A 57,671-nucleotide genomic window follows, 5' to 3' on the forward strand; every position below is an offset into this window, starting at 1 on the left:
TGATGCCTAATCAAGAGTTATTACAGCAAGCCTCTGAGGTTTATCGGCATCGATTTAATGATTTGCTTGAGCAATATTGCCATTGGAATCAAAGTACGATTTTGGCTGTTGGTGAGCGGCCGGGGTTCGATCGTTATGAATTGGTTAAGAACTATATTCGTGGCACCATGATCAACAGCGATGATGGCACCAAGGCATGTGACGATGTACAGACCTATTATCAGTTTAGCTACGCATTGAGCCAACTAATGGGGCACTCGAACAAGCGGATCCCCACTAAACAACAATTTACCGACTGGCTTGCGCAGCTACATGAGCAAGCGACTAGGTCGGCAGCTTGATGGTGACTTTTAAGCCGTGAGGCGCAACATTGCTCGCGCTGATCTCTCCTTTATGGGCATCAATGGCTGCCTTAGCGATTGCCATGCCTAACCCCCAGCCCCCCGATTCGCGCTCTCTGGCCGATTGTGGTCGATAGAAGGGATCGAACACTGTCTGTAAATCGCTTTCTAACTCAATCCCTGGGCCATCATCAATAATCTCAATGCATACATGGTCCCAGTGTAAACTCGCGCAGATACTCACCTGTTTTTCAGCGTAACGTATGGCATTTCGCAGCAGGTTTTCAATTGCGCGCGCTAATGGCCTTGGGGTAATAGGTAGGCAGAGCTGTTCATCGATATCGATCAATAGACGTTTATTTTGTTGCTCGGCTTCAAATTCGGCATCATCTAATACCTGGCCTAAGGTTTCATTGAGCGATAGTAGGTGCCGATTCTCCGCTAGGTTGAGCTTAACCCGCGACAGCTCCAGCAGTTCGGCAATCATGGCCTCGAGTTGCTGTGCTTCATAGCCAATGCGCTCCAGTTCTGTCGAATCTTGACCACGCTTGCGGGCTAAGGCTAAGGCAAGTTGTAAGCGCGTTAGCGGTGTGCGTAGCTCATGCGACATGTCGCTAATGAGTCGTTGTTGGCAGTTGACCATAGACTCGATTGAACCTGCCATGGCATTAAATGCCACGGCGAGCTGGCCTATTTCATCTTTGCGTGCGGTGGTGCTGTTATCGGCGCGATGGCTTAACTCGCCTTTGGCTACGGCTTCGGCACTCTCTTTTAAGGCCCGAAGCGGTTTGCCTAGGTGCCACGCTAATAGGCCACATAATAGGCCCGATAACACAATGGCAAGCACTAGGGTGAAGATGATGTTATCGGCGAAGAAAATAAACCAAGGCCGGGGGCGCACCTCAGCCATTCGGCCATAGAGGCTAAATTTACTGCCATTGACACTAAACTCATGGGGGCCAAAAAAAATCTCACTCTTAAATTGATGGCTTATGGGGCGTGCGGCCTCTTCTGCCAATAACATAAAGCGCCGCATGCCGCGAGAGACTCGCTCGGTATTGACCACTAGGCCTTGCTCATTCACCAGATAGAAACGCACCGGTTTATGTCCCATCTCTTTTATGCGATGCCAACGTTGGTCACGCTCGGAGGTGATGACCTCTGGGTGAGTTTGAATATGATTGGCCACGCGTTCAAGTAGCTCTTGTAGGCGAGGGGTCATGCGAGTTTCATCGTGATTTTGCTGCAGTAATGGCAGCAGGCCAACAATGGCAATGATCAAACTGCTACACAGCCAAAAGCTGAGTAACAGTTTGATAAAAATACGGTTGGGGAGACTACTGAGCTTCATTTAAGTTAACCAGATATACCCTTTGCCACGCAGGGTTTTGATCCTTGGGCGGCCGTCGGCACGCTCGGGGATTTTTTTGCGTAAGTTAGATAAGTGCATATCTAGGCTGCGATCGAAGGGCATCAGTTTTTTGCCGAGCACCTGTTCGCTCAGTGTTTCTTTAGTTATCACCTCGCCATTATGTTGGATCATGTAATACAGCAGGCTGAACTCGGTGCCCGTGAGGATTAACAGCTGGTCTTGGCATGTCACTTCTTGGCGGCTGGGGTCGAGTTTAATGTCGGCAAATTCAATGATGCCGGGCAGCTGTTCATCTGCTTGATGGTTGGTGCGGCGAATAATCGCCTTGATGCGTGCGACGAGTTCGCGGTCATTAAAAGGCTTTGGCAAATAGTCGTCAGCGCCAATTTCGAGCCCGACCACTCGGTCTATTTCATCACCGCGGGCGGTGAGCATTAACACGGGAGTTTGTTTCTTGGCCCGTAGCGCCTTAAGCACTTCAAAGCCGTTGAGTTTAGGCAACATGACATCTAATAGGATTAAGTCAAACTCTTGCTCCAGCGCGAGGTTAAGACCCGACTGACCATCGTTTGCCACGGTTAAGCTGAATCCTTCTAGCTCTAAAAACTGCACTAGCAGTTCGGCTAGACCTAAATCATCGTCAACTAACAATATGTGATTCATATGCGCCTTAATCTCTGTTGAATATTGATACACAGCTAACCGCCTGAGTATACCCGTTTGGGTGTCAATTGCAGTCTACCAATGTAAGTCTACGTAAAGGGGCTGATGCAGGCTATTTTAGCGTAACAGCGCAATAACTTTACAGAGGTTTACCTTGCTGTCGAGCAGCATTACATTGCAGGGCGTACACTATTGATGTTGGAACTCTGTTTGAGTTTAATTGATCATTCACTCGCAATAGCGTGTAAGAGGCAGACTATGAATAAGTTAACCCTAAAATCTGGATTATTGGCACTAATGACCACGGCCACTTTATTGTCATCAGCGGCGTTTGCCGAACCTCCAGCTAGTGATGCAGCGCCGTATCATCACAAGATGCACGGCGAATATCGAGCGCATCATGGTGGTATGCATAAACTCTTTCGTGGTTTGGATTTAACTGAAGAGCAGCGTGGCCAAGTTAAACAGATAATGCAGCAACATAGAGATACCATGAAGCAAAATCGTCCTTCAATCGAAGAGCGTCAGGTTCGTCAGGCGAAAATGTTAGATCTGCTGAGTGCAGATAGCTTTAACGAGAGCGAGGCGGTCGCGTTAGTACAAGCGAAACAGCAACAACGTCAAAATGCGGCCATCGCTAAGTTAAAAGTACAGCATGATATCTATCAGATGCTTACGCCAGAACAGCAGGCGACATTTAAAGCTAACCTAGCTAAAGGGATGGGACGTAAAGGAGATCGCCGCTAAGCATTAACTAAGTTACAATGGGTCATGTTTCTTCCCCTACTTTACTCAGTAGTAATGTGACCCTATGAAAGACACTTCTCAATACGATTTTTGGGTGAAGCTGGCGAGCCGCGCCGCTGTGGCAACAGCTTTCACCCTTATTATTATCAAGCTTACAGCCTGGATGTACTCAGGTTCTGCCAGTATGCTGGCCTCGCTCACCGACTCATTTGCTGATGCGTTAGCTTCAATCGTTAACTTTATCGCGATACGTTATGCCATTGTGCCTGCCGATAAAGATCATCGCTATGGTCATGGTAAGGCAGAGCCTTTGGCGGCATTAGCACAGTCGGCATTTATTATGGGATCGGCTTTTTTACTCCTGTTTCATGGTGGCGATCGCCTCATCAACCCCACGCCAGTCAATCATGCCACTATGGGGATCATTGTCTCGGTTATCGCTATAGTGCTAACTTTTGCCTTGGTGATGTTGCAAAAACGTGCGGTAGCGGCAACCTCTAGTACCGTTGTAGAGGCCGACGCACTGCATTATAAGTCGGATTTACTCCTCAACTCGGCGGTATTGCTTGCCTTGGTATTATCACAATTTGGCTGGTGGTGGGCCGATGGCTTATTTGCCATACTGATCGCGCTATTTATTGGTCGCCAAGCGTTAGACCTAGGTTATCGCTCGGCGCAGTCACTGCTCGATAGAGAACTTGATGCCGATAAGAAGCTCCTTATCGTACAAGCCCTAGAGCAAGATCCACGTATTAATGGTTTCCATGACTTACGTACGCGCGAGTCGGGCAAGACCACCTTCGTGCAGTGTCATTTAGAGCTCGATGGTCAACTGAGTCTGCATGAGGCCCATGCTATTGCCGATGCGGCTGAGGCTAGGGTGCGTAAGCTGTTTGAAGATGTGGAAGTACTGATCCACCAAGACCCCATTTAAGGTCAGTGTCTTGCCTTTACATAAGCCGCCCATTGGGCGGTTTATTATTAACCGGTATCGTTTAACGGTCGATATTGCTTGGTTGAGAGGGTGACGGTGCTGCTTGTTGCGCTTGCTGGCTCAAGTGTAACAATGCCGCAGCAGCAGGCGTAAGAGGCAGATCTTTACGCCAAATTAAGGCTAAATCCCAAGTCAAATTAGGTATTATGGGTTTAAACACTAAGCGGCTATTGCTGAGGCGAGCGCAGATAGGCTCGGGAAGAATGGCCACTCCCATATCGGCTTCAACCATAGTGGCTAAAAAATCCCATTGGCCGCTGCGAAAAGCGATATTCAACTGCACCCCTGCCTTGGTACTAAGCCGCCTGATCAGTTTTGCCAGCGAGAAATCTTCGTTATACAAGATAAAGGGAAAGGCTTCAAAGTCTTGCCAAGTGATCGCGGCTTTATCTGCCAGCACATGGCCTTCGGGGAGGCAGGCGAGCAGAGGGTAACGTGTCAAGGGGTGATGAGCGAGCTCGGTCTCATGTGTCGTGGGCAGCGCGGTAAAAGTAATATCTAAGCTGTTGTTAAGCAGAGCTTGTTCGCAACCAAAACCGCCGTACTCATACATTTGTAACTCGATTCCCGGGTAACGCTGTCGAAAGTCGGTCAGTAAGCCGATCAGCAGGCTACTCATCATGGGGCATACCCCTAAGCGTAAATGTCCCGATTTTAGCCCACTTAAATTGGTTAAATCTTCCTGTAATCTGTGCCACTGACCGAGGATTTCTCGGGCGCTACGCTCCAGTAGTATACCAGCCTGAGTGAGTTCAACTTTTTGATTATTACGATGCAGTAACTGTTGGCCTAGGTTGTCTTCGAGGCGCTGGATGATTTTACTGAGCGTCGGTTGGGTGATAAAGCACTTTTCGGCGGCGCGGGTAAAATTCGCGCTTTCAACTAAGGTTAAATAACACTGTAACGTCTTGATTGGTATATTCATTCTTTTTTGGCATTCATGGCATGGTATATATTCATTTTACTAATAGATGCCAGCATATTACTTTGAACTGGTCAGCAAAAATGGAGCAAGATAATGAAATTTAGTAAAAATTTATGGGTAGGCGCCTTATGGCAAGCGGCAATGCCTGTCGAGGCCTGTGAGTGTGATAAGACACCTGAGTCATCGGCATCTGTGGTAAGCAATGCGCCTACCGAAGAGCTACAACATAGCCCAGCCTAAGCTGGGCTTTTTATTATTTGGCGGTAGCTAATATGGGGCTAGTCCATCTCTAAGTCTTTTAGTTTACGGGTTAATGTATTCCTCCCCCAGCCTAAACGCTTAGCCGCTTCCTGTTTGTGTCCGTTGGTATGTTTGAGTGCCGTTTCGAGTAAGATGCGCTCAAAAGCTGGTTGGATCTCGGTGAGTAAGTCGCTATCCCCTGCGCTTAACCGTTTATCTATCCACTGGGTTAAGGCTTGCTGCCATGAGCCCCCAGATCCTGCCGCGCTATGGTGACTGATTACGGGGGTTAATAATTCCGGTGGTAAGTCTTGGGGTAAAATCTCTTGTCCCGATGCCATCACCATTAGCCAGCGACAGGTGTTTTCTAATTGGCGTACATTACCTGGCCAAGGTAGGCTAGCTAATAGCTCTGCGGTCGCTTGGGTGAGTACCTTGGGTTCTACACTGATCTCTTTGGCCGCAGTGGCTAAAAAGTGGCGTGCTAACTGGGGAATATCTTGTCGGCGTTGTGATAGCGGCGGCAGATGCACGCGGATCACGTTTAAGCGATGAAATAGATCCTCGCGAAACTCCCCCTTACTCACTTGTTCCTCCAAGTTTTGGTGAGTCGCGGCGATGATCCGCACATCAACCTGCACGGGCGAGTGGCCACCAATACGGTAAAATTGACCATCGGCCAACACCCTGAGCAACCGCGTCTGGACATCCAGTGGCATGTCGCCAATCTCATCGAGAAATAAGGTGCCACCGTCGGCTTGCTCGAAGCGGCCTTGGCGAACGCTTGCCGCACCAGTAAAGGCTCCCTTTTCATGACCAAATAGCTCAGATTCAATCAACTCTTTAGGAATGGCGGCCATATTGAGCGCAATAAAGGGTTTGTCTTTACGTGGGCTATGTTTATGCAACGCACCAGCGACCAGCTCTTTACCTGTGCCCGACTGACCATTGATTAAGACACTGATCGAGGAGCGCGATAGTCGACCGATGGCGCGAAACACCTCCTGCATGGCAGGGGCTTCACCGATAATTTCTGGCGCCTTTACTTCTGGCTCTGGTTTAGCTTTAGGCGACTGCTCCTTGGCATGATTGAGCGCGCGTTCGACTAAACCAATCACCTCATCGATATCGAAAGGTTTGGGCAGGTATTCGAATGCGCCAGCCTGGTAGGCGCTAACAGCGCTGTCGAGATCGGAGTGCGCTGTCATGATCAACACCGGAATATGCGGGTAATGCAGCTGTAAACGCTCCAGCAACGTCAAGCCGTCGGTGCCCGGCATTCTAATGTCTGAAATGATCACTTGAGGCTGTGCCTGCTCTAGTGCTTGCCAGAGTGATTCGGCCGCAGCAAAGCTCGCACAGCTAATTTTGGCCCCTTTTAAGGCACGCTCTACGACCCAGCGTATGGAGCTGTCATCATCGAGAACCCACACTTTTTCTGTCATACGCTTACTCTCTTAAGTTGAATACTCATTATGTGGCGTCACGCGCGTGTCTCTAACTGATTGGGCACAGTTTAGCCTTTGACCGGCAGTAAAATGGTGAACTCGGTTTGCCCTGGAACCGATGCACAATCAATGCGCCCGCCGTGTAATCTGGCAAAGTTATGGGCTATGGAGAGCCCTAGCCCCGAGCCATGTTCGCGGCCCGTGACCATAGGATAAAACAGGGTGTCCATTAGCTCAGGCTTGATGCCGGGGCCGTTGTCTATGATAGATAAAGCCAGCACCAGTTTGTGTCTGAGAGTTCCTATGGTGACCTGGTGCTGAGTGCGCGTTTTAATGCGGATCTCGCCGCCAGTTTCTAATGCTTGTATCGCATTTTGCACAATATTGAGCACCGCCTGTTGTAGTTGCTCTTGATCCATTTCGATATCGGGAATAGATGGATCATAATCTTGGATCAAATGGATAGTGCTGGGTAAGGTGACCTGCACCAGTTTCAGCACTTTTTGGATCACTTCATGGATATTATGTAGGCTGTGCTGTGTCGGTTTTTGTGGCCCTAACAGTCGGTCGACCAAGTTACGCAACCTATCGGCTTGCTCAATAATCAGATCGGTAAATTCGCGCTGCTCATCATCTTTTAACTCGCGAGCGAGTAATTGCGCTGCGCCGCGTAGACCACCGAGTGGATTTTTAATCTCATGGGCTAAATTACGCACCAGATACTGCGCGGCTTGTTGCTGGGCATCTAAGGTTAACTGCTGGTGGATGCGTCGTTGTTGATCCACCTGACGCAACTCTAACAAGCCTTGAGGGGTGCCATTGTCAGCTTCGATGGGAGTTAGGGTGAGGTCGAGGATATGCGCGTGACCATCTAAGGTGGTGATATTAGCACTATTGACCGTGAGCCCTTGGTGCTGTTCTATGGCGCTCATCAGCAGTTGAGTGTCGACACTCAGCTCCTGATAGCAATCGCCTAGGCTATGTTCTGTGAGTCGGTGACAACCTAAGCCTAATAGTTGCTCCGCTGCACTGTTGGCATAGCAGAGTGTTAGGTCGTGATTTATCACTATGACCGCAGTCACTAGGTTGTTGAGCAAAGGGTCTGTGTGCATTTACGACTCCCTGAAATAGATCTCACCAACATGGTGCACCAATTTGGTGCATGGTGCAAGCTAGCTTCATCGAGACGAATAATGTTGAAATATGCGCTAAGCCAATAAAAAATAATTAATTAATATTTATTGGCCGCCAGCGGGTTTAGGCTTTGGTATCGCGTTGACCCTAGCTCGATGAAGAAATACGGTTCTTGGAGGAGTAGATGCAAGTTGTTTGCCGTTTTGTGCTAACGCCTTAATTTCAAAAATATGTTCACCGCGATCGACGTTCTCTAGGTTAAATACAGCTGTAGTTTGCGCTGGGCCTATTACTTTGCCATCCATTAGCAGCACTAACACATGGTTGCTGGCAAGATCGGGGCTTATCGAGCCAATAATGGTGATGTTACCGTTATTATCGCGAATGGTTTCCTCTTCCGATGGACTACTGATCCGCATCTGATAGCTTGGCATATCGACTGGATCAGGTTGCTTGCTTCCTGACTCTCGTACCACCACTGGCGGCAACTTAATTTGATTTTGGGTGTTTTCTTTAAGTTCGACCGCTTGGGCATTTTCCATCGGACTGTCGGAGTAGTGAACCTTGCCGTCTTTATCGACCCACTTATAAATGGTCGCCTGGGCGAACGCTGTTAGAAGTAGTAAGGTCAAAAGTAGTAGCGTGCGCATAAGCGATCCTTTGTTATACGATGGTATCTTGCTTAGATTAGTCTGTTTTTGCATAAAAATCATCGCGTAAATTGCCCGCATGGCACTGTCGAGATGTGTGGTGAGCAAGAGTTGTGATTAAGGTCAGCCGCCATTCACGGCCGACCTCAACAGGTGGTATGGCGCTAATAGGCCTAGCGGGAGAGGGTGTTGGCTGTCCACTCGGCGCGACTACGTAATTAGCGGCTTAATCTAGGTATTGGCAACAATATTGAGCAATATCATGGGCGCGCATGGTAAAACTCACCTCGGCTGCCAGCTGAAATTGGCTGCCCGCAGCAAAGCTTTGCCATGTGTCGCTGCCGGGAAGTAATACTGACAGGGTGCCATCGAGTACGTGCATGATCTCACCTACAGCGGTACTGAATTCATATTCGCCGGGTAACACCACGCCTAATGTTTGTTTACTGCCATCACTGAAGGTGACGGTGCGGCTCATCACTTTGCCATCGAAGTAAACATTAGCCAGTTTATCGACTGAAACCTGTTGAAATTGACTCATATATTTATCCTTAAAAAATACCGATAGATGAATATATAATTAATAAATGGAAATATCTATTCTTTACTGGCGCCATCATAGTATCGATTTAGATTGAGCTGATGCTAGACTATTGTCTCGCAATGACCTGCTCGATAAAGGCTTGCATCATGGCGCTATTGGCCAAAACGCGTTGATCGAAATTCTGCTTACCTGGTGTTTCACTGCACACGCCTACATTGGCGCCTAAACGAACCAAAAAAGCTTCAAAGGAGAGGTCAAAATGGTTAAAGATAATGCCATCTTTTACCGGGCAATCATCGATAAGGCTATCAGGTGCGATGGGAAAAAATTCACCTAAGGTATCACGCAGTGTGCGGCTGAAATGCCCTGGTGTTTGGTTAGCTTCAAACGAATAGATATAAGTATCGTTTTGCAACACATCTTCGTGGCAAGTTAAAATACCTTCTTTACTGGCCGCCAGTAATAATTGTGAGTGCTCAAGCAGTATTTGACCTTCGATAGAGGTGTCATCATTACTTTTGCCACGACCATTGTCGACCAAAAAACCTCGATTAGGATTTTGACCTAACTTATTGAATCTATGGCCGCGCTTGAATCCTGTCGGATTGACAAGCGGCAGTAGACTAAGATTGATGCGTTGAAATAGTTCGGGTTCTAGTTCATTGAGGAAATGTAACATTCCCCATGGGCCTGCGGCTTCTTCACCGTGAAATCCTGCGCTAATTAACAGTGAGGGTTGCCCCGATTTTTGTGCCGGAGATTGGTACAGATTCAGTGGGTAGCGTCCCGCGTCGCCAAGCTTGCGCTCCAGTAAACCTAATCGAGTGACTTGCTCTTTTAAGCTCGTATAAAAGGTGCTGATATCGTTACTTTCGCAACTAAAAATATCGCTCTTCCAAGTGTAACTGGCAAACGGATCTCGGCTAGACATAATTGATTCTACTGTAAATTAACGGCCTGCTCATCATAGCAGTTTACCCATAAAGATAAATCATTTTAAAGCAGATTAAAGTCTAATGACTGATAGTCTAATTAGGCTGGGATGTGGCCTGCAAAGATGGATAAGAATTAAGGCATTAAAGTCTACTGCCTATGTTGTCTGGCGACTAATTCAGTGTATTGCGAAGAATGCATTTTTAAGCATTAATTGTGTTGGTGGCTGTGTGAATGCGCCATAGCAATATAAATAAAAAAACCGCCTATGTAAGGCGGTTTTATTATCTGCAGCGCAGATTACAAGCTGTAGTAAAGCTCGAATTCAACAGGGTGAGTCGTGCGCGCTACCCGCTCTGCTTCACCTTTCTTCAATGCGATATATGAATCGATGAAGTCATTACTAAATACGCCACCTTTAGTAAGGAACTCACGGTCAGCATCGAGGTTTTCGAGTGCATTTTCCAGTGAGGTTGCCACTTGTGGGATCTCAGCGGCTTCTTCTGCAGGTAGATCGTACAGATCTTTATCCATCGCTTCGCCTGGGTGGATCTTGTTTTGAATACCGTCAAGACCGGCCATTAGAAGCGCAGCAAAACCTAAGTATGGGTTTGCATGTGGATCGGGGAAGCGTGCTTCGATACGGCGCGCTTTCGGGCTTGGTACCACAGGGATACGGATAGAAGCAGAGCGGTTACGTGCAGAGTATGCAAGCATAACTGGTGCTTCAAAATGTGGCACCAAACGCTTGTAAGAGTTAGTGCTTGGGTTGGTGAAAGCATTCAGTGCGCGAGCGTGCTTGATGATACCACCAATATAATACAAAGCGGTTTCACTCAATCCGCCATACTTGTCACCAGCAAATAGGTTAACACCGTCTTTAGCTAGTGATTGATGTACATGCATACCGCTACCGTTGTCGCCAACAATTGGCTTAGGCATAAAGGTGGCTGTTTTGCCATAAGCATGCGCCATGTTGTGCACAACATACTTAAGGATCTGAATTTCATCGGCCTTTTTTGTTAGCGTGTTGAAACGTGTGGCAATTTCGTTTTGACCCGCAGTCGCCACTTCGTGGTGATGTGCTTCAACGACTTGGCCCATCTCTTCAAGCACTAGACACATAGCGCTACGCAGGTCTTGTGAAGAGTCAACTGGTGCTACTGGGAAATAACCGCCTTTTACAAATGGACGGTGACCTGTGTTGCCATCTTCATAATGGGTACCAGAGTTCCAAGCCGCTTCTTTGGCATCAAGCTTGACGAAACAACCTGACATGTCGGTGCCAAATTTTACATCATCAAATAGGAAGAATTCTGGTTCTGGGCCAATCAATACGGTATCGGCGATTCCCGTAGAGACGAGATACTCTTCTGCTTTCTTGGCAATAGAGCGTGGGTCGCGGTCATAACCTGTCATGGTGCCAGGCTCAAGAATGTCACAGCGGATAAGTGCAGTGGTTTCTTCTGTAAAAGGATCTAATACAAAAGTGGTTGGATCTGGCATCAATACCATGTCTGATTCGTTAATGCCTTTCCAACCTGCGATTGAAGAGCCATCAAACATCTTGCCGTCTTCGAAGAAATCGGCATCAACTTGGTGATGCGGAATAGAAACGTGCTGCTCTTTACCTTTGGTATCGGTAAAACGCAAATCAACAAATTTGACTTCAAGTTCTGCTATTTGTTGTAAAACTGATTCTGCTGACATTCTTAAATCTCCGTGTAGGGTAGAGGGGATGCCCTTCTTATAACATTCAACTTACGCTTAACGCGGTACTGACCAAGATAAAGCGAGACTCGTGCCAATATTTTAAGCTGTTGAATAATAAAGGGATGAAAATAAGTGGAAGGAGTGGTGTAATCTGGCCTGCACCATATTGGTGCGTCCCTTGCCTTTTTATGGTGCATTCACCATCTTGGTGCGCACTGTGATGATCATGATTATTCATAGCTGACTAAAAAATAATCCTGTGCGAGAGTCCTCGTCTAGAGTAGAATGGCACGTTTTTTATTGCAATAGCTATTATTGAAGCTGTTAGTAATACCCTATTTTTTTGATGGTAAGAGGTTTATTTGTGTTAGAGAATTTACGTAACATCGCCATTATTGCACACGTTGACCATGGTAAAACTACCCTTGTTGATAAGTTGCTGGCACAGTCTGGAACCCTGGAGTCTCGGGGAGAAGCCGCTGAGCGGGTGATGGATTCGAACGACATCGAAAAGGAACGTGGCATCACGATCCTTGCAAAGAATACTGCCATCAAGTGGAACGATTACCGTATCAACATCGTTGACACCCCTGGCCACGCCGACTTCGGTGGTGAAGTTGAGCGTGTTCTTTCGATGGTTGACTGTGTATTGCTACTGGTTGATGCGGTTGATGGCCCAATGCCACAGACGCGTTTCGTCACCAAAAAAGCATTCGCACAAGGCTTAAAGCCAATCGTTGTTATCAACAAAATTGACCGTCCAGGTGCTCGCCCTGATTGGGTTATCGACCAAGTATTCGATCTATTCGACAACTTAGGTGCGACTGATGAGCAACTAGACTTCCCAATCGTTTACGCATCTGCGTTAAACGGTTACGCAACTTTAGATCCAGACGAAGAGGGTGTCGACATGACGCCACTGTTTGAAACTATCGTTGAAAAAGTATCATTCCCAGATGCTGACTCGGAAGGTGACTTCCAGATGCAGATCTCGCAACTTGATTACAACTCATATGTAGGTGTTATCGGTGTAGGTCGTATCAAGCGTGGTAGCGTTAAGACTAACCAACAAGTCACTGTCGTTGGTGCTGATGGTAAGACACGCAATGGTAAAGTCGGCCAAGTATTAGGTTACATGGGTCTAGACCGTACCGAAGTTGAAATTGCTAACGCTGGTGACATCGTAGCAATCACTGGTCTTGGTGAGCTTAAGATCTCTGACACTATCTGTGCAGTAGGCGCTGTAGAAGCACTACCACCACTGTCAGTTGATGAGCCAACATTGACCATGACTTTCCAAGTCAACACCTCTCCATTTGCTGGTAAAGAAGGTAAGTACGTGACTTCACGTAACATCCTTGAGCGTCTACAGCAGGAATTAGTGCATAACGTTGCACTGCGTGTTGAAGAAACTGAAAGCCCAGATCGTTTCCGCGTATCGGGCCGTGGTGAGCTTCACCTGTCAATCTTGATTGAAAACATGCGTCGTGAAGGTTACGAGTTAGCCGTTTCGCGTCCAGAAGTGATCATGAAAGAGATCGATGGCGTGATGTGTGAACCGTTCGAAACCGTAACCGTTGACGTTGAAGAAGAACATCAAGGCGGCGTTATCGAGAAGCTAGGTACCCGTAAAGCTGAAATGAAAGATATGCAGCTTGACGGTAAAGGCCGTGTGCGTATCGATTTCGTGATTCCAAGCCGTGGTCTAATCGGTTTCCAAACTGAGTTCTTAACAGCCACTTCTGGTACCGGTCTGATTTACCACACTTTTGATCACTATGGTCCATTTAAAGGTGGCGATATTGGTCAACGCGCTAACGGCGTATTGATCTCTAACGCAACAGGTAAGGCGTTAACCTTCGCACTATTTGGTTTACAAGATCGTGGTCGCCTGTTTATTGGCCACGCGGCCGAAGTATATGAAGGCCAAGTCGTTGGTATTCATGCGCGTGCTAACGACCTTACAGTGAACTGTTTGAAAGGTAAGCAGCTAACCAACATGCGTGCATCGGGTACCGATGAAGCACAAGTACTGACTCCACCGATCAACTTAAGCCTTGAGCAGGCGCTTGAATTTATCGATGATGATGAATTAGTTGAAGTAACGCCGCAGAGCATCCGTGTTCGTAAGCGTTTCTTGACAGAAAACGAGCGTAAGCGCCACAACCGTGGTTCAAAAGACGCTTCTTAAGCCTGTGCTAGCACTTACGAGTCGCTAGCCCTTAAGCTTTAAGTATTAAAAGCCCTGAACATGCAAATGTTGAGGGCTTTTTTGTCTTGGTATTGAGGCACGATATACCAACGAGGCGGTCAGGGATTAATGACCAATGGCGTTAAGATGTTGAATCAGGTACATCCGCATTTCAGTTGGGGTCTGACTGACCCAAAAACCGCTCACATAGGCGATCAGTGGCAGCATAAATAGCAGCACGAATAACATGATGGTCAAGCCACGGGCAGATAGTGTGATGCCATTACGAGTACTTAAGTGCAGTGCCTCTTTCTTAGGGCAAGCGGATACACAACGCATACAGGCTTGGCATTCGTCTGATCTAATATGCTTTTGGGTGTGCACGCTGATGGCCGCTGGGCAGACGCGGGTGCATTTGTCACAGTTCATCCCTTTAGATTCGATAAGGCAGTGTTGGGTATTACGGCGTATTTTAAATGGGCTTAAAAAACTCAGTAGCCCAAGTAGTGCACCATAGGGACAGATGTAGCGACAGAAGCCTTGGCGTCGCCAAGCGACTATTGCCAAAATAACCCCGAAGCAAATTAAGGTGACCAGTCCTGGGGTGATAAAAAATAGCGCCATTTTTAGGTCGGCAACTTTATGGTAGTTACCGTTGAGGTAATGGGGGATCGATGCACTAGGCATACCGATCACAATGTAGAGTAAGGCGGCCAATAGTAGGTATTTGAGCATACGAAGTGGCCAGTCTAGCCATGCTGGTGGCAGAAATTCACGTTTAATGACGCGTTTTCTGAGTTTGTACAGGTATTCACCCGCCAAGCCCAGTGGGCAAGCCCAGCCGCAAAACGCTCGCTTACACAATAGCCCTGTCAGTAGTACCACGGTGAGCATCACAGCTGCAGCAGGGTGGTTTTGATCCCAAATGCCTAAACTTAAAATGGCCTTTAGCTCGATCCCCCCCGCGATAGGTAAAAATCCATCACCTACATCGGGGCGCATTAACCAAGGCGTTATGCCCATTTTTAGTAGGGCGGCATTAGCGGCAAACTGTAAACCCACCAGCAACATGGACAGTGCCAGCAGGTGTTGGCATACCTCCCTTAGGGTGTTGGCTCTCACAGTGCCTTTAATCAGCTCAGGGTGATAGCGGTTGGCGATAGCCAGTCCAGTGACGGCGATAAATAGCGCTAATAATAACGGCCAGTAAAGGGTGATTGCCAAGGCGCCAATGAGTAGGCCTCCCGCCAGCAGTGCCCCCCATTTTTTGCCGCTCCAATAGAGCAAACTGATGCTATACACCAAGGCTAACATTAAGGTTACAGATTCGATTATTGTCATTGTGGAAATACCAACTAATAGCTTGTATCTATAAGAGGAGATGGGATGATCTTAGTTCTTCTATGCTATCGATAGTGTGGTGTGAATCGCGAAATTAAGCCCTTATATGCCCGGTTTGATGATCTGTATCGCCTTGTTAGTAAAGTGTAATACGGCCAAAGCAGCATTGATGTTCGCTTAAATTAGTTCACTGTATTTGAGTTGGTGTGCTGAAAACAGAAGACACAAAAAAGCCCTCAGACGTGAGGGCTTTTATGAATAGGCAGTTAATTTGCCCCTTCGAGGGATTCGATAAACTGGGTCGACTCGGCTATCGATTTATTCATTTCGTTAATTAGGCTAGAAATATCGGTTTGCAGGCTGGCAAACTCGCCCTTAATGGCGCCTATGGCTTGGGCATTAAGGTTATGCTTGAGATAAAGCATGTTGTCTTTCATCGCCGTTAAAATGGGCGCCATTTTGCCCTCGGCGCGGCGCATGGTGCGCATCAGTTGGGTGTATGAGCGCTGGGTATCGCGCAGTTTAGCCTCGCTATTGCGTCGTAGGCTGGCTTTACTTATCTCACCAATCTCTGTTTGCCACTCATCAAAGAGTGCTTCGGCGACATCTTCTACTTTATTGATACGACTGCTGACCTCGTCGGCGGCCTCTTGTGAGGCTTCGTACTCATCTTTGGCCTTGTTGTAAGCGCTTTGCAGATCGCCGCCATCATGATTGAGCAGTGCCTGCATCTCCTCTAATGCCGAGCTAAATTGTTCTTGCGCCTCTTGCTGCGACTCTTTGGCATCGCTTACTCTGTCAACCATGATGTCGCGTTTATGGTAACCCACTTTTTCCATCGCACCGTAATAGGCACTTTGGCAGCCGCTGAGTAGCATCACCGAGGTGATGATGGCTGCAGATAGTCTGTTTTTCATCCTAGAAGTATCCTTGTGTGAGTTTAGTCAGCTCTAAATTTGGCCGCGTCGATAATGCTCCATAGATGGGCGATACCGCCTATAATTGCCGGAACAATCAGCCACCATAAAGCGTAACCAACGATGGTGATGATGCAAAAGAGTAAGGCTGCCAAGATGCGTCCTTGCACTAATTGCCCCAACCCCGGGAAAAAGAAACTTGCGATAGCGGCAATCACATTGCCTGCAGAACCTTGTTGAGACATGAATTTATTCCTTACACTTGTATCTAGTGTCTTTAAACTTGTAATCTAGCTTACGCAGTTAACACTACTTGAATCAAGAGAATACCGTGATAAATAGAATCGACATAAGCCTGTTTCGTTCCATTATGCTAGGTATCTGGGCATTTATGATACATCTAAAGCAGCGTGTGGCGGAAGATCAGATCAACATGCGCGCCGGTCATTTGGCTTACGTGACCCTATTATCTTTGGTGCCTATGGTGGCGGTAACCATGTCGATGCTGTCGGCTTTCCCTGTGTTTAAAGGCATTAGAGTGCATATCGAGGCCTTTATTTACAATAATTTCATCCCCTCGGCAGGCGATAGCGTACAAACCTATATTAATGAATTTGTGGCTAATGCATCCAAAGGCACTGTGGTGGGGATTGGCGCCTTGGTGGTGGTCGCGATTTTACTGATATCTAATATCGATAAATCGCTTAATGGTATTTGGCGCACCACACAGCAGCGCCCATTTGCGGTCTCCTTGTCTATGTATTGGATGGTGCTGACCTTAGGCCCTGTACTGATGGGCGCGAGTTTAGTGGCGACCTCTTATGTGGTATCGCTGCAACTGTTTAATGATACCGAGTTTGGCGACGTGGTACCTTGGTTAGTCGAGCGCTTACCCATGCTGTTTTCTGTGGCGACCTTTTTACTCATCTATATGGTAGTACCCAACACTAAGGTGAAGTTTTTCCATGCCTTATTAGGCGCAATTGCTGCCGCGTTGCTGTTTGAACTGGGCAAAAAAGGCTTTGCATTATACCTCACCGAATTTCCGGCCTATGAAGCTATTTATGGTGCATTAGCCACTATCCCTATTCTGTTTGTGTGGGTCTATCTGTCGTGGATCATTGTGCTGATTGGCGCCGAGATCACCGCCGCCATGCCTGAATATTTAGATAAACGCTTTTTATCACTCGATGATAGCGATGAGGTGGTTGCCGATGCAGGCAACCATGATGATAATCGTCCCCAAAAAGATAATGCCACAAGACCATGAGCGGGTTTGATGCCTTTGCGCTGATCCGCCAAGATTGGTTAGATGTCGGCGATGGTCATCGATTATTCTTAGCCCAATATGGCGATGCCGACGGCATTCCTGTGCTTTATCTGCATGGTGGCCCTGGGGCGGGGTGTTGCATTGATGAGCTTGCTCTGTTTGGCGTCGAGGGCTTACGTATTTATATGTTAGATCAACGCGCCGCAGGGCGCTCTAAACCCTATGGCCGCTTAGATAATAATGATCTCCACAGTTTATTAACCGACATTGAGAAGGCCAGACAATGGGCTGGAGTGGCGCGTTGGTGTCTGCTGGGGGGCTCATTTGGGGCAACGCTAGGGTATCTATACAGTTGCATCTATCCGCAGCGGGTGCAGGCTCAGGTGTTGTGGGGCCTGTTTATTCCATCGGCGGCTGGTGTCGACTGGCTTTATGGCCGCCGCGGCGTCGCGCAAATTTTTTCCTGCCAATATCGCCAGTTTGTTCGTCGGATCAATGATGATATTGGGCAACTCTTACAGCAATTTGAGCAGGACTTTAATAGTCAAGATAGTGATATTCGGGATGAGGCGATACAACGTTGGCTAGCTTGGGAACTGTCGCTCGCCGCCCCAGGTATGAGTGTCGATAATCTTGAGCAAGGCAGGGTGTTGGCCCGCATCGAGTTGCACTATGCTCGCCACGACTATTTTGGGGCTTATCCATTGATGCAACAGGTTGGGGCCCGATTACAATGCCCCACCGTTATCTTGCAAGGTGAGCTGGATTGGGTGTGTCCGCAGCGGTTAGTGGATGACTTTTTAAACCAATTTGGCCCGCCATTATTACGCTCTCGCCTAGTAAAAAGCGGCCATCATACTCTTATCGATACCAAGATGCGTCAGGCGGTCAGCGATGCGGTTGCGCAAATGACCCGTTACATTAAACATCAATAAAACAGATCGACAACTCGTGCTGCTTAGCTGAGCTAAGCCATAGACAAGTGGTTTTCGCCGACAGGGCGGTAATACAGACGTAGATAAGGAGAACAAGGGTTGTGATAGCCTTAATTCAGCGGGTAAAACAGGCGAAGGTCGAGGTGGCAGAAGAGACCATTGGCGCCATTAATCAAGGCTTATTAATTTTGCTTGGTGTAGAGCATGAAGATGATATCGCTAAGATGGAAAAGTTGGCCTCTAAGGTGATGAACTACCGCGTTTTTGCCGATGATAATGGCAAGATGAACCTCAATGTGCAGCAAGTGGGCGGAAGCCTGCTGGTAGTGTCGCAGTTTACTTTGGCTGCCGATACTGGCCGTGGTTTGCGTCCCAGTTTTTCAGGGGCAGGCACCCCGCAGCAAGCCAAGGAGTTGTATCACGCCTTTGTGGATTATTGTCGAGCGCAAGGTATGGCGGTCGAAACGGGTGAATTTGCTGCCGATATGCAGGTCAGCTTAATTAATGACGGCCCTGTGACCTTTAATCTGCAGGTGTAGCCTATGCCCCTTAAGATCGCTGAACGATTAACGCAATTGGCTGAGATCTGGCATAACACCATTCCGGTGAGTGAGTTTATGCTGATAACGCCATTGTCATATCATGACGACCTCTTTAGCGTATCGGCACCCTTAGCTCCCAACATTAACCTGCATAACACTATGTTTGCCGGCAGCATCTATACCTTGATGACATTAACGGGTTGGGGAGTGGTTTGGCTTAATCAAAGTCTGTGTCAGGTTGCAGGGGATATAGTGCTGGCTAAGGCGGATATTCGTTATCTGGCCCCTGTTGATGCGACGCCTGTCGCCAAGGTGCGCTGGCCAGATGCTGATTTAAGTGATTTAGCTAAGGGACGTAAGGTGAAGGTGACCTTACAGGTCGCGCTTTATTGTGGTGACAAGTGTTGCGCCGAGTTTGAGGGGATATATGTGAGTTTGCCGCATTTATCCTTGGCATAACTATCGATCCATAGAGAGGGGTTGGCATCAAATAACAAAAAAGCCTCATTATTGAGGCTTTTTTTGGTTTTCATCGTCCGGCTGGTGCTGAAAATCTATGATTATCCTTTTGGATAAACGTGAGCAACGCCTTTGTGACAGTCAACACAAGTCTTACGCTTGTCAGCGTCTTTCTTGAAGTTGTTTTCGTGCATTCTCTTGGCCATCTTCTTCATGGTTTCTGGCTGGTTCTCGTAAATACGAGTGTGACAATGCTGACAGTTAGCGCTGTCGTTAGCGCGGAAATATTTAAGTGCAAGGTCTGCTTGCTCTTTACGGTTTTCGTCTAACCATTCTTGCGTGTTAAAGCCATCGATAGTCAAGAAACCATAAAGGTCTTTAGACACGATGATCTTTTTAATCAGGTAATCAACTGGACCGTGAGGTAAGTGACAGTCTTGACACTGTACTGTGATCCCTGCGCTACCACCACCATGGGCAGAGGCTAACACTTCATCCTTAAGTGAATGATTGCTATGGCAAGACATACAGAATTCATCTGTACTGGTTGCATGTAATGTTTGCTGTGTCGCGAAATAACCCACAACACCGATGACAACACCGACCACAATGAGGGCTAGTATTGAGTATTTCGCGCTTGGTTTGAATAGTGCACGCCAGTTCATCGCTGTATCTCCAAAATATAGTTGTTTTATCTAATATTTACTTCATCTCTGACACTGAGTATAACCAGAAGCAGACGGTGGATCTGGGTTTATAACTGTAAAATGAGAGCTAGCTCTAACTCTAATTTACATTAATGAGAATATCGTAATTTGATTAATATATATGCGTATTAACTAAAGTTACTGCAAACTGAAGGATGTAGCAAGGTTGATCACGTCTTTGCGTTAACGTTGTTCTTGTTGTGAATAGTTTGCTAGGTGTTCATCTGTGACGGTGGCTAAATATTTCTGGAGCAGGGATGGAACCTATTGGTGGTTATGCCGGTCTATTGCAACAGGTGGGCATTGATAAGCATAATTTAGTGCCGGCCTCGATAAACTTATCTTGCTGAAAGGCATATTGAAATAGGCAGGTTATTACCTTTAGATATCACTGATGTTTGTCAGGAAATTGTGAATTCAATCAAGGTTGTTTAAAAATTTCGTGATAGACTGACGCTATCTCATTGTTAGGAAAGTTCATGCGCAACGTATTTCGCCACCATACATTAGTTATCTTTACTCTGTTCGCCATGTTGGGACAGGTAATGCTATCTAATGGTTTTTCTATGGTGCCCAATGCCCAAGCCCATGATTTATCCATGATGATGCAGATGAGCAATAGTGAAGTGTGTCATCCATCCGAAATAGTGCGTCAAGCTCACTGCTGCGATGCCGAGCAAAATATGCTTCCCGCGGCTCAGCATTGCTGTGAAGGCAATGGATATTGCGAGGGAGATTGTACCCACTGCTTAGTGATTTCGATGACAGGCACTCTATTTAGCGTCACGTCTTGGCCAGACTTTCGCGGCTCAGAATCTATCTTGGCTACTCAAATGCCTCATTTCCACTCCATCTCGTTAGGGTCAGAACTTAAACCTCCGATTGCGTAACATTGTCGGCTATTGCCGACGCTAGATGTTACCTGCAATGTCAGGTCTGATTTTTAGCTTTAATCTTTTATATATTTTTAGTCGTTAACCCCTGCTATGTGCATGGCGATAGATTGTGCGATGTCACCATAAGCTGACTTGTCAGTGTGATGCGCCTTCTCTACCGTCGTTTTATGCAGTAACGGGATGTTAACGGTGATTATTTTATATTTAGCCGTCAATTACTTAAGCCATATTTGGCTATAACAAGGCTCAACGCCTAGTAATACGGCCACCATTACGATGGAGTCAATCAATGAAAACCCTTATCAGTTTAGTGCTCACTGCTTTTCTTTTTGTTATCTCGGCGCCGATGGCATCTGCCCATCAGCACGCTCATGGTGAGCAAGCCGGGCAACATTACGACTGCCCTATGCATCCTGAAGTTGTTGGTGAGAAAGGTGATACTTGCCCAAAATGCGGTATGAACCTCACACCAGTTAAAGGTGCTGCTGAACATAAGAAATGCCCACACGGCGAACATCAGGCAAGTGCGTCAGCACACCATGGTCAGCATGATGCCAGCAAGTGTGATAACTGTCCGAAACATAAAAATGATGCTAAAGCGACTGTAAAATACGACTGTCCAATGCACCCAGAGGTCATTGGTGAAAAGGGTGATACCTGCCCCAAGTGTGGAATGAACCTCACGCCAGTTAAAGATGCTGCTTTGAGTGCAAAATACGACTGTCCAATGCATCCTGAAGTGGTTGGTGAAAAAGGGGATACCTGCCCTAAATGTGGAATGAACCTCACGCCAGTTAACGCGGCTCATGGCGCAGCAACGCATAAACATCACTAATTACTGAGTGGGACTGAGGCATTATGAGTTATTTCAATATGAGTGATAAGCGTAAACCATTGACGTATTTCGTCAGTGTATTACTGATAGCAACGCCGCAATTGAGTGCGGCCCAAGTGGAGTTAAGCGGCAGCGATAGTGCGGCGCAAATCCAACATCAACATCTTGGCGAGCAAAAAACCTATGTGTGCCCCATGCATCCAGAGGAAACCAGCCATGAGGCCGGCAGTCGCTGCCCACAGTGCAATATGTTTCTGGTTGAGCAACAACATGAGTCGGCATTAAAAGATAAGGCCGCTAGCGCCGAGCAAAAAACCTATGTGTGCCCCATGCATCCAGAAGAAACCAGCCATGAGGCCGGCAGCCGCTGTCCGCAGTGCAATATGTTTCTGGTTGAAGAGGAGGAGGAAGAGGCCGTCGATACCGCCCATGCCGCGCATCAAGCTGCCAGTGCTGAGGCGTTTGATCCCTTAGCCCAAGCCAAACCCGCTCCTTTAACCGGTGAGCCTTCGATCAAATATGTCTGCCCAATGCATGCGCATATCATCAGCGATGTGCCGGGTACGTGTCCTATCTGCGGCATGAACCTTGAAAAAGTTGAAGTGGGCGGTGGCCAGTCAGAAATCGAGATCCAAGTCTCCGGTGGCATGCAGCAAGCCTTAGCGTTAAAAGTAGCGTCAGCGACACGGGGCACTATGTGGAAGTTTGTCAGAACCGTTGGTCAGATAGGCTATGACGAGAGTGAAATTAGCCACATTCACGCTAGGGTCAACGGCTGGATAGAAAAGCTCGCCATTAAGTCTGTCGGCGATAAGGTGACTAAAGGCCAGTTGCTGTATGAGATCTACTCGCCAGACTTGATCAACGCGCAAGATGATTATCTGTTGGCGCTGGGCAGTTTACGCAGCTCGGGCAACAGTAAAAACTATCAAGATTTAGTGCGCCGTGCCGGATTGAGGCTTGAGCTGTTAGGCATGACTCGCGGCCAAATTGAGCGCCTAGCCAAGACGGAGCAGACCCAATATCGGGTGCCCTTTTATGCACAAACCGATGGCATAGTGAAACAGCTGTCGGTTAGAGACGGTATGTATATTCAGCCTGCCACCGAGGTGATGTCATTAGCGAACTTGTCTAAGGTGTGGGTGATTGCCGATGTGTTTGAGAATGAGCAGAGTTGGATTGCTTTAGGGCAACATACCGAAGTGTCAGTGCCTGCGATGGGACTACAAGATATCGAGGGCGTAGTCGATTATATCTACCCCGAACTTGATCCTGTGACCCGCAGTTTACGGGTCAGAATCGTGCTCAATAGCAGCGACGTGGCACTGCGCCCCAATACGCTGGCCAATATTGCCATTTTTGGCGGTCCTAATCGTAATGCCTTAGTGATCCCGCAAGAGGCTTTAATCCAAACTGGGCATGAAAACCGGGTGATTGTTAAGCAGAGCGACAACAGTTTTGTGGCACGCCAAGTCACTGTGGGCATGATGTCTCAAGGTAAAGCGGAGATCCTCAGCGGCTTAAGCGAAGGGGAAAACGTGGTGATCTCGGGGCAGTTCTTGCTGGATTCAGAAGCCAGCCTAAAAGGCAGCTTAATGCGCCTTAGCAGCGGCCATCAGCACTAGGGGACATTATGTTAAGCAAAATTATTCAACTGGCCATTCAGCAAAGGCTGATGGTGCTGATCATCACCATCATGATTGGCGTGTGGGGCGTACAAGAGCTCAGAAATACCCCGTTAGATGCCTTACCGGATCTGTCGGATGTACAGGTGATCATCAAGACCCCTTTTGCGGGGCAGGCCCCTCAACTGGTCGAGGAGCAGGTCACTTACCCTTTATCGACCGCGATGCTCGCGGTACCGGGTGCGAAAACCGTGCGTGGTTATTCGTTTTTTGGTGACTCTTATGTGTATGTCATCTTCGAAGATGGCACCGACATCTACTGGGCCCGTTCACGGGTATTGGAATATTTAAGCCAAGTAAGTAGTCGCTTACCGCCTGGCGTTCAGCCGTCATTGGGGCCTGACGCCTCGGGGGTGGGCTGGATTTTTGAATACGCCTTAGTGGATCGCTCTGGCAGTTTAGACCTGTCGCAATTAAAAAGTCTGCAAGACTGGTACTTAAAATTAGAGCTGCAAAGTGTGGCGGGAGTGTCAGAAGTCGCCACCGTTGGCGGTATGGAGCAAACCTATCAAATCGTCGTAGAGCCAGACAAGCTGGCCATCTATCGTTTAGATATCGCCACCATTAAAAATGCCATCGCGAAATCGAACACCGAAGCTGGCGGCTCGGTGATTGAGATGGCCGAAGCAGAATATATGGTGCGGGCTAAAGGTTACCGACAAACCTTAGATGATTTTCGTGAAATCCCACTGGGGATCACCAGCCCGTCGGGAACGCCTCTGTTACTTAAGGATGTGGCGACGGTGCGTAAAGGCCCAGCGTCGCGCCGTGGCATCGCCGAGCTCGACGGTGAAGGCGAAGTGGTGGGCGGCATTATCGTGATGCGCTACGGTGAAAACGCCTTAGCCACCATTGAAGCGGTTAAAGTCAAGTTAGAGCAGCTTAAGGCCGGTTTGCCCCAAGGCGTCGAAATTGTGCCCACTTACGACAGATCGCATTTGATTGAAAGCTCGGTTGACAACTTGTTCAACAAGGTGATTGAGGAGATGGTAGTTGTCGGCGTGGTCTGTTTGCTGTTTTTGCTGCATGCGCGCTCGACATTGGTGGCGGTGATCACTCTACCGCTGTCTATTCTCATCGCCTTTATCGTGATGAATAAGATGGGAGTGAACGCTAACATCATGAGTCTAGGTGGCATCGCCATCGCCATTGGTGCCGTGGTCGATGGGGCCATTGTGATGATAGAGAACATGCACAAACATCTGGAGCACTTTAGGCAGGAGCATCAGCGTGGCCCAGATAATAAAGAGCATTGGCACATCGTGGCTCAAGCCTCGGTCGAGGTGGGGCCGGCGCTATTTTTCTCACTGCTTATCATTACCTTAAGCTTTGTGCCGGTATTTGCTTTAGAGGCGCAAGAGGGACGGTTGTTTAGCCCGCTGGCTTACACTAAAACCTTTGCGATGGCGGCTGCGGCCGTGCTGTCGATAACTTTAGTCCCCGTACTCATGGGCTTCTTTATTCGCGGCAATATTCCTAAAGAGAGCAGTAACCCCATTAGCCGGGTATTAATTGCCCTGTATAAGCCGTCGCTGACGCTGGTACTGCGCTTTCCTAAAATCACCTTGTTAGTGGCATTAGTGGCGCTGGGCAGCGCTTGGTATCCGGTGACGCAAATGGGCAGCGAGTTTATGCCTGAACTGGAAGAGGGCGATCTGCTGTATATGCCCACCGCCTTACCGGGGATCAGTGCCAGTAAAGCGGCCGAAGTTCTGCAACAGACCGACAGATTAATTAAAACCGTGCCTGAGGTTAAGCGGGTGTTTGGTAAGGTGGGGCGCGCCGAAACCGCGACCGATCCGGCGCCGCTCACCATGTTAGAGACCACCATTATGCTTAAACCCAGAGCCGAGTGGCGCGAGGGTATTGAGTTAAGCGACATCATAGATCAGCTGCAAAAAACCGTTAAAGTGCCCGGTTTAACCAACGCCTGGGTGCAGCCGATTAAGACCCGTATCGATATGTTATCGACGGGGATAAAAACCCCGGTAGGGATTAAGATCACTGGCGCCGATGTCAATGAGTTGCAGCAAGTGGGCGCCGATATCGAGGCGATACTCAGTCAGTTGCCACATACCAAATCGGCTTATGCCGAGCGGGTTGGCGGCGGACGTTATATCGATATCACCCCTAAGTTAGATGTGGCTTCCCGTTACGGCATGTCGCTGAGTGATATTCAAGATGTGGTGCGTTATGCCATCGGAGGGATGAAGATAGGTGAGTCGGTGCAGGGCGCCGAGCGTTACCCTATCAACCTGCGCTATCCTCGCGCGCTACGTGACAATATCGACAAGCTTAGAGAGCTTCCGGTGATCACTAAGTCAGGGCATTACCTGCCGCTACGCAACTTGGCCGACATCAGCATTAGCGATGGCGCGCCTATGTTAAAGAGTGAAAATGGTCGCCTGATCTCGTGGGTATTTGTCGATATTGCGGGCACCTCAATTGGTGAGTACATCACCCAAGCGCAAGCCGCGCTCGATGAACAGTTGGTGGTGCCGCCGCGTTACAGTTACAGCTTTGCCGGGCAGTATGAATATATGCAGCGGGTGGACGCTAAATTGAAAAAGGTGATCCCCATGGCGCTGGCAGTGATCTTTATTCTGCTGATGATGACTTTTGGCTCAACCATGCAGGCTTCTATCATCATGCTCAGCTTGCCCTTCGCCTTGGTGGGCAGCACTTGGTTGCTCTACCTGCTCGACTTTAATATGTCGGTAGCGGTGGCCGTTGGGATGATCGCGTTAGCGGGTGTGGCCGCCGAGTTTGGGGTGGTGATGTTGGTCTACCTTAATAATGCCATTAAGCATCGTAAAGAGACCGGCAGCTATGTGGTCATTGACGATCTTAAAGCGGCGCTTATCGAGGGGGCAGTGATGCGTATTCGACCTAAGGCGATGACGGTCGCGACTATCTTCTTTGGCCTGTTGCCTATCATGTGGGGCTCAGGAGCGGGTAATGATGTGATGCAAAAGATTGCTGCGCCTATGGTGGGCGGCATGATCACCGCACCGTTGCTGTCGCTGTTTGTGTTACCCGCGCTGTATTTACTGATTTACGGCCGCACGCTGAGCAAGGATGAGGCTAATACCTAGTTGCTTATCTTGTAAATGACAACAGTAAACAAAAAAGGCGCTCTATAGAGCGCCTTTTTTTATTGGGTAACAGTGAGGTGAATTACGAGCCGTATACGGGCAGTAAATCAGCCATGGCAAGCAGATGACAGGCCGCCGTCAGGACGCCATAACCAATGACGATAGCGATCACTGCAGTGCCGCCCGGCACTTTAAAGCTCTGACTATCAGGAAACATCTGCCGTGCACGATACGCCATTAAGGCTGGTACAATCGCCGCCCAAACGGTGGCGGCGATGGCCGCAAAGCCAATGGCAATTAAAAAGCCATTGGGAAACAGCAGTCCAAGTAGGGTTGGCGGTACAAAGGTGACGGTAGCGGTTTTTAAACGGCCAGTGCGAGTTTCTTCAAAGCCGAATAGATCCGCAAGGTAGTCAAACAGCCCTAAAGTCACCCCTAAAAACGACGAGGCTACCGCCAAGTTAGCAAACAGGGTTAGCATGGTATTAAGCCAACTGCTGGCCATCACATCCGATAGCGCCGCCACTAACACGCCCATATTGCCGCCTTGGGCGATAATATCGATAAACTCGATACGCGAGATATTGCCCATGGTGGCCATGAGCCAGCAAACATAGATGATAAACGCGATTAAGGTGCCCAAGGTGATGGCTTTCACTATGGTATTGGCATCTTTACCATAATACTTCACTAAGCTTGGCACATTGCCGTGGTAACCAAAGCTGACTAAACCAAACGGGATCGCCGCCAACATATAGGGTAAATAGCGGGTCTCACCATTGGGATGGAATAACTTAGTGGGTTCAATTTCGATCAGCAAGTTACCTATGGCCAAAAAGAAGGTGATTATCATCCCGCCCAGCATGATGGTGGTGATGCGATCGACCGCCTTAGTGCTGATAAACACCACGATGGCTAAGCCAACGGCGAAGATGAGTCCGGCTAAGCCTTGGGGTAATTCAATTCCTAATCCCGCTAGGCTATGGTTGACGATGGAGCCGCCGCCACTGATGTAAGCATAGGCCAGAATATACAACACAAAGGCGATGGACAGACCGTTTACGATACGCCAAAAGTTACCTAAGGTGTCGCGGGTCAAGGTGTCAAAACTGGCGCCGGGTTCAAAGTGTAAATTGGTTTCGAGCAGCAATAGCCCTGATACCAACATGCAAAACCACACGCCTAACATCATCAATAGCGAGTAACTAAACCACATACCCGCACCGACGACAGGCAGAGAGAACATTCCGGCACCGACGGCGGTACCTGCGATAATCATTGCGCCACCCAATAATGATTTGCCAGAGGCTTTATGCTTGGCGGCATTCATATGGTTGGCCATTACGCGTGGTGCTCCGCAGCGACACTGTCGACAATGGTTTGTTTCACTGAGGCACGCAGCAGATGGTTCGCCCGTGAGCGAATACGCTGCACATCGGCTTGCTTAGCATCACCGGCCAGATAACCTAACTCTTTTAGCTTAACGCTTAGGGTGCCGTAGAGTTTCTTATCATAAAACTCAGGTGCAGTAATGCCATGCAATGCGCCAAGGCGCTGAGCTAACTGATGGCTATCGCTCTCAAGTTCCGAGCGTTCAATGTTAGGTGCTGCGGCCAAGATATTGAAGATAATGGCGTAGCGCTGCATAGTTTCACTGATGGTGCCTGCCAAATGCAGTAGCTGATTAAGGTGCTCTGGATTGACGCTAAAGCTAGCGGCTTCAATGATAAGCCCTTGTTCAAGTAGCAGATCTAATAACTGAGACACATACTCAGGTATATCGTCTATCCCCATAAACAGTTCGGCTTGTAGCAGAGGATAAAAGTCTTCGACAGTATCGATAATCGTTTGACGAGTGCAGTTATCGTGCTGGGTTAGGCAACTGGCGATTAACGACGGAATAACCATTAAATGAATAATATTATTTCGATAATAGGTCATGGAGACCGCTTGGCTCTCATCGATAGAGATGATGTCACCCAGTGGGTCGCTGTCGAGCTTGAACTTTTTCAGCTCAAGACCCTGTTCTATCAATTTGGCGCCGTCGCCTTCAACGACCGAGGCAAACTCGGTGTAAGGCAGCTTTTTGAGCAACGTTAGATACAGATCTAGCTGTTTTTCCAGCTGTGAGCGTTCCAGTGCATGTTGCTCTGAGGCCAGTAACACTAAACTGGTTAAGGTCACTGAGCTGACAGCGGCGGCATCATTAATGCGTGTCATCACCCGATTAGCCAAAGTGTTGACCACAGGGGTGAGCCAAGTGGGTTTTTGCTCTCGGTCTTGGGCCAGCTCTTCACGCCAGTTTGGCACTTGCTCGTTGAGGAAGTTGTGTAGCGTGATTGGCTGACCAAAGTTAACGTAACCTTGACCGAAATTGCCTAATTTACGGATGGCACCAAACACCTGCCATAGTGACTCTTTTTTCTTTTTCTTGCCGCTGAGCTCTTTATGGTAAGTGGCCACTTCCATCACATGATCATAACCCAAATACACAGGCACTAAGGTCACCGGGCGCTCGACTCCGCGCAGCACACTGTTAAGTGTCATGGCGATCATGCCAGTTTTGGGCGCCAGCAAGCGGCCTGTGCGTGAACGTCCACCTTCGGTGAAATACTCAACCGAATAGCCTTTGGCAAACAGCTGGTCTAAGTATTCACGAAATACTGCGGTGTATAACTTATTGCCGCGGAAGCTGCGGCGAATAAAGAAGGCGCCGCCACGGCGGAACATGGGGCCTGCTGGCCAGAAGTTAAGGTTAATCCCGGCGGCAATATGCGGTGGCACCATGCCTTGGTAATAGAGGATATAAGAGAGCAGCAGGTAGTCCATATGGCTACGGTGACAAGGGACATAGACAATTTCATGGCCATCATGGTGTAGCTGACGAACTTGCTCGGCGCCTTTGATATTGATGCCTTTATACAGTTTATTCCATAGCCAAGTGAGGAAGCGCTCGGCAATACGCACTAGACTGTCGGAGTAATCCGCCGCGATCTCATCTAGGTATTCGAGTGCGGTTTCACGGGCTTTGGCTTCGGAGATTTTTTTGCTATGAGCTTCTTCTTGAATCGCTTTTTTCATCGACTCAGATTTGAGCAGCGAGTGGAATAAATTTTGGCGATTAGGCAAGACAGGCCCAGTCATGACCTTGCGTTGACGACGAAAATGCACCCGTGCCACTCGCGCCAGTTTTTGCGCTATACGTTTATCTGTACCGTGTTCATCGGCCATATATCGTAGCGACATCGCATTAGAAAACTGCACAAAGTTGTGTCTGCCTAAGAATAAAATCATCAGGCATTTACGCAGCCAAGTCGGGTTCTCCCGCTCTAAAACCGCCGCCTTCATGGTGTCATCTTCTTTGCCTGGAGTACGCCCCCAGTACAGGCTGACTGGCACAAGTTGAATGTCGAGCTCAGGATGTTGTTTGTGCGCACTTAACAGGCGAGTGAAGCTGTCGAGGTAATACTCGTTGCTCTCGCGCTCACCAAACAAGGGTTTGGCCCCTTCGAGGCAAACCACGCGCGACACTTTTTCGCCGCACACATCGAGTGCTTCATAGGGACTCGGTAAGCCGAGTTTAGCGGTTATCTCGCTCAATGCGGCGATATCGCTGATGGATTTCGTCTTCATTACGTAGACTAGAGGTCTATCTGAATCTAGATTAAGGTCATCAAAAGGATGCTGGGGGACCACTATGGTATGAACCAGCTTCTTTTGTATCCAACGTAATGATTTAAACCAGAAAGAGTCTTGTTTGGACATGATTATGTATGCATTCAGGTCATTTTTAATAATGCAGAGAATACCAGAAAATGGCAGTGACACCCTAATTTGTCTCATCTAGTCAGGCAAAAAGGGGTTGAGATAGAGACACTTTGATATTGATAAAAAACAGCGCCTATATTAGGCGCTGTGGTGATTAACCTCATCAATCATGATTGCGGCGGTGAAATACTAGGGTTAGCGCAACGCTTTGATTTAACCTGCTATACCCAAAGCGTGGCAATTTAAATGGCTGTCACTTAGGCGCTTTTACTAAAGCGCTGGCACAAAGTCATCCATCAAAATTACCCCAAGTGGAGCGCCACCACCAACGGCATCTACCGCGGCTACGCCGTAGAGGTTACCCGCCGCAAGCGTAACATCGAGTGGCCCAATGGCCGCCGTTTTACTGCCAGTACCTGTTACTGTGACCACATAGTCGCCAGCAGGCACGGACAAACTGCCAGATGTGGCTTTAAATGGCACATTGCTTAGCGCTGGCGTGGCAGCGGTAATGTCACTGTCTGGAGTGAGGTAGATATCCACATTACCCGCCGAAAAGGAGGCGTGAATAATATTGAGTTTGGCCTCAGTTGCGACTCGGCGACGATCTTCCATCACCACTAATGGCGCAATATCACTACCGCTTAACGAGCCTACCGCCAGTACGCTATAGCTAGCCCCTTGTGTTAGCGTCACTGGCGCGGCATCAATCACCACCACGCTGTTGTCTGCATCGGCAGCCACGGTAACGGTATGGTCGCTCTCAGGCACATTAAGGTAGTTGGTCAATTCGCTGAAGCTAAGCATATCAACCGCAGGGGTGGCCGCGCCGTCGAGAAAGATATCGACCGCAGGGGCATCAGCTACTGCATGAATGGCTCGCACATCACTGCCCGTCATGGTGTCTTGTAGCACCACCTGTGCATCATCTAACGCGACCAGTAGTGCTACAGGTGAATCACCCGTGGCGGCATTAGGGATGGCGCTGATTAGGTAATCATTACCGGCTTGCAATGGGACTGTGCCCGAATCAAACACCGGCGTTTTTTGCCCAGAAGCGGTGATGCGGATCTGATAATCGCTAGCTAAGATCTCAAGTTGATCGCTGGCATCGAGGAAGTTGGCCGACAAGGTGGGCGCCTGAGTTGTGATATCGGCCCCCGGTGCGGTGACATAAATATCCACTAAACCGACATCTGATGCACCATGCAATACTTGCACGCGAGCGTAATCGGTGGCGATGTCACTGACCGCATTGGCGATAAGCTTGAGCTGCAGCGTGTCGTCAGCCACCTTACCTACGGCGACGGCGGTGTATTGCATCTCTGCCATGGCATCGAGCTCGGCGGTTAATACCTCAAGCACAGATCCATCGGCCAATTGGGCATCGACACCTATGGCATAGGTATTAACAGGCACCGTAATAAAACCACTAGAGACGGCATAATCGACGTCAGTGAGTAACGCGGCGCCGTTGGCATTGACGTTCACCTTGGGAGCATCGACGCCAGCATGGATCACGCGAACCTGTGTTTCAAGTACGGGCTCAGGTAACTTGATAATATCGTCATCATCGTCATTACATGCGCTTAGACCAAATATGACGCTTGTACTGAGTAGTATCGCAGGGTATATCCGTTTCATGCATCCATCCTCTATAACAGTTGATTAACATCAGCTATCTACGGCTGGGGATCATCACAAGATCACAACAAGATGCATAAAAAAATGCCGCATTGCGTTGTTTATTTATTAATCAAATAAAATCAATGCGATATTGTTTAGCTTTTGCTGATTTAATATGGCGTCGCTGATCTGGGACTGGCAAAGCTGTTAGATTATTCGATTTTATCGATTGTTGTGTCGCATTTTATGCGCTTTAGTTTCGATTAATTGAAATTTATAATGCTCCATCTTTAGTCCGTGTTGGAGTGATTTATGGCGAGTGTATTGGTGTTAAAGTCGAGTATTTTAGGTGAGTATTCTCAGTCAGCTAAGTTAGTTGATGAGTTGCTGCAACAGTTGCAGGCACAGAGCTCTCAGGTCACGGTGCGTGATTTAACCGAGCAAACATTACCTGTGCTTGACGGTGACATTGCACTCGCGCTAAGAGGTGCTGACAATCTGTCAGACAAGCAGCAGCACGCGGTTGCACTGTCTGATGAACTGATTGCCGAGCTTAAGGCACATGATACGCTGATCATCGCTGCGCCCATGTACAACTTTAGCATTCCGACACAGCTGAAAAACTGGATCGATCTGATCGCCCGCGCTGGGATCACCTTTACCTATACCGATACCGGGCCTCAAGGCTTGCTCCAAGGCAAACGGGCCATACTCGTCACCACCCGTGGTGGGGTGCATAAAGCCGGAGGGACTGACCATGTGGTACCTTACCTTAAGACGGTATTAGGCTTTATTGGTATTGAAAATGTCGATACCGTTTACGCCGAAGCGCTCAATATGGGTCCTGATGCTGCAGAGCAAGGAATACAGCAGGCGCAGCAAGAGATTAAGCAGCTGGTCGCTTAATTCGCTTAATTCGCTTAATTCGCTCAGATAAGCTCGCAGGCTGTGTGGCTGCCTTGCCCGCATATGCAAATGGCGTAACCTAGGTTACGCCATTTTCATTACGGCACTGTTCTTTACGGCATTACTGTCGTTAGCCTAGCCGCGCCAGCGCTTAAAGATCAGTGAAGTATTGATCCCGCCGAAGGCAAAGTTATTGCTCATTACATAATCTGTTTCTAGGTGGCGAACGTCATCTTTAATATAATCGAGTTTGCCGCAGGCCGGATCCACATGCTGCAAGTTTAGCGTTGGCGCAAACCACCCCGCATTCATCATCTCAATCGTTAACCAAGCCTCTAGTGAGCCGCACGCCCCGAGTGTATGGCCAGTGTAGCTTTTGAGCGACGAGATAGGCATCTGCTGACCAAATACTGCTTCAGTTGCTTGGGTTTCGGCAATATCACCGCGATCGGTGGCCGTGCCGTGAGCGTTAACATAGCCTATGGCTTGGGGCGCGAGCTGGGCATCTTTTAATGCCAAGCGGATAGCCACTTCCATGGTGTCGGCATTGGGCTGAGTCACATGTAACCCATCGGCATTGGTGCCAAAGCCCACCAGTTCGGCGTAAATTTTCGCGCCGCGCGCCTTGGCGTGTTCAAGCTCTTCTAGCACTAAGGTACAGGCACCTTCACCGATAACCAGCCCGTCGCGATCGCTATCAAAAGGGCGCGGCGTCATGCTGGGCTGATCATTTTGAGTGCTGGTGGCAAACAGGGTATCAAACACCACAGCTTCGGTTGGGCAAAGCTCTTCGGCGCCGCCGGCTAGCATCAGATCTTGCAGACCAAATTTGATCGCTTCATAAGCATAACCTATACCTTGGCTGCCCGACGTACAGGCACTGCTGGTGGTGTGCACTCGGCCTTTTAAACCAAAAAACACCCCCACATTGACCGCGGTAGTATGGGCCATCATGCGTATATAGCTGGTGGCGGTGACGCCAGACATATCGCCAGTTTTCAGCATGTCACCAAAGGCGATGAGTGGATCGGTACTGCCCGTCGATGAGCCGTAGGCGATGCCCATGGCGCCAGAACTCACCACAGGATCGTCCAGTAGATTGGCATCGATCAAGGCTTTTTCGCTAGCCCATGTCGCCATGATAGCGACGCGTCCCATGGCGCGGATCTTTTTACGTGAATAGTGAGCAGGGTTATCGAAGTCGCTGACGGGGGCGGCGAGGCGCGTATTTAAACCGTCATATTTGTCCCACTCATCCATGCGCTGCACACAATTTTGTTGTGCCTGCAACCGCTTGGCAATGGTTGGCCAGTCGTGGCCCAATGCACTCACACCACCGACTCCGGTGATTACTACGCGTCTTGTCGAGCTTGTCATTAAATCATGCCACCATTAACTGAAATAACCTGACGGGTGATATAGGCGGCGTCTTCAGACATTAAGAAGTTCGCCAGCCCAGCGATTTCTGCCGGCGTGCCCATGCGGCGCATCGGCACCAGCTGTTTAACCATATCGCTTGGAATATCGGTCACCATGTCGGTTTCGATAAGACCCGGCGCGATACAGTTAACGGTAATTTTACGTTTCGCCAGCTCTAAACTAAGCGCCTTGGTTGCACCAATAATCCCCGCTTTAGAGGCGCTGTAATTGACCTGGCCGCGATTACCCGCAATGCCAGATACAGACGCCATGGTGATAATGCGCCCGCCTTGACGGGTTTGGATCATCGGCATGGTGCAGGGATGGATCACATTATAGAAGCCGTCGAGATTGGTGTGCACCACGCTGTCCCACTCTTGCTCGCTCATGGCTGGAAAGGCGGTGTCGCAATTAATGCCGGCATTTAACACCACGCCATAATAGGCGCCGTGCTGCGCGATATCGGCCTCAATGGCCGCTTTGACGCCAGCGCGATCGGCCACATCAAATTGCAGGCAACTGACCTGTGCGCCCAAGGCTTGCAACTGCGCTTGGGTGGCGTTAGCGGCATCTTGATTGCGGTGAAAATGTAGCGCAATATCAAAACCATTGGCCGCCAGTTTGAGGGCGATGGCTTTACCTATTCCGCGGCTAGAGCCGGTGACTAATACGCGTTTGTTCATGAGTTATCTTCCCTGTTGTCTTGGCTGCTTTGAGCGATATAGGCTTGTGTGTCTTGCGGCTGAAATACATTGACATTGGCCGTCGCCACAAGGGTATCTTGCTGCAGAATTTGGCAGTCAAACACCGCCAGTCCGCTCTCCTCTTGGTATAGGCGGCTGACCCTGATCTGGTAACGCTGCCCCAGTTGGTACGCCTTAATGTGCAGCTGGAGTTTACGGGTGCCCAGTAGAAATCCGACGCGGATAGGTTGCTGCTTGGCGGCGGCTTCAATTCCCGCAAGTGCGGCGATGCTTTGCGCCATATATTCTATTCCCACATAGTTGGGCACCGATTGGGTATTGTCATCAAAATAGGGACTGCCGGGTTGAATAAATACTTCGCTTAGCAAGGTGTCTGGCTGATGCTCAAGCAGCCGGTCGATCAAGATCATGGGCGCGCGATGGGGCAGATAATCGGCCACATCGAGCAGCGCTAATGGGTAGTTTGGGTTGTGGGTGTTGCTCTGGTTCATTGGGTTACATCTCGGGGCGGCAAAAAATAACGCTGGCGTTACTGCCACCAAAAGCAAAAGAATTACTCATTACATAGTGTAGCGTGCGCACATGGGCATTATCGCTGTGAGCGGGGACAAAGCGCAGTGGCGGATTGCTATCGTCCCACTGCTGATCGCCCAACTGCGGCGGTAAGCGTCCACTTGGGTTACTGGCTGATAAGAGTAAATAACAAAAGGCCGCCTCGATGGCACCCGCTGCGCCAAGGGCGTGGCCTGTTAAGGGTTTAGTAGAACTGACCCAAGGTAAGTCATCGGCAAACACTTGGGTTAATGCTCGGCTTTCCATGGCATCATTTTTGATAGTCGCGGTGCCGTGCAGATTAATATAGTCGATCTGTTTGGCGCTAATATTGGCTTGGTTAAGCGCCATTTCGATAGCGGCGATGGCGCCAAGTCCCTCAGGGTGAGGCGCCGACATATGATGTGCGTCGCTCGACTCTCCCACACCGGCAAGCATCACATCGGCGCGGCCTCTGATCAGGGTAAACAGCGCCGCCCCTTCGCCAATATTGATGCCGTCGCGGTTGGCGCTAAAGGGTTGGCAGTGACCTTTGGAGATAGATTCTAACGAATAGAAGCCATTTAACGTCAATTTACACAGGCTATCGGCGCCGCCAACAATCACCATATCGCACAGGTTAGCGGCCAATAAGCGCTTGGCACTGGCAAACACCTTGGCGCTGGATGAACAAGCCGTCGATACCGTATAGCATGGCCCTTTAAGGTCAAAATAGTGTTGTAAAAAGTCGCAGCTATTGCCCAGTTCTTGTTTGGAATAGAGGTAATCATCGGGCAGTACTCCGTGCGCCGCGCGATAAGCCAGTGCCTTTTCGCCTTTGGCGATACCCGAGGTGCTAGTGCCTAAAATAATGCCAATGCGATCGGCGCCATACTGGGCTTTAGCTTGTGCCACTTGCGCCTCAATCTGCATGGCGGCCACCAAGAGTAATTGATTGTTACGACAGTCGAAGCGCTGATAAACCTCTGGAATGGCCGGCAAGGGCTCTGCGATGGCGCCGACTAATATCCGCTGCTGGGGGATCAGATCTTCCCGCCACTGCATCCCTTGGGTATCACCATCGAGCAGGCGTTGTAATACCTGCTCTTGAGTCTGGCCCAGTGGGGTACATAAGCCTAAATGGGTGATTGCTATCTCTGTCATCGTGTTGGTTCTTATGGTTTGTGAGAGTGGCATTAGGTTACTCAACCGGCGTTATGTGCAGTGTTAGTTGCGCAGGGATAACCGCCAGCTCCACCTGAGCTTGCCATGGTTGTGGCTGACTATAGCGAATATCAATAATGTTGACCTCGTTATCGTTAGCATAAAGCCTGCGGCACAGCGGCGCATCACATTTAACCGTCGCCATTGTCGCGCCTTGTAAATGGCGATTAACCGTGTCGGTGGGCCAATAGATAAGTTGCAGTAACCCCAGCAGGTATTCGGCTTTAAACTGCTCGCCGAGTATGCGGCTTTGTTGGCTGTCGAGTCGCTGACCATCGAAGGTTAAGGTAAATAGCGCTTGCCCCAGTGGCGCGAGCCCGACCAAGGTCAGCTGCTGCGGGCTGAGTTCGAGTTGGCTCAATAATTGGTGCCGATTGCCTGCGATGCTTAAGTTAACCTGCTGGCTTTGGCTGCGGGGTAGCTCATTGAGCAGCGGCGCTAAACAGTAGCTGACTTCACTGGCTAGCGGCATACAGGTTTGCCGCTGCAGATGTTGGCTACATCCGCTAAGGGCAAACACGATAAATACGCTTAGCGTAAAACCTAGGCGCTTAACTGCGGTCATTGGCATAGCTCGACAATCATATTGAGTCGCCGCTCAGACTCTGTCACAAAGGGGTTGTTTTCATCCCAAGCGTAGCCGGCCAAAATCGCGCTAATCATCTGTTTGATTTTGGGGTTGGGCGACTCATAAAAAATCACGTCCTGAAAACGGCCGTCATACCATGCCTGCACATAGGTGCGAAAGGTATCGACGCCGCGCATGAGTGGCGTGGCGTACTCGGCTTGCCAGTCAACGCTTTCTCCCTCTAGCTGCCTGACAATGCAGCGCGTTGCTATTGACGCCGATTGCATGGCGATGGTGACCCCAGAGGAAAACACCGGGTCGAGAAACTCCCCCGCGTTGCCTAAAAGAGCAAACTTGTCGGTTGCCAGCGTGCTGACGTTGGCCGAATAGCCCGCTAGGCGGCCACATTCTCTGACAATCTTGGCCTTGGCCAGTAGCTGTTTTAAGTACGGCTCTTGGTTCACCAAGCGCATCAATATGCTGCTAGTATCGGTCTCTAAACCGCCCAATAGGTGAGGCTCTGCTACTACGCCCAGTGAGCAGCGGCCATTACTAAAAGGGATCAGCCAGTACCAGATATCTCGATTATCAGGATGCACGCTAATTAAGATTTTATTGCGATCGAATGGGCGATCGCCCAGCTCAACCTTATCGATATTGTCTTCGATATGGGTAAAAATGGCGGTGCGGCTAGGTAAGCTCGACGGGCGCTCTAACTGTAAGAGGCGCGCTAACACTCGGCCGTAGCCGCTGGCATCGAGCAGGTACTCGGCGCTGATTTTATAGGTGTGTTGGGCGCTATCGACAATGGTGAGCGTCGGCGTCGCCGATAAGTCAACGGCAGTTACCGTGTCGCCATAGCGGATCTCAACCCCTTGCTTAGCGGCAGTGTCGGCCAATAATTTGTCGAAATGGCCGCGCTCGACTTGATAAGTGGTGCCGGGACCTGGGGTGAATTTGTTGGTAAAATCAAACATGGTCGAGCGGCCTTGCCAATTAAAGGCGGCGCCATTTTTAAATTGGTAACCCGCCTGATTAACCGCCGCTAGCATGTTGGCTTCTTCTAACACCTGCATACAACAAGGCAGTAAACTTTCACCAATAGAAAAGCGCGGAAAATGCTGCTTTTCAATCACCAAGACTCGCTTGCCTTGCTGATGCAGTAGGCTGGCTGCCACGCTTCCCGAAGGGCCTGCACCTATGATGACAACATCATAATGGCCTGTGAGTGGTGCGTTAGCATGGGTTGAGTCGGTCACTTGTCTATCCTTGTGAAAGTGTAAATGAGGGGCGCAAGCACGAAGGTGAATGCGATACCCAATAATAGGGTTAAGCCGAAATAGTGTATTGCTGGCGTGTGGCTAAATGCCAATAAGCCAAAGGCCATTAAGGTGGAGCAGGCCGACATAAACACCGCCATCATCACCCCTTCACCCTGTTGGGTTTCGGCGAAAAATAGGCTGTAGTCGACCCCGATCCCGAATACCAAAATCAGTGCCAAGGCATGAAATAAGGTCAGTGGTGACCCTAGCAGCCCAAGCGTTGCTAGGGTCAATAACGCCGCCAATGCAGGCACCGCGGTGATCCATAACGCCAGCTTGATGCCAAATCGCCGCGAGAAAATCAACGCGGCCAGCACCAGCGCCAGTGCCAACAAGGCTAAGGTGAGGCCGCGGTATTTGGCCATCACGCTGGAGATATCGGCAACTTTATCCACCAGCTCTACCTGAGTGAACGGTGCAATACTCGCTTGCAGCGCCGCCAGATCGGTAATGCCGCCGAGCAATACTATGGCGCCATATTGCGGCGTAGGATCGCTACCGCTTGGGCTTAACCAGAGCGGGGCGAGCGATATGCCAGCGGGTGACGCCAAAAAGGCGTCGGGCTCAATCAGTAAACTGGCACTGTCTCGGTATTGTTGGCGCAGGCTTGGGGCTAAGCCTAGGTCGAGCCCTAGTCTGCCCAGAACTGTTTCAATATCTTGATAAATAAAGCCTTGTAGTTGATACGCCTGTTGCTGTTTTTGATGGCTAGGAATATAGCTGGCCAAATTAATCGCATTGCCAATCACGCCTTGCTGCTGCAGTTGCTTGAGCGGCTCAGCAAGTTGCTCGAGTTGTTGTAATAACGGCTGCGCGCCTTGGGCCCTGACCAAGATAAATTGATTATCGGTGCCGCCACTGAGCAACTGACGCAGGCGCTGCTCCTGCTGCACGACCTCAAGCGGGCTCAGTTGTAGGTTACGAATATCATCATCTGTGGTCAGTTGCACCAGCCCCCACAGACAGAGCACCGCCATCATTAGCGCCAGTGGCGCTGCCCCTTTGCTGCGCAGGCGGCGCAGCAAGGCTAATCGCGTTAAGTAACCCTGAGCCAATGCCAAGGTGCTCGGCCTGGGTTTAAGTGGGCTATTGGCTAATTTGGGATAGGCCAGCAGTAATGTCAGGTAGGCGCCGATTAATCCAGCCGCGCAGAAGATGGCGACCTGTTGCATGCCCGGAAATGGCGTTAAACCAATGCCAAGGTACGCTAGCACTGTGGTCATTATGGCCAAAGATGCCGCTGGAAACACCGCATTGACTGCAGGCGTTGCCGCCTGTTGTTGGCTGAGGCGCTCACAATAAAAATGAAAGCTGTAGTCGATGGCGATCCCAATCAGGCTGGTGCCAAACACTAAGGTGAGTAGGTGTAGCTCGCCAAACACACTCAAGGTGGTCACGCAGGCAAACAGCAAGCTGGTGGCGATCGTTAGGCTGGCTATCACTAATGGGAAAATCGAGCGAAACGCCAACCACACGAGTGCAATTACCCCGATAAGTGAGGCGGCTCCTAAGGTTGAGATCTCCTGTTTGGCTTGGGTTGTCGCGGCGCTGGCATGCAACAGTGCCCCCGCTTTCAGTACCTCGATGTCGCCAGTCATGCTTAACGGGTTAAGTGAGGCGTCTAAGGCGGTTATCTGTTGTTGCTGGGCGTTAGGATTAAAAACGCTGCCTACGCCTTTAGCCATCACTATGGCCCCGTAGCGAGTCTTCCCTGACGCCTCTTGTTGGGTACTAAGCAAGATCCCTTGCGCGCTTTGCAGTTGTTGGCTTGGCGCTAAGGCTTGTAGGTTAGCGGGATACAGCAGCAGTGGATCTTGGCTCAACAGCGCACTATTGGCATAACCAAAGGCGTTGTAGAGCTGGGAGAGTGCTTGCTGCTCTAATCTGTCCAGCTGACCTTGGCTGAGTAAGTTACGCTGCAGCTCGGTAAGTAGCTTAAACCTATGGGCAAAGTAAAAGTGATTAAACGCGTTGGCGCTATCGCTATTAGCGCTGCTGATGTCGGTAAAACTGTTTGGATGTTGCGCCAGTGCCTGCATGAGCCGCTTTGCGGCATCGATAGCTTGGGCCTGGGTGTCGGCAACTAACCCGATATAGATACGGTCGCTGAGTTGCTGCTCAACCCGGTCGATGGCCGTTTGTGTGAGCGCATCTTGCTGTAATGTTGGCAGCATGGCCAAAATATCGCTTTGCAGCTTAGCGCCTTGTTGCAGCTGCACTGCGCCTAAGACGAACATCGTCCCCAGTAGCAGCAACCACATACACAGCTTACTGTTGGCCGATAGACGGTCGAGTTGACGTGCGAGGAGGGCGATCATCGGCGCGCATCAGGCCGGTTGTCGGCATCATTGTCGGTGCCAAAATTGTCGGTGCCAAATAGCGCCCGTTGCTGGGGTGATAATGGTTGCTCACTTATCTGCTCAAACTCAATGAGGCTACGATCGCCGTTGTTATTAAGTAAGGTGAGTGACTTTATTTGGCTTTGCCCCTGCATCACCATTTTGGGCAGCGCTTGTGCTAGCATGGGATCTTTGGGGATCAAACCGAGTTGCCAGCCACTGGCCTCTTGGATGAGATGCAGGCTAAATTGCTGGCTGAGCGGCGCTATGTCGCCACGCAGCAAGGCACTCATCAATAGGGGAATCGTGCGTGCTAATGCTTGTGCTTGGGGATTGTCATCGGCTCGATTGACCTGACGCTGACCGTCACTGTCGATCTGCACCAAGGTGTCTTGGCTCAGCACTAAGGTGCTGGCAAACGGGCGCAGCTGCACCCAAGCCAAACCTAAGTCACTTTGAAATACAAATTCGCCATGGCTGACAAGCGGGCGTTGCAGCACGGTTAAGTAGCGATATTGAGTAAATTGCCCTTGAGCCGTGTCGCCACTGCTGAGCTGCTCGGCTAGTTGCTGCAGGGCGAGCTTATCCGCTGGCGTGGCAAACAGGCTGATAAAGGTGCTATCGGCAGCAGGACTCACCTGCTCGGCATAGCTTGGTGTGCTGAGGATTAAGCCCAGCAATAGGGCGCAAAGGTAGCGGCTTGAGGTGGCCATGGCTAGTCTCCGCAGCTGTCGAGCAGATGTGCAATCTTGTCGCGAAAACACTCTGGGGTCACAAAGCACAGCTGCTGGTCACGCATGTCGACCGCCGCTTGAATGGTATAGCCTTTGGTCAAACGCTTGTTGCTGGCGAGGTCGCGGACTTCATAGGTGATTTTAATGCGGTTTTCCCACTCGACCAGTGACGCGGTGAGCTTCACCTTTTGATCGAAGGTGCTGGGCTGCACGTATTTGATCTGCAGATCCACAATGGGCCAACCATAGCCTGATTCTTGCATCTTGCGATAGCCATAATCAATTTTATCCAGCAGCTGACAGCGGATCACCTCAAAATAGCGCAGGTAGTTACCGTGCCAAGTGATCCCCATGGAGTCGACATCATGGAAGGGGATCAGCATGTCCATTTCGGTTGTCAATATGGCTTTCATCGGCATCATTCCTTAGTGGCACACTTCCCATAACCCTTGCTGTATTTTATCGACCGTTTGGCGTAATACCTGCTCTAGCGGTCGGTCTTCGCTTAAAAAGTCGAAGTCAGCGCTCACCTGTTGCAGGGTTTTCGCCACCGATGGGGTCAAGGATGCTTGGCATAACTCTTGTTGGCTTATCCGCAAATGAATGCCTTGAGTCATGGCGAGCAAGGCGGCGGCCGCGACTTGTTCGGTTAACTGTAATACCCGCATGCAGTCACGTGCGGCAATGGTGCCCATGCTGACTTTATCTTGGTTGTGACACTCGGTCGAGCGTGAAAAGACGCTGGCGGGCATGGTGTTTTTTAACGCTTCGGCCGTCCAGGCTGACACGCCAATTTGCACCGCTTTAAAGCCATGGTTGATAGCACTGCGATGGCCAGCAGCCCCCGACAGGTTAGCCGGTAAACCGTTGTTAAATTTGGGGTCCATCACCAAGGCCATCTGGCGATCGATAAGGTCAGCAAGGTTTGCCACTGTGTTTTTCATCGAGTCCATGGCAAAGGCGATGTGGCCGCCATAGAAATGGCCGCCATGGAGAATATGCTCACCTTCGGCGTCGACAATGGGGTTGTCGTTGGCACTGTTGAGTTCGGTCTCAATAAACTGGCGCATAAACGGCAGGGCATCTTGTAACACGCCAATAATGTGAGGCGCACAGCGGATAGAGTATCTATCTTGTAAGCGATCAGAGTTGCGTGGATGTTCATGGTGATTCAAATCGGCGCGGATCCAAGCGGCAATTTGGTTTTGCCCTGGGTGTGGCTTGGCGGCAAACAGTATCTCATCGAAATGGTTTGCGTTGCCCTTAAGCGTTAACGAGGCCATGGCGGTAATGCGGCTGGTCAGGCGAGCTAAATACTGGGCTCTGTCGTAGGCAAGGCAAGCCAGCGCCGTCATTACCGCGGTGCCGTTCATCAGCGCGAGCCCTTCTTTGGGGCGTAAGGTGAGCGGCGTGATGGATAGCTGGGCGTACACCTGGGTTGTCGCTTGGCGCTTGCCTTGATAAAACACCTCGCGCTCGCCGACCAATACCGCCGCTAAATAGGAGAGCGGGGTGAGATCGCCACTGGCGCCGACCGAACCTTCTTGGGGGATCACGGGAATAATATTAAGATTGAGCAAGGTTTCGATGCGCTGCAACAGCTCATAACTCACCCCAGACTTACCCAGTGCCAACGAGTTGAGCCGGCACGCCATTACCGCGCGGGCCTGCATTTCACTGAAAGTGTCGCCGAGTCCGCAGCCATGAAAGCGTGACAAGTGCAGCGGCAGCTCATGGACCAAGTCCAGCCCCACGGCAACAGTGCAGGAGTCGCCATACCCTGTGGTGACACCATAAACCACCCCCTCTTCGGCCAGTAGGCTGTCGATAAAGCGGGCGCCTTTTTGAATCGACTCTTGGTAATCTGGCTGGCGGTTGAGTTTGGCCTGAGCGCCTTTGGCAATGGCCACCACCTCTTCTAGCGTCAACGAGCGTTGGCCGAACTCAACGAGGTTTACTGCGGGTTGCGTCATCTATTTATCTGTCCTGTTAGCCGTTGAGGGGCGAGTTACACTCGCCGCGCGCAGGTGCTCGTCATCCTTGCGCCAAAAATCGAAAAAGTTAAACCATTGCAGTGGCTCGCGCCGTGCGTAGTATTCAAGCCTTGCGCTGTAGCGGCCAATGGCTTGCTCGAGGCGTTGCATGCGTCCGGCGCGTGGGCCTTTAAGGGTGTCGCTAAAGTGTTCTAAATAGACTCGGTAGCGGCCCTGCTCTCGCAAGCAAAACATCAAATATACGGGGCAGTCGAGTAACCCTGCCAAAATAAAGGGCCCCTGAGGAAATGGCGCGGGTTTACCCATAAAAGGGGCGTAAACGACTCGGCCTTCGCTGCGCGATGAGGTGCGATCGCCTGCGATAACCACTAACTCTCCTTGGGCGACTTTTTCGTGCAGCAGCATGGAGGTGGTGGGGCCCAGTTCGCTCACTTGGATAAGGTTTAGTGCGCTGTCCGGGTTGAGTTGTTTAAGTACCCGATTGAAGTTTTCGGCGTTCTCGGTTAACACCATCACATTGACTTTAATCTTGTGCTGGTGGCTGGATATCGCTCGGCACAGCTCTATGTTACCTAAGTGTGAGGCCAGCAATACCGCGCCTTTCCCCTGTTCAATCTGTTGGTTGAGCAGCTCGCGGTTCGCGAAGTCTACTTGGCTTATTTGCAGCCGATTGCACCAGGCATCGATACGGTCTAAGGCGGCATTACCAAAGCTGATGAAGTGTTTTAAGCTATGGCGCCACCCTATCTTGCCCTTGAGTTGGGGGTGTTGGGGTTCAACGCTTTTAACTTGCTGTAAAAATTGCAAAGAGGCGGCTCGTGCGCTGCTGCCAGTGAGAAAGAAATAGCCGATCACCGGATACATAATGGCGCGGCATAACCAGTGGCTGCCAATCTTATAGCTACTTGCAAGCAGCTTGATGCCCCAATAACTACCGCGTTCGCTGGTGCGCGACCAGTGTCTGGCTTGTTGTGGCTCGGGCTGGCGCTGGCGCTGCAGTCGCTTAGGTAGGCGTTTGAGCATGGTGAAACACAGTTTGGTATGCAGGGCTGAGATGCGTAGGTTATCCCGTACCGCTTGGAAGTGGCTGCTACCATCTTCTGGATAAATCACCTTGGTGGGCAGGTGCACGATACGTGTGCCTTGCCAATAGAGTTTGACTAAGATCTCGATGTCAAAGTCCATGCGCTCGCCTAGCGCCTCGGTTAAAAATAGTCGCTCTGTCGCCGTCAGCGGATAGACGCGAAAGCCACACATGGCATCTTTTATCTCAAAACTTAAGGTCTCGACCCAAACCCAAAAGTGGGTGATATAGCGGCCATAGAGACGGCCTTTAGGCACAGAGTCATCGTATTGCGGCTGGCCGGAAATCACCGCCTCTGGTTGGGCTTTGGCGTGCTCGATAAAGGCCGGAATATCGTCCAAATCATGCTGACCATCGGCATCGACTTGCAAGGCGTGGCTAAAACCATCGGCGTAAGCCGCCCTGAGTCCCGTGGTGACCGCGGCTCCCTTGCCTCTATTATAAGGGTGATGCAGTAGGGTAACCCATTCATATTGTTCGGCTAATTGGCTTAATAGGTAGCGGGTCTCATCGTTACTACCATCATTAACTAGATAGCAGGGCAGAGCCAGCGGCGCTAAGCGCTCAAGGGTCTGCTTAATCGCCTGTTGATGGTTGTAATTAGGAATGACTAACGCTAATTGCATCAGGCGCTCTCCTCGAGTTTAGCGCCGCTCAGGGCGATACGACCCGAGCCAAAACGTTTGTCGCCATCGTAATAGGCAAAGGTGAGCTTATGTTTGCTGGCATTGAGGCTGATTTTGAGAAACACTTGGCTGCTAGGCAATATAAGTTGCTGAAATTTTAGTACTTCAAGGCTGTCGACTTGTGCTTCATAGCCAAATTCGTGCGCGCCGAGTTGCACCGCCCAATCTAACTGAGTCACCCCGGGTAACACGGCTTGCTGTGGAAAATGGCCGTCGAAATAGGGCAGGGTTGCCGTAATATCGAGGTGCCATTCGACGCCATCGGCGAGTGTGGTCTTACCGATAATGGGCGGTAAACTGGACTTAATCATGGCTAAATAACTCGATTAATCGTTGATTATCACGCTTGCCCTGCGGGGTCAGCTCAAGCACTTCAGGATAGCGCCAGCGCTTGGGCAGAGTGACCCGCTCAAACTGGGTTAACAGGTGGGCTTTGAGTTGGTTGTTCACCGCCAACTTACCTTCATTATTAAGCATCTCTTTCCCCTGAGCCGATAGTACGATGGCCGCGCCAAGCTGCATGCGTGGCTGCTCCAATACCATTAACATGGCCTGAGACACCATGGGGTGGCGTTCTAGTAACTGCTCCATCTGCACCAAGCAGATACGCTTCTCTTCGATTTTGACGATACGGTCGAGTCGACCCAGCAGGTGAAACTCGCTGTCGCTGACAAGATTGACTTTATCGTCACATTTTAGCCAGTCGTCATTGTCCAGATAAGGTGATTTGAGCAGCAGCGCGCCATCGATTGCATCTTGCTTAATCTGGTGTGAGGCAAAAATGCGCCAAGGTTGATTGTCGGCGCTTTGACGGCGATAAGCGATGCCACCGGTTTCAGTGCTGCCGTACACCTCAATCGGCGGTTTGCCATAGCAGTGGGCTATTTCTGCTGCCGCTTGGAAATTGAGCGGCCCGCCAGAGCTAAAGACTAAGCTGGGCGAATGCAGCTGTGGCTGATGCTCGAGTGCTTCGGGAAGTCGCGACAGTTGCGCCGGGCTACTGATCAAACATAAGTTAGGAAATAAGCTAGTGTAATAGGTTAAGGTTTCTGGGTACTCCACCAGATCGCTCAGGAAAGGGCGACTGGCGGCGAGTGGCCAGAGAATTTTAAACAAGAGCCCGTAAATATGTTGGTGTGACACTGTCGATATCACGCTGCAATGGGGCAGGTGCGCCGCAAATGTTTGTTCCAGTACGCTGACTTCGGCATCGAGCTGGGCTAGGGTCTTGGTGATGGCTTTGGGTTGGCCGCTGCTGCCTGAGGTAAAGAGCACCAGTTCACCCACGACAGCGTTATCTGCAAGGGACGGCCAGTGAGATTCGGCGCCAGAGTGCTCTTTTTTGAGCGTCAACATCAACTTTCCTTCACACAGGCAACTGTCGGACAAGATGCCGTCAAACTCGTGGGTCAGTTCACTCAAGGTGCCTGCTTGGGTATTGCTAGGTAAGATCAATTGTTTACCCGCAAGCAACCCCGCGCACAACCCTATGGCGAAGAGATCGCTACTGTCGCTTGCCAGTAACCAGCGCTTGGCGGGTTGCTCACTTAAGCTAGCATACAGGGCGGCCACTTGGGCGGTAAATGCGCTACCCGTGACGATGTCGTGGTGATTGAAGCTGATAAGTTGCTGGCTCGAGGGGCCTTGAGACAGCCAAGTTTTTAATAGCTCTGTCATGACTTTGTTAACCACAGTGTTCGATATAGCCATTCCCCACCGAGTAGCAGCCCAATAAGCAGATACGCGATGAGACCGTTGTACAGGGTCCAGGTTGCTAAGCTGGTGTAGTGAGCGGTATAGCAGGCCACTACGCCGTTAACAATAAATAGCCCGCACCAGAGTTTGGTGACGTTGGCCAAATAGGGGATCGCCGCGTCAGGCAACTTAGGCTCTTTCAACCTCGCCAGACGCTCTATCATGCTGGGGCCGTGTTTAAGCGAATAAGCAAACAACCCCAACATAGTTAGATTGATCACCACAGGATAGTAGAGTAGCCAGTCGTTACGCTTGGCAATAAAGCTGCCAGCGGTCAAGCCTATACCAGCCAGTAGCGGCAGGGCCATCGCCTTGACGCGCTGTTGTTGAATGGCTAAGCGCGCCACCAGCAGCAGGCATAGGCTTAACGCAATCACGCCCGGTGGCAAGTAATGCAGCCCAAAATATACGGCTATGGGGTAGCCCAATAACAGTAGGGTGCTAATTACTTGTATTATCAGGCGCATTACTGCTTAACGAGTCCTTCGATGGCAGATACGACATCATCGACCGTGCGCACCGCTTTAAACTCATCGGGTTTAATCTTCTTGCCCGTAAGTTGTTGCAGTTTAATCACCAAATCGACCGCATCTATGCTGTCGAGATCGAGCTCGTCATATAATGAGGCCTCAGGGGTAATATCTTGTGCTTCAATTTCGAACTCTTCGACCAAAATGTTTGTCAGCATGTCGAGGATCTGTTGACGATTTTGCATGTAACCCCCTACGCGCGCTGTGATTCAATAAAGTCGGCTAAGCTGGCCACACTGAAAAAGTGTGCCTTGGTCGCTTCGGAGTTGGCTTCAATTTTTACATCGAACTGTTTCTTTATCGCTAAGCCCAGTTCTAGTGCATCTATCGAGTCTAAGCCTAAGCCCTCACCAAAAAGGGGAGCGTCGGTGTCGATATCGTCGATGCTGACGTCTTCAAGATCGAGGCAATCAATGATCAGTTGTTTAATTTCGTTTTGTAAGCTCATAATTATTATCAAATTGTTGTTTATAATAGTTTTCAAGATCTCGAGTCAGTTGACGCGCCATCTTGGCTTCGCCGCCTGGGCCAGCATCATACCCGATATGGGCAATGGTTTCGCCTACTTCCACATGCATGCCTATGGTTTGGCGAGGTATTTCATACCAAGGCTGCTGTTTGGTGAGGCCAACGGCATTGGTGCGCAATACAATTGGGATCAGGTCTGTTTTTGTCCGCAGGGCGATATTGGCCGCCCCGCGCGCAAATGGGTTGATGATGGCTCCTTGTTGAGTACGGGTGCCTTCGGGGAAGATGATTAGGCAAGTGCCCTGACGCAACATCGCTTGGCAATCTTTTAAGAGTAGATCAGCACCGCGATTAGGGATATAGCCGGCGCTAGAAAGCACGACCCGTATAAGCGGGTTACGCCACAAGCTTTGCTTAACGATACAGCCCACATTGGGCATCAGGCTAATAAGCACCACCACATCCACCAGTGTGGGATGGTTGGCGATAATCACTTTGCCCTTAGCGCCATTTAGGCGATGCAGATCTTGGCAGGTCACTTTGATTACCCCAGCCCAAGTGAGCAAGGTGACAAAGCCGCCAAACATCCTATGAACTGTGCGCTGCACGCGCGCGGCACGTTGCTGTGGATTGCTTGAGCATATCCTTAGCACAGGGATCACAGTCAAAGAGAGCAATAAACCACCGAGGCCGAAAGCCACATAACAACTGACGCCTGCTAACCAGCGCGGAATATAGGCCAGTGAGTGTAAACCTGTGCCTGTTGTGCTAGCCATGGGAGAGTTGCCAGATGAAGCGGTTTAAACGCCCATATAGGGGGTGTTTGCAGGCGATAGCATGGAGCAGCTGGCCATAACTTAAGGGTGGCGCATCGAGATACTGTTGGGCGCTGGGTTGGGTGTGTAATTGCAGTAACATGGCCGGTGGCGAGTCAGGCGTTGGCAGCGACAATTGCAGCGCGATAGCGATAGGCAGCTCAGGTTCATGGGTGAACTCTTTATACACATCAGAGACTGGCTCATCGCCAAACACCAGCAGCAGATCGCTATTATCTTCACAAAGCTGGCCATAAGCCTCAATAAGAGCTTGTTCCAGCGTAGTTTCGCTGGCGGCGATAGAGGTTGAGGGGGCGCGGTTATGGGTCAAAATACTAAAGATACCGCTAGCAGTATTATGTACCGATTGGCTAAAGCCCATGGGGGAAATGGGCTGTTCTTGCACAATATCTTCGAGGAGTTCGACGGTGCGGTTAAGCTCGCCATGACGCGAAGCGAAAATAGTGCGGCATTGATCAGGGGCATCACATTGAAATGCCGCATCGAGCAGCATTTTGGTCAGCTTGCTAAAGCGTCGACGCTGCATCGCAGGTATTTGAGACAGTTTGGGTGTACTCGCCAGATCATTTTCATCGCCGAGCGACTGAGGCCATTGTTGCCAATCGGCTATCTGTTGGTAGCGAGGTGACCAAGCACCTGACGACTGGATCCTAAAGGTTAACTGCACTGCTTTGCCTCAATCTGCAGCATACGGCTGCGTTTTCCATAACAGGGGAATGGGCTTTACGCCGCATCAATTGTGCCATTGTACACCGATATGTAGAGAAAAAGCACGATTTGCGCTATGTCGATGTTGCCCTGTTATGGTGATGATTATGGTGCGTACAGCTAGATAACATGCTGTGCTAGTTACAGTAAAAAAACCGCCAAATGAGGCGGTTTTTTTAGGTGTTGGCTGTGACTACTCTTGCAGTTGTTTTTTCAGCTTACGCAACGCCATTTTGACTTTTTTGCTGTTTTCGGGGCCCATGCGGATCATCAATTTTTGTGCATTGGGTAACGATTCTAGCTGTGGATCGACAAACTTATAGTTAACGCTAACGCTATTGAGCTCAATCGCTTGTTCAATAATGGGTGCAGCAAGCATCACGTTGATGGCGTCGATCATGCGTTCGTTAAAGCTGCCATTACTGTAACCGAGCTCCTCAAACGCTTGGTTAAGTAGTGGCGTTAACTGTTCATAGGTGGTGACGAGTTGCTGCTCATCAAGATTGCTAATAAAGTCGGCGTAGAGATCGTATCTGTGGTAACTATCTGGGTTTAGGTATGTTTTATTACTCACATCTGAAACCGTAAACTGGCTCTTGGGCGCCTTAAGTGGACTGACTTTGCGGGCTAACTCCCCTTGGGCGATATTATCGACGAACACCACAAAGTGTCTGATGATATCTTTTTCAACTAAAATAGGGTCGATTTTCATGCCGTTAGCGACGTCGAGTGTTTTAGCGGTCACATAACTATCACTGTCAGCGAGCGTGGGGATGGGCTCAACTTGTGGCGTTGTGACTTCCGCTACAGGCGGCTCAACAACGGGCTCAGGCTCAGCTTCGGGCTCTGGCAGATTGGCATCGGTGGGTAACGGCTGCTCGGGGACGATTTCGGGCAAGGTCACAGCCGTTGGTTGCTCTGGCTCAGATTGGGTTTCTTTGCTGTCAAAGAAATAATAAGCGCCAGCGGCCACGATCAGCAAAATCACCACAACAGCAATCGTTAGCGCGCTGGCACCACCACGTTTTTCTTGCGGGGCAATTCTATCTTCTTGACTGACTTGCATGTGAGTTCCTTGAAAAATAGCTCGTGTGTAGGAGGGGCCAACACAGCCTCTCTTCATTCTGCAAAATTCAGTCGACTTGTCTAGTGAAGTTGACTGAAATAAAAAATATTTAACTTCAACAGAGGGTATAACCCAAGTTATAGCACTGATTAGGCTTGTACATATTGCTGCCTGTTCCCGAGCCAGCGCGTGATGATGGCATCGACATTATCGGGAGCCTGCTGCATCACGTGTTGCGCCAGTTTTTGGATATTGGGGATCAAGGCTTGATCGCGGATAAGATCGGCGATTTTCATGTCGACAAGACCAGTTTGTTTAGTGCCTAGGACCTCACCCGGCCCGCGTATTTCGAGATCTTTCTGCGCGATAACAAAACCATCATTACTGTCACGCAGTACGCCTAAGCGCTTAGTCGCAGTTGCCGACAGCGGCGCCTTATACATGAGGACACAGTGACTGGCAATGGCGCCACGGCCAACACGTCCCCTGAGCTGATGCAACTGTGCTAGACCTAAGCGTTCGGGATTTTCGATGATCATTAAGCTGGCATTGGGCACATCGACGCCCACTTCAATCACAGTCGTGGCAACCAATAATTGAATTATCCCTGCTTTGAAGTCGGCCATAATGGCTTGTTTTTCTGCGGGCTTCATCCGCCCATGTACCAGGCCTATCGCCAACTCTGGTAGTTGCTGCTTGAGTTCCTCTGCGGTGTCTTCGGCCGCTTGGCACTCTAACACTTCCGACTCTTCAATTAGGGTGCAGACCCAATAGGCTTGGCGATTATGTTGCAGCGCGGCTTGGCGCACTCGCTCAATCACTTCGGCTCGCCTGCTATCGGATACCGCCACCGTGGTCACAGGGGTTCTGCCGGGCGGTAGTTCGTCGATAATAGAGGTGTCTAAATCGGCGTAGGCGGTCATGGCTAATGTGCGCGGGATAGGCGTGGCTGTCATGATTAATTGATGTGGATGAAAGCCCTGACTGATCCCCTTTTCACGTAGCCCCAATCGCTGGTGCACGCCGAACCTGTGCTGCTCATCAATAATGATCAGGGCTAGGTTATTAAATTCGACCTTGTCTTGAAAAATCGCGTGGGTACCGATAACGATATGGGCCTCACCGCTTTTTATCATGTCCAAAGATTGGCTGCGCGCCTTACCTTTGAGCTTGCCCGCTAACCAACCCACGGTTAATCCCAGTGGCTCAAACCAAGTGGCAAAGTTATTGGCATGTTGCTCTGCCAGTAGTTCGGTGGGCGCCATCATGGCGACTTGATAGCCGCTCTCAATCGCTTGTAGCGCTGCCAATGCGGCAACTAAGGTTTTTCCCGATCCCACATCGCCTTGCACTAAGCGCATCATTGGATGTTGCTGGCGTAAATCACTCTTGATCTCTGCCACCACACGTTGCTGGGCTCCAGTTGGACTAAAGGGTAGTGTGGTTAAAAACGGATTGATCAGTTGGCCGCTCCCCGCGAGCGATACGGCCGTATCGCGATGACTACGTTGTCTTAGCCGTAACATACTCAAATTGTGGGCCAGTAGTTCTTCTTGGATCAAGCGCTGCTGCGCCGGGTGTGTGCCTTGTTCGAGCGTAAAAGGATCGGTGCCTGTGGGTGGCCGATGCAGTAATTTGAGGGCCTCGATGAGCGACATTTGATTAGGTCGCAGTGCTGGCGGTAATAACTCGGCGAGTGCACCACTGTCGAGTAGTGACAAGGCTTGGTCGGTCAATTTTATCCAGCTGGCTTGCTTTAGCCCTTCGGTCGTGGGGTAGATAGGGGTAAGTGTTTCACTGAGCCCTGCATCGCTGGCGCCATGAATGAGCTTATATTCAGGGTGGATGATCTCTACCGAATGTTTAGCGCGGCGCACTTCGCCATAGGCGCGAATAGTGGCCCCATTTTCTAAACCGTTACGCTGGGCGACGGAAAAATTAAAGAAGCGTAAGGTCATCATGCCGCTGTCATCGCGTACGGTGCAGGTGAGCATACGTTTGCGGCCTTGAATAATTTGCGATGACTGAATTACGGCTTCGATGGTGCCATAGCTACCGGGGTAAAGCGCGGCAATCGGGTATATCTGGGTGCGGTCTTCGTAGCGCAGTGGCAGATGAAATAGGAGATCTTGGACTGTTTTTATGCCGAGCTTCTCTAGCCGCTGCGCCATTTTAATCGCAACGCCTTTTAGCTCTGTAACAGCCATAAGATCGAGTCTATCCACGCTTTATACCCATTTGATTCATTGAGTCATTTAAACCACTATTGGCTCAATCACTGTAAATATATACATATATTATCAGAGTTTACTCTGAACGCAATCTTAGTCAAATTGGCGTGCAGTGGGCTGGTGACAGTCCGAGGGAAAAGGAATGCGTGGTGAAGCGTGAGAGGGGTGAGGCAAATGCAAATAGACCTAGGACTCTTGCCTAGGTCTATTTGTTGAGCTATTGGGTTTGGTTGCCTTGTTTAAGGCAGCTCCTTTAGCCGCTTTATCCCATGGCGCTATTAATGAGATAACCCATGTAGGCAAGGTAAGCCACTAGCAGTAAAGCGCCTTCGCGGCGGCCAATACGCAAGCCTGTCCACGCCACGGGCAGTAAGATCAGCGCCAGCGCCAGCATCACGCTCATATCGATAACCTGTAAGCCACCTGAGGTGATAGGGTGTACAAGTGCGGTAACACCTAAAATACCCAATATATTAAAAAGGTTAGAGCCAACAACATTACCGATGGCGATATCGCTTTCGCCTTTACGGGCCGCAACCACCGATGTCACCAGTTCTGGCATGCTGGTGCCTATCGCGACTATGGTCAGGCCGATGATGAGTTCGCTAACCCCAAATTGCTGCGCCAGTGTCACCGCGCCATCGACAAACAGCATACCACCGCCAACCAGCATGCTGATGCCTATGGCGATGAGCAGAGTCGCTAATAGCGGATGCACTGAACTCGAACCTGGAATATCGTCGGCTCCTTCCCCTTTACTGCTGATATAGCTAAAGCCTAAATAGGCCACCAGCAGTGCAGTGAGCAGTGCACCATCGAGCAGGCTGACATCGCCATCGCTAATTAACCCCCAAAACAGTAGGCTGGCACCGATCATGATAGGGATATCCCGTTTGATCATTTGCGTCTGTACCTGTATTGGCCGAATAAGGGCAGTGATACCTAAGATCAAGCCAATATTGGCGATGTTAGAGCCGATAACATTACCAATGGCGATACCTGGGTTGCCAGCTAATGCAGATTTAAGGCTTACAGCCAGTTCAGGTGCACTAGTACCGAATGCAACAATAGTTAATCCTATGATTAAAGGTGCAATTCCTAACTTTAATGCCACCGAGCTAGCACCGCGTACCAAGGCTTCTGCCCCTGCGGTCAGGATAATAAAACCACCGATAATGGCTAATAAAGTCAACATGGTTACCTCCAATAAACGTTAGGCGGCAAGGATAGGCTTTAACACTCGGAAGGCAACTAAAATTTCGCACAGCCAAGATTAAATTTTATTTAAGATAAGCGGTTAAATTAACAGTAAAAAAGCACGTCTTAGACGTGCTTTTAGGTGTTACACCGATTAATTTCTGTCTAAGGGCTTAAAGCTCATCTTCCCAGCGGATTTTACCGCCGCGCAACCCATCGACTTTGGCGCTAAAGCGCTCCTCAAGTACGTGGCGTTTGATCTTGAGTGTCGGCGTGAGCACATCGTTGTCGATATCCCAAGGCTCACTGACGACCACTATGGCATCGACGGTTTCGTGAGACTCTAGATGCGGATTCACACTGTCGAGTGTGGCTTTGAGAGAAGTGCGGATCTCCTCTTTAGGCTGCATGGCAGCACCCTCAGACAGTTGCACTAAGGCGATAGGATGCGGTAAGCCAGAGCCTATGATGCAGATCAGCTCAACATGAGGATCTTGTGCCAACTTACGCTCAATGGGGACTGGAGCCACATATTTGCCTTTAGAGGTTTTGAAATTGTCCTTAACTCGCCCGGTGATGGTCACATAACCCTCGGCATCGATAGCGCATAAGTCTCCGGTGTGGAAATAGCCATCGGCATCGAAACTACTGGCACTGGTTTCGGGCTGTTTATAATAGCCACTCATTAGGCCTGGGCTTTTAACTAACAGCTCACCATTGTCGGCTTGTTTTATGCTGCAGCCTTCTACTGCACGGCCGACAGAACCAATTTTACTCGCATTGAAAGGGTGGTTAATGATGGAGTAAGCGCTGTTTTCAGTCATGCCCCACGCTTCGCAAATATCGAGGCCTATCTTGTGATACCAAGTGATCAGTGAAGGTGGAATTGGCGCGGAACCCGATCCCAGTAGATTACAGTGTTCAAGCCCTAATCCTTGGCGAATTTTTCGCTTAACGATACTGCTGATAATAGGGATCTTTAGTAAAAAATTCAGTTTGCTATAGCCAATTTTATCGATAATGTTTTTCTGAAATAGGCTCCAAAGTCTTGGCACGGAGAAAAATACCGTGGGTCTGGCACGCTTAACATCGTCGACAAAACTGTCGAGGCTTTCTACGAAGGCCACACTACTGCCAGAATAAAATGAGGAGCCTTCCATCGCCACTCGTTCGGTAATGTGTGCCAGTGGCAGGTACGACAGCAGTCGGTCTTCTACATCGGTTTTAAGATCGCGCACCACGGCTTTACAGGTCCATTCAAAACTGGCGAATGTTTGTATCGCCCCTTTAGGCTTACCGGTAGAGCCGGAGGTGTAGATGATGGTCATTATCTTATCTGGGGTGATAACCGGTGCGTCGATTAATGGCTGGCCCAATTTGAGTAGACTGTTCCATTGGTATTGCGCGGGCATGGTGTCATAGGGCATCGCCATGCGGAGGATATCACCACCGACGCCAGCTTCTTGATCGGCCCAGTAATCGAGTTTACCAATGAAAATAGCTTTGGCTTCGCTGTGTTCTAGCACATAGCGAATAGTATCGGCGTTTGCCGTTGGGTAAATGGGGACGCTGATATAGCCGCCATGCATTAATGCCAGATCGGTAATAAACCATTCGGCGCAGTTTTTCGATAAGACGGCAATCTTTTCACCTGGCTGCAGGCCAAGGTGACGCAGCGCTCCAGCAATTTGCTGCATTTTTTGCTGTACTTCTCGCCAGCTAAAGTCGACGTATTGGCCGTTGATGGGTTGTCTTAGGTAGGTGCTGTCGCCATAAAGATCGACCCAATGCTGCAACATGTCGACCGGAGATTTAAAGTGTGAGTCCATCTGCAATTCCATAGTTATCCGTAAGTGAAAGTAAGCGCATCGAGTTGTTCTGTTTATGTGTGCGCGCTTGTTGAGTATGGCGAAAAATGTGATCTATGACAATTGTTTTGCTTGAATAATAAACGAATTGTCATAGATTTAGGCGTAGGGATAACCTGAGGAGTGGCGTCACATTATGACTAGGCGACTTTATTGCTCTGCGTCGGGATCGGGGGCGCGCATCCGTTGCCACCAGGTGTCATCGGCCACAATTTGTCCCTGATCATCGATGCGTGGGTAGGGGATATTTTTGCGTCGACAAGCCTTGGCGTAAATAGGGTGCCCCTGTTCAAATAGCATGGTTTGGCAGTAAGCATCATCTAAGGTGCGCGTGCCATACATGCCAGCGTGTTCGCGTTGACGCTGAGCCTCGTACATGATTAATGCCGATGCGACCGACACATTGAGTGATTGCACCATGCCCACCATAGGAATAATGATGTGCTGATCGGCAATCGCAAGGCCTGCGTCACTGACTCCATCGCGCTCGTTACCCATGATCACTACCGTAGGTTTAGTGTAATCAATCTCGCGAAAATCCACCGCGCTGGGGGAAAAGTTGGTCGCTAACACCTGCATGCCTTGTTGAGCAAATTGGGCCGCAGCTTCATCCATATGATAGTGCTTGATGGTGTTTACCCATTGCTGACTGCCCGAAGCAGTATTACCCGATACTCGCATCTCAATGTCAGGCCACACGGCATGGATTTGATGGATACCTACGGCATCAGCTGTGCGAATAACCGCAGCAATATTATTGGTTTTATGGACTTTATCGAGGCAAACAGTAAGGTCGGTTTGGCGATTGTCTAGCATCTGATTGATGCGGGCGAAGCGTTCTGGGCTCATGGCGATAGGGATTACTTGTAGATCAAAAGTATAAAGGGCGCCGCGGCGCCCTCAAGGGTAATGGCTAAATTAAAGCTCCATCACTCCGTCCATTTCAACTAGCGAATCTTTCGGTAGCTGTTTAACGCCAATGGCGGCGCGGGCAGGATAAGGTTGCTCAAAGTAGCGCCCCATTATCTCATTTACGGTTGCAAAGTTGCTCAGGTCGGTCATATAGATATTGAGTTTAACGATATCTTGTAGTGAACCACCAGCGGCTGCGCAAACGGCGGTTAAATTATCAAATACCTGAACTACTTGGGCTGCAAACTCATCACTGACCATCTGCATAGTTTCAGGATTTAACGGGATCTGGCCAGAAAGGTACACTGTGCTGCCCACTTTAACTGCTTGAGAATACGTACCGATAGCCTGTGGGGCTTTGTCGGTTGCGATAATAATCTTCTCTGCCATAAACTTTTTCCTACTTGTCGTTATTAATAGTTGTCGTTATGCCGACGGGGTTAATAAATACAGGTTAAGCGCCGCGCAACTTAACGATTGCGCGAGGTACGCAATACTTCGGGTAGCACCCGAATACGACGCATCACATTGGCTAAATGGACTCGGTCGGTCACCGAGATCCGTAAGTTAATCAAAAAGACTCTGCCATCGCGCTCTTCGGTACTCAAGTTATGAATA

55 protein-coding genes (2 of these 55 running past the window's edge) are annotated in these 57,671 nt (G+C 49.8%); 14 read left to right on the top strand and 41 right to left on the bottom strand.

The window, feature by feature from the left end:
* Window positions 1-341, top strand: the 3' portion of a protein-coding gene (locus AC5YB1_RS02975) for a TetR/AcrR family transcriptional regulator (RefSeq protein ID WP_494520660.1). The gene continues 313 nt to the left of window position 1, outside the view; 341 of the gene's 654 nt are visible here — the last part of the coding sequence; its start codon lies beyond the left edge, outside the window; the stop codon is at window positions 339-341.
* On the opposite strand, the gene AC5YB1_RS02980 is transcribed toward AC5YB1_RS02975, so the two are convergent.
* Complete coding sequence (locus AC5YB1_RS02980) at window positions 325-1,692, bottom strand: ATP-binding protein (protein WP_494520661.1); 1,368 nt, start codon at window positions 1,690-1,692, stop codon at window positions 325-327. The genes AC5YB1_RS02975 and AC5YB1_RS02980 overlap by 17 nt on opposite strands.
* Complete coding sequence (locus tag AC5YB1_RS02985) at window positions 1,693-2,376, bottom strand: response regulator (protein ID WP_494520662.1); 684 nt, start codon at window positions 2,374-2,376, stop codon at window positions 1,693-1,695.
* Window positions 2,377-2,634: 258 nt separating this feature from the next.
* Between AC5YB1_RS02985 and AC5YB1_RS02990 the strand changes: the two genes are divergently transcribed.
* Both AC5YB1_RS02990 and fieF read left to right on the top strand, forming a co-directional pair.
* Window positions 2,635-3,123 (top strand): Spy/CpxP family protein refolding chaperone, encoded by a 489-nt coding sequence (locus tag AC5YB1_RS02990; RefSeq protein WP_494520663.1) that lies wholly within the window; start codon window positions 2,635-2,637, stop codon window positions 3,121-3,123.
* Between the two features lie 64 nt (window positions 3,124-3,187).
* A complete protein-coding gene (gene fieF / locus AC5YB1_RS02995; protein WP_494520664.1) occupies window positions 3,188-4,057 on the top strand; it encodes a cation efflux pump FieF in 870 nt (289 codons plus the stop codon).
* 61 nt (window positions 4,058-4,118) lie between these two features.
* On the opposite strand, the gene AC5YB1_RS03000 is transcribed toward fieF, so the two are convergent.
* Complete coding sequence (locus tag AC5YB1_RS03000) at window positions 4,119-5,042, bottom strand: LysR family transcriptional regulator (protein ID WP_494520665.1); 924 nt, start codon at window positions 5,040-5,042, stop codon at window positions 4,119-4,121.
* A gap of 93 nt (window positions 5,043-5,135) precedes the next feature.
* Between AC5YB1_RS03000 and AC5YB1_RS03005 the strand changes: the two genes are divergently transcribed.
* Window positions 5,136-5,282 carry a hypothetical protein gene (locus AC5YB1_RS03005; RefSeq protein WP_494520666.1) on the top strand — a complete coding sequence of 49 codons (147 nt, stop codon included), beginning with the start codon at window positions 5,136-5,138 and terminating at the stop codon, window positions 5,280-5,282.
* A 38-nt stretch (window positions 5,283-5,320) separates the two neighbouring features.
* Here AC5YB1_RS03005 and glnG read toward each other — a convergent pair whose 3' ends face one another.
* The 6 genes from glnG to glnA all read right to left on the bottom strand — a co-directional run bounded on the left by glnG (window position 5,321) and on the right by glnA (window position 11,701).
* Window positions 5,321-6,727 (bottom strand): nitrogen regulation protein NR(I), encoded by a 1,407-nt coding sequence (gene glnG / locus AC5YB1_RS03010; protein WP_494520667.1) that lies wholly within the window; start codon window positions 6,725-6,727, stop codon window positions 5,321-5,323.
* A 71-nt stretch (window positions 6,728-6,798) separates the two neighbouring features.
* Window positions 6,799-7,842: a nitrogen regulation protein NR(II) gene (gene glnL, locus AC5YB1_RS03015; RefSeq protein WP_494520668.1), complete on the bottom strand. Its 1,044-nt coding sequence runs from the start codon at window positions 7,840-7,842 to the stop codon at window positions 6,799-6,801.
* 126 nt (window positions 7,843-7,968) lie between these two features.
* Window positions 7,969-8,514 (bottom strand): DUF4124 domain-containing protein, encoded by a 546-nt coding sequence (locus tag AC5YB1_RS03020; protein ID WP_494520669.1) that lies wholly within the window; start codon window positions 8,512-8,514, stop codon window positions 7,969-7,971.
* Window positions 8,515-8,740: 226 nt separating this feature from the next.
* The gene (ppnP, locus tag AC5YB1_RS03025; RefSeq protein WP_494520670.1) at window positions 8,741-9,055 is read right to left on the bottom strand and encodes a pyrimidine/purine nucleoside phosphorylase; all 315 of its coding nucleotides are present in this window, start codon (window positions 9,053-9,055) and stop codon (window positions 8,741-8,743) included.
* Window positions 9,056-9,164: 109 nt separating this feature from the next.
* Entirely contained in the window at window positions 9,165-9,989 is an 825-nt protein-coding gene (locus tag AC5YB1_RS03030; RefSeq protein WP_494520671.1) for an N-acetyl-ornithine deacetylase, read from the bottom strand.
* 302 nt (window positions 9,990-10,291) lie between these two features.
* Window positions 10,292-11,701: a glutamate--ammonia ligase gene (glnA, locus tag AC5YB1_RS03035; RefSeq protein WP_475515132.1), complete on the bottom strand. Its 1,410-nt coding sequence runs from the start codon at window positions 11,699-11,701 to the stop codon at window positions 10,292-10,294.
* A 367-nt stretch (window positions 11,702-12,068) separates the two neighbouring features.
* On the opposite strand from glnA, the gene typA reads away from it, so the two are divergent.
* A complete protein-coding gene (gene typA, locus AC5YB1_RS03040) occupies window positions 12,069-13,895 on the top strand; it encodes a translational GTPase TypA (protein WP_475515131.1) in 1,827 nt (608 codons plus the stop codon).
* A gap of 126 nt (window positions 13,896-14,021) precedes the next feature.
* Here the strand turns inward: typA and AC5YB1_RS03045 are convergent, their stop codons facing one another.
* From AC5YB1_RS03045 to AC5YB1_RS03055, 3 genes are all read right to left on the bottom strand, one after another.
* Window positions 14,022-15,236 carry a 4Fe-4S binding protein gene (locus tag AC5YB1_RS03045; protein WP_494520672.1) on the bottom strand — a complete coding sequence of 405 codons (1,215 nt, stop codon included), beginning with the start codon at window positions 15,234-15,236 and terminating at the stop codon, window positions 14,022-14,024.
* Window positions 15,237-15,502: 266 nt separating this feature from the next.
* On the bottom strand, window positions 15,503-16,153 hold the full coding sequence (locus tag AC5YB1_RS03050; protein WP_475515129.1) for a DUF2959 domain-containing protein: 651 nt from the start codon (window positions 16,151-16,153) through the stop codon (window positions 15,503-15,505).
* Between the two features lie 23 nt (window positions 16,154-16,176).
* On the bottom strand, window positions 16,177-16,398 hold the full coding sequence (locus AC5YB1_RS03055) for a hypothetical protein (protein WP_475515128.1): 222 nt from the start codon (window positions 16,396-16,398) through the stop codon (window positions 16,177-16,179).
* Between the two features lie 86 nt (window positions 16,399-16,484).
* Between AC5YB1_RS03055 and AC5YB1_RS03060 the strand changes: the two genes are divergently transcribed.
* From AC5YB1_RS03060 to AC5YB1_RS03075, 4 genes are all read left to right on the top strand, one after another.
* Complete coding sequence (locus AC5YB1_RS03060; RefSeq protein ID WP_475515127.1) at window positions 16,485-17,423, top strand: virulence factor BrkB family protein; 939 nt, start codon at window positions 16,485-16,487, stop codon at window positions 17,421-17,423.
* The gene (locus AC5YB1_RS03065; protein WP_494520673.1) at window positions 17,420-18,358 is read left to right on the top strand and encodes an alpha/beta fold hydrolase; all 939 of its coding nucleotides are present in this window, start codon (window positions 17,420-17,422) and stop codon (window positions 18,356-18,358) included. The genes AC5YB1_RS03060 and AC5YB1_RS03065 overlap by 4 nt, the downstream gene beginning before the upstream one ends.
* A gap of 101 nt (window positions 18,359-18,459) precedes the next feature.
* Window positions 18,460-18,897, top strand: a complete 438-nt coding sequence (gene dtd, locus AC5YB1_RS03070; RefSeq protein ID WP_494520674.1) for a D-aminoacyl-tRNA deacylase — start codon at window positions 18,460-18,462, stop codon at window positions 18,895-18,897.
* 3 nt (window positions 18,898-18,900) lie between these two features.
* Window positions 18,901-19,359 (top strand): thioesterase domain-containing protein, encoded by a 459-nt coding sequence (locus AC5YB1_RS03075; RefSeq protein ID WP_494520675.1) that lies wholly within the window; start codon window positions 18,901-18,903, stop codon window positions 19,357-19,359.
* Between the two features lie 101 nt (window positions 19,360-19,460).
* Here AC5YB1_RS03075 and AC5YB1_RS03080 read toward each other — a convergent pair whose 3' ends face one another.
* The gene (locus AC5YB1_RS03080) at window positions 19,461-20,024 is read right to left on the bottom strand and encodes a NapC/NirT family cytochrome c (protein WP_494520676.1); all 564 of its coding nucleotides are present in this window, start codon (window positions 20,022-20,024) and stop codon (window positions 19,461-19,463) included.
* A 521-nt stretch (window positions 20,025-20,545) separates the two neighbouring features.
* Here AC5YB1_RS03080 and AC5YB1_RS03085 point away from each other — a divergent pair.
* From AC5YB1_RS03085 to AC5YB1_RS03100, 4 genes are all read left to right on the top strand, one after another.
* Window positions 20,546-20,956, top strand: coding sequence for a hypothetical protein (locus AC5YB1_RS03085; RefSeq protein ID WP_494520677.1), 411 nt, complete (start codon window positions 20,546-20,548; stop codon window positions 20,954-20,956).
* A 295-nt stretch (window positions 20,957-21,251) separates the two neighbouring features.
* Window positions 21,252-21,797 carry a heavy metal-binding domain-containing protein gene (locus AC5YB1_RS03090; RefSeq protein WP_494520678.1) on the top strand — a complete coding sequence of 182 codons (546 nt, stop codon included), beginning with the start codon at window positions 21,252-21,254 and terminating at the stop codon, window positions 21,795-21,797.
* 23 nt (window positions 21,798-21,820) lie between these two features.
* Window positions 21,821-23,422: an efflux RND transporter periplasmic adaptor subunit gene (locus AC5YB1_RS03095; protein ID WP_494520679.1), complete on the top strand. Its 1,602-nt coding sequence runs from the start codon at window positions 21,821-21,823 to the stop codon at window positions 23,420-23,422.
* A gap of 8 nt (window positions 23,423-23,430) precedes the next feature.
* On the top strand, window positions 23,431-26,577 hold the full coding sequence (locus tag AC5YB1_RS03100; protein WP_494520680.1) for an efflux RND transporter permease subunit: 3,147 nt from the start codon (window positions 23,431-23,433) through the stop codon (window positions 26,575-26,577).
* A gap of 82 nt (window positions 26,578-26,659) precedes the next feature.
* Here AC5YB1_RS03100 and mtr read toward each other — a convergent pair whose 3' ends face one another.
* From mtr to AC5YB1_RS03115, 3 genes are all read right to left on the bottom strand, one after another.
* A complete protein-coding gene (mtr, locus tag AC5YB1_RS03105) occupies window positions 26,660-27,919 on the bottom strand; it encodes a tryptophan permease (protein WP_494520681.1) in 1,260 nt (419 codons plus the stop codon).
* Window positions 27,919-30,342 carry a glycerol-3-phosphate 1-O-acyltransferase PlsB gene (gene plsB, locus AC5YB1_RS03110; RefSeq protein ID WP_494520682.1) on the bottom strand — a complete coding sequence of 808 codons (2,424 nt, stop codon included), beginning with the start codon at window positions 30,340-30,342 and terminating at the stop codon, window positions 27,919-27,921. The genes mtr and plsB overlap by 1 nt, the downstream gene beginning before the upstream one ends.
* Before the next feature lie 273 nt (window positions 30,343-30,615).
* A complete protein-coding gene (locus AC5YB1_RS03115) occupies window positions 30,616-31,989 on the bottom strand; it encodes a DUF4397 domain-containing protein (protein WP_494520683.1) in 1,374 nt (457 codons plus the stop codon).
* 294 nt (window positions 31,990-32,283) lie between these two features.
* On the opposite strand from AC5YB1_RS03115, the gene AC5YB1_RS03120 reads away from it, so the two are divergent.
* Window positions 32,284-32,877, top strand: a complete 594-nt coding sequence (locus AC5YB1_RS03120) for an FMN-dependent NADH-azoreductase (RefSeq protein WP_494520684.1) — start codon at window positions 32,284-32,286, stop codon at window positions 32,875-32,877.
* A 135-nt stretch (window positions 32,878-33,012) separates the two neighbouring features.
* Here AC5YB1_RS03120 and AC5YB1_RS03125 read toward each other — a convergent pair whose 3' ends face one another.
* The 25 genes from AC5YB1_RS03125 to spoT form a co-directional block, all read right to left on the bottom strand.
* The gene (locus AC5YB1_RS03125; RefSeq protein ID WP_494520685.1) at window positions 33,013-34,254 is read right to left on the bottom strand and encodes a beta-ketoacyl-ACP synthase; all 1,242 of its coding nucleotides are present in this window, start codon (window positions 34,252-34,254) and stop codon (window positions 33,013-33,015) included.
* The gene (locus AC5YB1_RS03130) at window positions 34,254-34,979 is read right to left on the bottom strand and encodes a 3-ketoacyl-ACP reductase FabG2 (protein ID WP_110457615.1); all 726 of its coding nucleotides are present in this window, start codon (window positions 34,977-34,979) and stop codon (window positions 34,254-34,256) included. Before AC5YB1_RS03130 ends, AC5YB1_RS03125 begins: the two co-directional genes overlap by 1 nt.
* Window positions 34,976-35,491, bottom strand: coding sequence for a hotdog family protein (locus AC5YB1_RS03135; RefSeq protein ID WP_475515112.1), 516 nt, complete (start codon window positions 35,489-35,491; stop codon window positions 34,976-34,978). Before AC5YB1_RS03135 ends, AC5YB1_RS03130 begins: the two co-directional genes overlap by 4 nt.
* A 4-nt stretch (window positions 35,492-35,495) precedes the next feature.
* A complete protein-coding gene (locus tag AC5YB1_RS03140; protein WP_494520686.1) occupies window positions 35,496-36,695 on the bottom strand; it encodes a beta-ketoacyl-[acyl-carrier-protein] synthase family protein in 1,200 nt (399 codons plus the stop codon).
* 37 nt (window positions 36,696-36,732) lie between these two features.
* Window positions 36,733-37,320 carry a DUF3261 domain-containing protein gene (locus AC5YB1_RS03145; RefSeq protein ID WP_494520687.1) on the bottom strand — a complete coding sequence of 196 codons (588 nt, stop codon included), beginning with the start codon at window positions 37,318-37,320 and terminating at the stop codon, window positions 36,733-36,735.
* Window positions 37,317-38,582, bottom strand: coding sequence for an NAD(P)/FAD-dependent oxidoreductase (locus tag AC5YB1_RS03150; protein ID WP_494520688.1), 1,266 nt, complete (start codon window positions 38,580-38,582; stop codon window positions 37,317-37,319). The genes AC5YB1_RS03145 and AC5YB1_RS03150 overlap by 4 nt, the downstream gene beginning before the upstream one ends.
* Entirely contained in the window at window positions 38,579-40,963 is a 2,385-nt protein-coding gene (locus AC5YB1_RS03155; RefSeq protein ID WP_494520689.1) for an MMPL family transporter, read from the bottom strand. Before AC5YB1_RS03155 ends, AC5YB1_RS03150 begins: the two co-directional genes overlap by 4 nt.
* A complete protein-coding gene (locus AC5YB1_RS03160) occupies window positions 40,960-41,697 on the bottom strand; it encodes an outer membrane lipoprotein carrier protein LolA (RefSeq protein WP_494520690.1) in 738 nt (245 codons plus the stop codon). Before AC5YB1_RS03160 ends, AC5YB1_RS03155 begins: the two co-directional genes overlap by 4 nt.
* A 2-nt stretch (window positions 41,698-41,699) precedes the next feature.
* Window positions 41,700-42,131 (bottom strand): acyl-CoA thioesterase, encoded by a 432-nt coding sequence (locus AC5YB1_RS03165; protein WP_494520691.1) that lies wholly within the window; start codon window positions 42,129-42,131, stop codon window positions 41,700-41,702.
* Window positions 42,132-42,143: 12 nt separating this feature from the next.
* On the bottom strand, window positions 42,144-43,691 hold the full coding sequence (locus AC5YB1_RS03170) for an HAL/PAL/TAL family ammonia-lyase (RefSeq protein ID WP_494520692.1): 1,548 nt from the start codon (window positions 43,689-43,691) through the stop codon (window positions 42,144-42,146).
* Entirely contained in the window at window positions 43,692-45,422 is a 1,731-nt protein-coding gene (locus AC5YB1_RS03175; protein ID WP_494520693.1) for a glycosyltransferase family 2 protein, read from the bottom strand. It abuts the gene before it with no gap.
* Window positions 45,422-45,793 carry an ApeI family dehydratase gene (locus AC5YB1_RS03180; protein WP_494520694.1) on the bottom strand — a complete coding sequence of 124 codons (372 nt, stop codon included), beginning with the start codon at window positions 45,791-45,793 and terminating at the stop codon, window positions 45,422-45,424. Before AC5YB1_RS03180 ends, AC5YB1_RS03175 begins: the two co-directional genes overlap by 1 nt.
* A complete protein-coding gene (locus AC5YB1_RS03185) occupies window positions 45,786-47,159 on the bottom strand; it encodes an AMP-binding protein (RefSeq protein ID WP_494521569.1) in 1,374 nt (457 codons plus the stop codon). Before AC5YB1_RS03185 ends, AC5YB1_RS03180 begins: the two co-directional genes overlap by 8 nt.
* Entirely contained in the window at window positions 47,156-47,704 is a 549-nt protein-coding gene (locus AC5YB1_RS03190; protein WP_494520695.1) for a COG4648 family protein, read from the bottom strand. The genes AC5YB1_RS03185 and AC5YB1_RS03190 overlap by 4 nt, the downstream gene beginning before the upstream one ends.
* Window positions 47,704-47,952: an acyl carrier protein gene (locus tag AC5YB1_RS03195; protein ID WP_494520696.1), complete on the bottom strand. Its 249-nt coding sequence runs from the start codon at window positions 47,950-47,952 to the stop codon at window positions 47,704-47,706. Before AC5YB1_RS03195 ends, AC5YB1_RS03190 begins: the two co-directional genes overlap by 1 nt.
* Window positions 47,953-47,960: 8 nt before the next feature.
* A complete protein-coding gene (locus tag AC5YB1_RS03200) occupies window positions 47,961-48,215 on the bottom strand; it encodes a phosphopantetheine-binding protein (RefSeq protein ID WP_110457601.1) in 255 nt (84 codons plus the stop codon).
* A complete protein-coding gene (locus AC5YB1_RS03205; protein ID WP_494520697.1) occupies window positions 48,193-49,011 on the bottom strand; it encodes a lysophospholipid acyltransferase family protein in 819 nt (272 codons plus the stop codon). Before AC5YB1_RS03205 ends, AC5YB1_RS03200 begins: the two co-directional genes overlap by 23 nt.
* A complete protein-coding gene (locus tag AC5YB1_RS03210) occupies window positions 49,004-49,738 on the bottom strand; it encodes a beta-ketoacyl synthase chain length factor (protein WP_494520698.1) in 735 nt (244 codons plus the stop codon). Before AC5YB1_RS03210 ends, AC5YB1_RS03205 begins: the two co-directional genes overlap by 8 nt.
* 234 nt (window positions 49,739-49,972) lie before the next feature.
* The gene (locus AC5YB1_RS03215; protein ID WP_494520699.1) at window positions 49,973-50,845 is read right to left on the bottom strand and encodes a DUF3014 domain-containing protein; all 873 of its coding nucleotides are present in this window, start codon (window positions 50,843-50,845) and stop codon (window positions 49,973-49,975) included.
* A 149-nt stretch (window positions 50,846-50,994) separates the two neighbouring features.
* The gene (gene recG / locus AC5YB1_RS03220; protein ID WP_494520700.1) at window positions 50,995-53,070 is read right to left on the bottom strand and encodes an ATP-dependent DNA helicase RecG; all 2,076 of its coding nucleotides are present in this window, start codon (window positions 53,068-53,070) and stop codon (window positions 50,995-50,997) included.
* Window positions 53,071-53,338: 268 nt separating this feature from the next.
* Window positions 53,339-54,271, bottom strand: coding sequence for a calcium/sodium antiporter (locus AC5YB1_RS03225; RefSeq protein ID WP_494520701.1), 933 nt, complete (start codon window positions 54,269-54,271; stop codon window positions 53,339-53,341).
* A 175-nt stretch (window positions 54,272-54,446) separates the two neighbouring features.
* Window positions 54,447-56,102: an AMP-binding protein gene (locus AC5YB1_RS03230; protein WP_494520702.1), complete on the bottom strand. Its 1,656-nt coding sequence runs from the start codon at window positions 56,100-56,102 to the stop codon at window positions 54,447-54,449.
* A gap of 189 nt (window positions 56,103-56,291) precedes the next feature.
* On the bottom strand, window positions 56,292-56,990 hold the full coding sequence (gene trmH, locus AC5YB1_RS03235; protein WP_494520703.1) for a tRNA (guanosine(18)-2'-O)-methyltransferase TrmH: 699 nt from the start codon (window positions 56,988-56,990) through the stop codon (window positions 56,292-56,294).
* 69 nt (window positions 56,991-57,059) lie between these two features.
* A complete protein-coding gene (locus AC5YB1_RS03240) occupies window positions 57,060-57,443 on the bottom strand; it encodes a RidA family protein (RefSeq protein ID WP_494520704.1) in 384 nt (127 codons plus the stop codon).
* Between the two features lie 80 nt (window positions 57,444-57,523).
* Window positions 57,524-57,671, bottom strand: the 3' portion of a protein-coding gene (gene spoT / locus AC5YB1_RS03245) for a bifunctional GTP diphosphokinase/guanosine-3',5'-bis pyrophosphate 3'-pyrophosphohydrolase (RefSeq protein ID WP_494520705.1). Its footprint extends 1,958 nt past the window's final position; 148 of the gene's 2,106 nt are visible here — the last part of the coding sequence; the start codon falls outside the window, past its right edge; the stop codon is at window positions 57,524-57,526.

The sequence above is a fragment of the Shewanella sp. 433 genome (assembly GCF_059338565.1).

Bases quoted from the DNA above. Each gene is read 5' to 3' on its own strand.
- AC5YB1_RS03095 (WP_494520679.1), top strand. From the start codon at position 21,821: ATGAGTTATTTCAATATGAGTGATAAGCGTAAACCATTGACGTATTTC.
- AC5YB1_RS03020 (WP_494520669.1), bottom strand. From the start codon at position 8,514: ATGCGCACGCTACTACTTTTGACCTTACTACTTCTAACAGCGTTCGCC.
- AC5YB1_RS03080 (WP_494520676.1), bottom strand. From the start codon at position 20,024: ATGAACTGGCGTGCACTATTCAAACCAAGCGCGAAATACTCAATACTA.
- AC5YB1_RS03215 (WP_494520699.1), bottom strand. From the start codon at position 50,845: ATGCAAGTCAGTCAAGAAGATAGAATTGCCCCGCAAGAAAAACGTGGT.
- trmH (WP_494520703.1), bottom strand. From the start codon at position 56,990: ATGAGCCCAGAACGCTTCGCCCGCATCAATCAGATGCTAGACAATCGC.
- AC5YB1_RS03135 (WP_475515112.1), bottom strand. From the start codon at position 35,491: ATGAACCAGAGCAACACCCACAACCCAAACTACCCATTAGCGCTGCTC.
- AC5YB1_RS03030 (WP_494520671.1), bottom strand. From the start codon at position 9,989: ATGTCTAGCCGAGATCCGTTTGCCAGTTACACTTGGAAGAGCGATATT.
- AC5YB1_RS03155 (WP_494520689.1), bottom strand. From the start codon at position 40,963: ATGATCGCCCTCCTCGCACGTCAACTCGACCGTCTATCGGCCAACAGT.
- AC5YB1_RS03145 (WP_494520687.1), bottom strand. From the start codon at position 37,320: ATGACCGCAGTTAAGCGCCTAGGTTTTACGCTAAGCGTATTTATCGTG.
- AC5YB1_RS03240 (WP_494520704.1), bottom strand. From the start codon at position 57,443: ATGGCAGAGAAGATTATTATCGCAACCGACAAAGCCCCACAGGCTATC.
- glnA (WP_475515132.1), bottom strand. From the start codon at position 11,701: ATGTCAGCAGAATCAGTTTTACAACAAATAGCAGAACTTGAAGTCAAA.
- AC5YB1_RS03165 (WP_494520691.1), bottom strand. From the start codon at position 42,131: ATGAAAGCCATATTGACAACCGAAATGGACATGCTGATCCCCTTCCAT.
- AC5YB1_RS03180 (WP_494520694.1), bottom strand. From the start codon at position 45,793: ATGATTAAGTCCAGTTTACCGCCCATTATCGGTAAGACCACACTCGCC.
- mtr (WP_494520681.1), bottom strand. From the start codon at position 27,919: ATGGCCAACCATATGAATGCCGCCAAGCATAAAGCCTCTGGCAAATCA.
- AC5YB1_RS03175 (WP_494520693.1), bottom strand. From the start codon at position 45,422: ATGCAATTAGCGTTAGTCATTCCTAATTACAACCATCAACAGGCGATT.
- AC5YB1_RS03205 (WP_494520697.1), bottom strand. From the start codon at position 49,011: ATGGCTAGCACAACAGGCACAGGTTTACACTCACTGGCCTATATTCCG.
- AC5YB1_RS03200 (WP_110457601.1), bottom strand. From the start codon at position 48,215: ATGAGCTTACAAAACGAAATTAAACAACTGATCATTGATTGCCTCGAT.
- AC5YB1_RS03100 (WP_494520680.1), top strand. From the start codon at position 23,431: ATGTTAAGCAAAATTATTCAACTGGCCATTCAGCAAAGGCTGATGGTG.
- AC5YB1_RS03115 (WP_494520683.1), bottom strand. From the start codon at position 31,989: ATGAAACGGATATACCCTGCGATACTACTCAGTACAAGCGTCATATTT.
- AC5YB1_RS03090 (WP_494520678.1), top strand. From the start codon at position 21,252: ATGAAAACCCTTATCAGTTTAGTGCTCACTGCTTTTCTTTTTGTTATC.
- fieF (WP_494520664.1), top strand. From the start codon at position 3,188: ATGAAAGACACTTCTCAATACGATTTTTGGGTGAAGCTGGCGAGCCGC.
- AC5YB1_RS03045 (WP_494520672.1), bottom strand. From the start codon at position 15,236: ATGACAATAATCGAATCTGTAACCTTAATGTTAGCCTTGGTGTATAGC.
- AC5YB1_RS02990 (WP_494520663.1), top strand. From the start codon at position 2,635: ATGAATAAGTTAACCCTAAAATCTGGATTATTGGCACTAATGACCACG.
- ppnP (WP_494520670.1), bottom strand. From the start codon at position 9,055: ATGAGTCAATTTCAACAGGTTTCAGTCGATAAACTGGCTAATGTTTAC.
- AC5YB1_RS03000 (WP_494520665.1), bottom strand. From the start codon at position 5,042: ATGAATATACCAATCAAGACGTTACAGTGTTATTTAACCTTAGTTGAA.
- AC5YB1_RS02985 (WP_494520662.1), bottom strand. From the start codon at position 2,376: ATGAATCACATATTGTTAGTTGACGATGATTTAGGTCTAGCCGAACTG.
- glnL (WP_494520668.1), bottom strand. From the start codon at position 7,842: ATGCACACAGACCCTTTGCTCAACAACCTAGTGACTGCGGTCATAGTG.
- AC5YB1_RS03170 (WP_494520692.1), bottom strand. From the start codon at position 43,691: ATGACGCAACCCGCAGTAAACCTCGTTGAGTTCGGCCAACGCTCGTTG.
- AC5YB1_RS03055 (WP_475515128.1), bottom strand. From the start codon at position 16,398: ATGTCTCAACAAGGTTCTGCAGGCAATGTGATTGCCGCTATCGCAAGT.
- AC5YB1_RS03125 (WP_494520685.1), bottom strand. From the start codon at position 34,254: ATGACAAGCTCGACAAGACGCGTAGTAATCACCGGAGTCGGTGGTGTG.
- AC5YB1_RS03005 (WP_494520666.1), top strand. From the start codon at position 5,136: ATGAAATTTAGTAAAAATTTATGGGTAGGCGCCTTATGGCAAGCGGCA.
- AC5YB1_RS03230 (WP_494520702.1), bottom strand. From the start codon at position 56,102: ATGGACTCACACTTTAAATCTCCGGTCGACATGTTGCAGCATTGGGTC.
- plsB (WP_494520682.1), bottom strand. From the start codon at position 30,342: ATGTCCAAACAAGACTCTTTCTGGTTTAAATCATTACGTTGGATACAA.
- AC5YB1_RS03160 (WP_494520690.1), bottom strand. From the start codon at position 41,697: ATGGCCACCTCAAGCCGCTACCTTTGCGCCCTATTGCTGGGCTTAATC.
- AC5YB1_RS03085 (WP_494520677.1), top strand. From the start codon at position 20,546: ATGCGCAACGTATTTCGCCACCATACATTAGTTATCTTTACTCTGTTC.
- AC5YB1_RS03075 (WP_494520675.1), top strand. From the start codon at position 18,901: ATGCCCCTTAAGATCGCTGAACGATTAACGCAATTGGCTGAGATCTGG.
- glnG (WP_494520667.1), bottom strand. From the start codon at position 6,727: ATGACAGAAAAAGTGTGGGTTCTCGATGATGACAGCTCCATACGCTGG.
- AC5YB1_RS02980 (WP_494520661.1), bottom strand. From the start codon at position 1,692: ATGAAGCTCAGTAGTCTCCCCAACCGTATTTTTATCAAACTGTTACTC.
- AC5YB1_RS03190 (WP_494520695.1), bottom strand. From the start codon at position 47,704: ATGCGCCTGATAATACAAGTAATTAGCACCCTACTGTTATTGGGCTAC.
- AC5YB1_RS03050 (WP_475515129.1), bottom strand. From the start codon at position 16,153: ATGAAAAACAGACTATCTGCAGCCATCATCACCTCGGTGATGCTACTC.
- AC5YB1_RS03120 (WP_494520684.1), top strand. From the start codon at position 32,284: ATGGCGAGTGTATTGGTGTTAAAGTCGAGTATTTTAGGTGAGTATTCT.
- AC5YB1_RS03195 (WP_494520696.1), bottom strand. From the start codon at position 47,952: ATGCAAAATCGTCAACAGATCCTCGACATGCTGACAAACATTTTGGTC.
- AC5YB1_RS03225 (WP_494520701.1), bottom strand. From the start codon at position 54,271: ATGTTGACTTTATTAGCCATTATCGGTGGTTTTATTATCCTGACCGCA.
- AC5YB1_RS03140 (WP_494520686.1), bottom strand. From the start codon at position 36,695: ATGACAGAGATAGCAATCACCCATTTAGGCTTATGTACCCCACTGGGC.
- AC5YB1_RS03130 (WP_110457615.1), bottom strand. From the start codon at position 34,979: ATGAACAAACGCGTATTAGTCACCGGCTCTAGCCGCGGAATAGGTAAA.
- AC5YB1_RS03065 (WP_494520673.1), top strand. From the start codon at position 17,420: ATGAGCGGGTTTGATGCCTTTGCGCTGATCCGCCAAGATTGGTTAGAT.
- AC5YB1_RS03185 (WP_494521569.1), bottom strand. From the start codon at position 47,159: ATGACAGAGCTATTAAAAACTTGGCTGTCTCAAGGCCCCTCGAGCCAG.